Source organism: Streptomyces sp. Ru72 (assembly GCF_002920635.1).
Lineage (GTDB): Bacteria > Actinomycetota > Actinomycetes > Streptomycetales > Streptomycetaceae > Streptomyces.
Window position 1 is genome coordinate 1 of sequence record NZ_PQSR01000034.1, and the last position, 54,925, is coordinate 54,925.

Consider the following 54,925-nt stretch of genomic DNA (forward strand, 5'->3'; position numbering starts at 1 on the left):
GCGCGGCAGGTGAACAGGCGCCTCGACCGGCGGATTGATGTCGGATCAGGCGATCACAGCCGCCCGTACGCACAGCACGTCCGGCAGGTGGGAGGCAAGCTGCTGCCAGCTGTCACCGTCGTCGGCCGAGGCGTAGACCTCGCCGTTGCGGTTGCCGAAGTAGACGCCCGCCGGATCCGCGTCGTCCGTGCACAGGGCGTCCCGCAGGACCGTGCCGTAGTGGTCCTCGGCCGGCAGGCCCGCCGTGAGCGGCTCCCAGTTCTTGCCCGCGTCCGCCGTCCGGAACACGCGGCATCGGCGACCGGCCGGGACCCGGTCCGCGTCCGCGTTGATCGGGAAGACGTACGCCGTGTCCCCGCGGTGCGGATGGGCGGCCACGGCGAATCCGAACGTCGACGGCAGGCCCTCGCCGATGTCCGTCCAGTGGGCGCCCGCGTCGTCGCTCCTGTACACCCCCCAGTGGTTCTGCAGATAGAGCCGGTCCAGAGCCGCCGCGTCCTGTGCGATCTTGTGCACGCACTGGCCGAACTCGGGGTTCGGATCGGGGAGGAACACCGCGGAGACCCCGGAGTTGGACGGCTCCCAGCTCGCGCCGCCGTCCCGGGTGCGGAAGACGCCGGCCGTCGACACGGCGACCGTCACGGCCTTCGGGTCCCGCCCGTCGGTGACCACGGTGTGCAGGCCCTCTCCACCGCCGCCCGGCACCCACTTGTCGCGCGTCGGGTGTTCCCACAAGGGGCGCACCAGCTCGAAGCTCTCGCCGCGGTCCTCGGAGCGGTACAGCGCGGCCGGTTCCGTGCCCGCGTACACCACGTCCGGCTCCGCCGCGGCCGGGTGCAGCTGCCAGACGCGCTCCAGCGAAGCGCCGGTGTCCTTGGGGAACTTGACGGCGGGCCGTGCGGGTTCGGTCCAGGTGCGGCCGAGGTCGTCGGAGTGGAAGACCGAGGGCCCCCAGTGCGCGCTGTCCCCTCCGGCCAGCAGGCGCGGAGTGGCGCCCCGGGTGTCGATGGCCACCGAGTAGACGGCCTGTGCGTTGAAGTACGGGCTTTCGTCGAACTCCCAGGCGCCGCCTCGTCGCCGCGCGATGAACAGTCCTTTGCGTGTGCCCACGGTCAGCAGTACGTCGGCCATGCCGGCCACCTCCGAAACGCCGTTGTCCCAGACATGGGTCAGTCTGCACCCCGGCACTGACAGTCGCCCCCGTGGACGAAGTCACCGCAGGTCAGAGCCGTGTTTCCGAAGAGTGGAGAGGGAAGCCGCCGGGAGACGGCCGAGCCCCGGAGGCTTCGCTCGGGGACCGTGCACCCGGGGGCCGGCGGACGTCGGGTGAGCAGCAACGGGCCCGTTCGCGTATGGGAGGGCGGTCGGGGGGTGTCCGTGCGTGCGTGCGTGAGGAGGATGCCATCGATGAGGTGGCTGTCGTCGATGACGTTCCGCGGTCGCAGGGTGTGGCTGTGGCGGTGGCGGCGCAATCCGCTGCGGCGCCGCAGCGATGCGCTGGAGGCCTGGGTGGTGCTGGCGGCCTGGGCCGTGACCGTGGTCGGGGGAGTGCTGACGGGATGGGCGGCGACGCACTCGGTGGAGCGAGGGCTGGCCGAGGAGCGGGCGCAGTGGCAGCCGGTCGTGGCCCTGCTCACCCAGGACGCTCCGAAGAGGGGCCCCGCCGGGGCGCAGCGGGTGTGGGCGGAGGCGCGGTGGACGGGCGAAGACGGTTCGTCGCACACCGGGCAGGTCCGGGTGGCCGCCGGCAGCCCGACGGGCACGGCCGTCACCGTGTGGACGGACCCCGAGGGCTCCCTGGTGACACAGCCCGCCACCGAGTCCCAGGCGCAGGTTCGCGCGGCCATGGTCGGGCTGCTGGCGGGGACGGGCGCGGCGGCGGTCCCGTTCGTGGGCGGACGCATCCTGCGCGAAAGTCTGGAGCGTCGGCGCATGGCGCAGTGGGACGAGGCCTGGGCGCGGTTCGGGCCGCTGTGGGGCCGGATGACGGGCTGACCGGCGACCGTCGGTACGCGACATGACCGTCGTCGATGTGCCGACGCCCGGGGGCGAGTCGCCGGGTGCGTCCCCCGGGCGCTCGATGTCCGCGCGGGTGGGCGAGGACAGGATCAGACGGAACGGTGGTACTGGTCCGGGATCCGCACCTCGCCGCCCAGTTCCCGGGCCGTGAGGCGGGCGAAGGAGGGGTTGCGAAGCAGTTCGCGGCCCAGCAGCACCGCGTCCGCCTCTCCGTTGACCAGGATCTTCTCGGCCTGCTCGGGCTCGGTGACGAGGCCGACCGCGGCCACCGGCAGGGACGTCTCCGCCTTCACCCGGGCGGCGAAGGGCACCTGATAGCCGGGGCCCGTCGGGATGCGGACGCCCGCCGCGTTGCCGCCGGTCGAGACGTCGAGGAGGTCCACGCCGTGCGTCTTGAGGTCGGCCGCGAGGCGAACCGTGTCGTCGGCCGTCCAGCCGCCCTCGTCCAGCCAGTCGGTGGCCGAGACGCGGAAGAACAGGGGCTTGTCCTGCGGCCACACCTGCCGCACCGCGTCGACGACCTCGAGCGCGAAGCGGGTGCGGTTCTCGTACGAGCCGCCGTAGGCGTCCGTGCGGTGGTTGGAGTGCGGGGAGAGGAACTCGTTGATGAGGTAGCCGTGTGCGCCGTGGATCTCCACGACCTCGAAGCCGGCGGCCAGGGCGCGGCGGGCCGCGTCAGCGAACCGCCCCACGATCTCCCGGATCCCGCTCACGGTCAGCTCGGTCGGAACGGGGTGGCGCGCGTCGAACGGCACCGCGCTCGGCGCGAGCGGCTGCCAGCCGAACGCGTCGGGGCCGACCGGCGCGCCGCCCTTCCAGGGCTGGTCGGTCGACGCCTTGCGGCCGGCGTGCGCGAGCTGGATCGCCGGAGTCGTGCCCTGTTCCTTGAGGAAGCCTGTGATCCGCTGGAACGCCTCGGCCTGGGTGTCGTTCCACAGGCCGAGGTCGTACGGGGAGATGCGGCCCTCGGGGGAGACGGCCGTCGCCTCGACGACGATCAGTCCCGTGCCGCCGGTGGCGCGCGCCGCGTAGTGCGCGAAGTGCCAGTCGGTCGGTGCGCCGATGGCCGGCCCCTCGGGCGCCGCCGCGTACTGGCACATCGGAGGCATCCAGAGGCGGTTCGGGACCGTCACGTCGCGCAGGGTGAAGGGTTCGAAGAGCGCACTCACGGCGGACTCCATTCGATGGTGCCGACAGCTGACCTCGTACGATAGCCATCGTAGTACGGAGGATGTCAAAATACGATGGACGTCGTACCATGAGAGGAGTCTCCCGGACGCCCCGCCGGACGGACCCCGGACGAACTGGAGCCGTTGTGACCCCCGCCGCCCCCGCTCTCGGCAGCCGCGACCTTCCGCACCCGGTGCGTGAGGAGATCCGTCTGGAGGCCGTGCTGCACGCGCTGTCCGACCCCATGCGGCTGCGGATCGTGCGGGAGCTCGCCGCCGTCGGCGACGAGCTCTCCTGTTCGCACTTCGACCTGCCCGTCACCAAGTCCACCACCACCCACCACTTCCGGGTGCTCCGCGAGAGCGGGGTGATCCGGCAGGTCTACCGGGGCACGGCCAAGATGAACGGCCTGCGCAGGGACGACCTAGACGATCTCTTCCCGGGGCTCCTCGACACCCTCCTCGCCGCCGCCGCGCTCCAGGCCGTCCGCCTCCAAGAGGGCTGAACCGGCCTTCGAGGGCAGGTGGTTGAAGAGCAGATTCAATACGATCGCGGTCAGGCAGCCGGCGCTGATGCCGCTGTTCATCACCGTCTGGAACCAGTCCGGGAACTTCTCGTAGACCGTCGGCACGCCGACCGGCAGCATGCCGACCGCCACCGAGACGGCCACCACCGTCAGGTTGTGGTTCCCCCGGAAGTCGACACCGGCCAGCGTCCGCAGTCCGCTCGCTGCGACCGTCCCGAACATCACCAGGCCCGCTCCGCCGAGCACCGGCGCCGGAACGGCCGCGACCACCGCTCCCAGCTTGGGCAGCAGGCCCAGCAGCACGAGCATGCCGCCGGAGGCCGCCACGACCCAGCGGCTGCGCACCCGGGTCATGCCGACCAGGCCGACGTTCTGGGCGTACGCCGTGTACGGGAAGGTGTTGAACACGCCGCCGAGGATCGTCGAGAGCCCGTCGGCCCTCAGGCCGTCCGCCAGGGAGCGCGGCTCGGCCCTGCGGCCGGTCATCTCGCCGACCGCGATCAGGTCGCCGGTGGTCTCGGTCATCGTCACCAACGCGACCACCAGCATGGACGCGATCGCGGAAGCGTGGAAGACGGGCGTGCCGAAGTGGAACGGCGTGCTGATCCCGACCCAGTCGGCGTGTCCCACCCCGCCGAAGTCCGTGAAGCCGAACGGCACCGCTGCCGCCAGCCCCACCACGATGCCGATCAGCACCGCGATCCGACTCAGGAACGCCGGCGCGAAGCGCTGCACCGCGAGCACGACCAGCAGCACGAAGGCCGCGAGGGCCAGATTCCCCGGCTCCCCGAAGTCCTTCGACCCCTGGCCGCCGGCGGCCCAGTTACCGGCCACCGGCAGCAGCGACAGGCCGATGATCAGGATCACCGTACCGGTGACAAGGGGCGGGAAGAAACGCAGGAGTCTGCCGAAGACGGGCGCCAGCAGCATGATCGCGAGGCCCGCGACGATCACCGAGCCGTAGATGGCGGGGAGTCCGCCGCCCGTCGTCCCGATGAGCACCATGGGGGAGACGGCGGCGAAGGTGCAGCCCTGCATGATGGGCAGCCGGACGCCGAAGCGCCAGAAGCCGACGCACTGGATGAGGGTCGCGACGCCGCACACCAGCAGGTCGGCGGTGATGAGATAGGCCAGGTCGGCGGCCGGCAGCTTCATGGCGCCGCCGACGATGAGCGGTACCGCCACGGCGCCGGCGTACATGGCCAGGACGTGTTGGAGGGCGTAGGCGGCGAGTTGGCGTATCGGGGGGACTTCGTCAACGGGGTGCACGGTGGGCATGGGGGAGAACGTAGGCTCCTTGAACAGTTTGTTGATTTCAGGGGTGTTGCGGGACTGTGTCGTGCGCGGCGGCCATCAGCGACCGCCAGTCGGGGAGTTTCACCACTCCCCGGCCCAGCGACGCCCCGAGCGCCGCCTCGGCCCGTTCGATCGCCAGCCATCCCGGCCACTCGACCGGCCGCACCCCGTCCGCCCGCAGGGCGGTGAGCGCATCCTCGGGGACCTCACGGGCGGTGAGACCCGGCGCGTCCTGGAGCAAGGAGGTCACCGTCTCCTTCGCGCAGGGGCGGTTCGTGCCGATGACACCCGTCGGGCCCCTCTTGATCCATCCCGCCACGTACTCGCCGGGAGAGACCTCCCCGTCGCGCAGCACCCGCCCCGCCCGATGCGGCACGGTGCCGGTCTTCGTGTCGAACGGCAGTCCCTCCAGCGGCACTCCGCGATAGCCCACCGAGCGCAGCACGAGCTGCGCCTCGATGTCCTCGTACCGCCCGCTGCCGCTGACCCCGCCCTGTCCGTCCGGCAGCGTCCGCTCGAAGCGGACGGCGCTCACCCGGCCCCCGTCGGCCAGCAGTTCGACCGGGCGCAGGAAGAATCGGAGCCGGATCCGCCGCGCCGCACCGCTCGGTGGTGTCGCGGCCCAGCCGCGCAGCACCTCCACGTTGCGGCGCTGGGTGGCCGGCAGCCCGGACGGATCGACGTACGCCGGGTCGAGCGCCAGTTCACGCTCGTCCACGACCACGTCGGTGTCCGGCAGGGTGCCCAGCTCGCGCAGCTCCTTGGTGGTGAAGCGGGCCTGGGAAGGGCCGCGCCGCCCCACCATGTGGATCTCCGTGACCTTGTTGGCGGCCAGTGCGGTGAGCGCCGCGTGCGGCATGTCGGTGGGGCTCAGGTCCGCCACCTCGCGGGCCAGCATCCGGGTCACGTCGACCGCGACGTTCCCTACGCCGATCACCACGGCCGCCCGCGCGTCATGCAGGAAGCCCTCCTCGACGGAGTCCGGATGCGCGCTGTACCAGGACACGAACTCGGTGGCCGACCAGCTGCCGGCCAGTTCCTCGCCCGGGATGCCGAGATGCCGGTCGGTCGCGGCGCCCACGCAGTAGACCACCGCGTGGTACAGCTCGCGCAGCCGGGCGGGCGGCACCCCGCCCCCGCCCACCTGGACGCCGCCGAGGAAGCGGATCCGCTCGTGCTCCAGGACCGTGCGCAGGTTGTTCTGCAGGGACTTGATCTTCTCGTGGTCGGGGGCCACGCCGTACCGCACCAGTCCGTACGGGCAGGGCAGGCGGTCGAGAACGTCGACGCGCACCTGTGGATCCTGCTGGACCAGGCCCTGGGCGGTGTAGACCCCGCTCGGACCCGAGCCGACGACGGCGACATGCAGCACGGCGGAACTCCCTCGCGGAGGAGATCGCTGGTGGCTCCAGCATTGCACCGCGCACGGCGGGAGGGGAGGGGGCGTGCCGCTGGGCCGACGGGGTGCGGTGCGCGCTCCTTCTGTGCGTGGCTCTCCGCATCGTATGTGATCAGTCGCTTACGTTCCGTGTGTGCTGGAAGTGTCCTTTCAGGATTTTTCCGATCGATCCCGGTCGGATGTGCCGGTGGCCGTGTGGCCCGCCTGGGAAGTGCGGGAGCACGGGAGCGTCACGTCGTGGTACGCGGTCCGGCTCGATCTTCCCGACGGGGGCCGGGTCGACGTCCTGGCCGTGGTCGCCGCCGGCGGCGTGTCGATCGAGGAGGTGCGCGCCCAGCCACCCCTGTCGCTCGGCGATCTGACGGCCCTCGCGGACTGGATCGAGGAACCGTTGCTCGAGGCGTGCGGTGTGGACTCCGGGTCGCCGTACGAGCCCCTCGGGGCACCGGCGGACCGGGATCGCCCCGCGTGGCCGCGCGGCGTCGAGGGGTGGCGTCTGGTCGCCGAGGAGTACCGCGCGGCCCAGACCGAGGGCGTCGACCCGGTGTACGCGGTCATGTGTGCGACGGGACGCAGCCGGCGCCGCTCGCTCAAGCTGATCGCCGGAGCGCGCGACGCCGGTTTCCTGGCGCCGCGTCATGCCCGGAGCTGACCGTGCGCGGCCCGCACGCCGGCCAACCCCTCACAGCATCTCGCGCATCCGGCTGATCTCGCTCGTCTGCTGGGCGATCACATCGTCGGCCATCTCCTCGATCTGGATGTTGTTGCCCTCGGCCTTCGCGTCCGTCGCCATCCTGACCGCGCCGCCGTGGTGAGCGATCATCAGTTTGAGGAAAAGCTCGTCGAACGCCTTGCCCGTCGCCGCGCGCAGCTGCTTCAGCTGGGCCGCGGTCGCCATGCCCGGCATCGGGTCGTGCTGGTGGGGGCTGCCGTGGTCGTCCTTCGCGTGCGCCGTCAACCAGGCTTCCATCGAGGCGATTTCAGGCTTCTGTGCGGCAGTGATCCGTTCCGCGAGTCGTTTCACCCGGTCCGACTCGGCGCGCTGCGGTGCCAGTTGTGTCATCTCGAGCGCCTGCCGGTGATGTTCGATCATCATGCGCGCGTAGGAGAAGTCCGCCGGGTTCGGAGTGTCGTCCTCGGCGCGCCGCTTGCCGGCCTCCTCCGCGGAAAGCGTCTGCGCCGCCTCGCCGGGCTTTCCCGGGGCGATCACCGAAGGGCCGCCCCCGGCGGCCGAGTTGCCGCCCGACCCGGAGTCGCACCCGGTGAGCAGGGCGATCGCCAGCGGCAACGCCACCAGCGACATGACGGACGCGCGGCGGCGGAGAGCACGCGCGCGACCAAGGACGTTCGTTACGAGTGCATTGCCATCTGTTGATCTGCCCATGAGAAAGACGATACTTCGGAGGTCCGTGAACCGTTCAAGCCCGAACGGCTACCAGGGAGGAAGCAGTGACCCTGTCCCACGACCACCGAACGCGGCGCAGACGCCTGGGAGTCGGCGCCGTCGCGGCCGGACTCCTGGCCGCACTGCTCGCGGCCCAACCCGCGGCCGCAACCCCGGACCCCGGAGACGTTCCCGTCTCCCGCGAGGTGTCCGACAGCACCGAGAACCAGGCGAGGAAGGCGATCGCGGACGGCGAGATACCCGGCCAGGACGAGATCGTCCACTCCGCCAACGTCCAGCACCTCGCCAACGTCCCCAAGGACGCGCTGCCCGGCATCAACTCGGACCTGGCCTTCCAGGGCAAGTACGCCTTCGCCGGCAACTACGACGGCTTCCGCATCTTCGACATCGCCGACCCCGAGGCTCCGAAGACGGTCGCCCAGGTCCTGTGCCCCGGCTCGCAGAACGACGTCTCCGTCTCCGGCAATCTGCTCTTCCTGTCCACCGACTCCTCGCGCAGCGACAGCAGTTGCAACAGCACCACGCAGCCCGCGACCGAGAAGTCGTCCTGGGAGGGCATGAAGGTCTTCGACATCACCGACAAGAAGAACCCCAGGTACGTCGCCGCCGTCGAGACCGCCTGCGGCTCGCACACGCACTCGCTGGTGCCCAAGCGCGACAACGTCTACATCTACGTCTCCTCGTACTCTCCGAGCAGCGCGTTCCCCGACTGCCAGCCGCCGCACGACGGCATCTCGGTCATCAAGGTGCCGCGCAAGGCGCCCGAGAAGGCCGCGGTGGTGAGCTTCCCGGTGCTCTTCCCCGGTGAAGGACCCGACGGCGGCGGCAACCCCGGTGCACCCACCAACCCGGGCGTCTCCAAGACCACCGGCTGCCACGACATCACCGTGCTGCCCTCCAAGGACCTCGCGGCGGGCGCCTGCATGGGCGACGGCATCCTGATGTCCATCAAGGACCCGGAGCATCCGAAGGTCATCGACCGGGTCCAGGACAACGTGAACTTCGCGTTCTGGCACTCGGCCACCTTCAACCAGAAGGCGGACAAGGTCGTCTTCACCGACGAGCTCGGCGGAGGCAGCGGGGCCACCTGCAACGCGCAGACCGGCCCGAACCGCGGCGCCGACGGCATCTATGACATCCGCGGCAAGGGCGAGAGCCGCAAGCTGGTCTTCCGCGGCTACTACAAGATCCCGCGTCACCAGGCCGACACCGAGAACTGCGTCGCCCACAACGGGTCGCTGATCCCGGTCAAGGGCCGCGACCTCATGGTCCAGGCCTGGTACCAGGGCGGCGTCTCCGTCTGGGACTTCACCGACTCCGCGCACCCCGAGGAGATCGCCTACTTCGAGCGCGGACCGCTCACCACGGACACCCTCACCGTCGGCGGATCCTGGTCGGCGTACTACTACAACGGGTACATCTACTCGAACGACATCGCCAAGGGGTTCGACGTCCTGAAGCTGACCGACCGCCGCACGGACCCCGCACAGCGGGTCCGGCTCGGTGAGCTGAACGTCCAGACGCAGCCGGACTACTTCGGCTGACCGCTGCTCTGCGGCGGGCGGTCCTCCGTCGCGAAGAACCGCGACAGATCCGCGTCGTACGCCTCGTCGGTCCCCTCGGGGGCCGGCGGGGCACCCATCTCCCAGGCGAGGCCGTACCGCTTGAACAACTCGGCCCGCAGGACGGCGAGCGGCATCGGAACGCCCGGCACCAGCGCCGCGTAGACCGCGCCCATCAGCAGGGCCCGCAGCATCGGGTAGTCGGTCTCGGGGGCCGCCGAGCCGTGCCGTACGACCGTGTCCCGCAGCAGCTCCGCCAGCCGCTTCTGCTCGGGACACTGCACGAACCCCTCGGCCTGCAGGATCCCCGCCATGTGCTGCCGCATCAGCACGGGGTGGTGCACGGTCAGGCCCAGGATCGCGTCGATGGCCCGCGCCATCCGCTCCCGGCCGTCCTGCGTGCGCGGCTCGCGCTCCAGCGCCTCCTCCAGGGTGCGGTGCATCAGCCGGTGCACGGCCGACTGGAGGAGCTGCCGCTTGCCGGGGAAGTAGTACGACACCAGGCCCCGCGCGGATCCGGCGCGGTCCGCGATGTCGCCGAGCGTGGTCGCGTCGTAGCCGCGCTCGCTGACCAGTTCGACGGCCGCGTGCAGAAGCCGCTCGCGGGAACGCCGCCGCAATTCTTCATTGACCGAGGCGCTGCGCGGCGACATCCTGGACTCCTGCGTTGACTGGCTGCCAGCCAACTATACTCAGTACATCCGGGGACCGGGCCTCGCAGGCCGGCTCCGGACGGCGCCTGCCCCGGGCCACACGGGGGATGGTCCAGGGCAGGCGCGCACCTCTTCTCTGCCGCCACCGGTGTCGCACAGCCGGTGATCCCTCCCTAGAGTGGTCAGCAGTCACCGAGGAGGCGTACAGACATGGATCAGGACCAGATCCTGGGCAGGATTTCGGCCATGGTGGAGGAGGAGCGCGCTCTACGGGACGCGGTCTCGTCCGGCCGCATCGACAGTGCGACGGAACAGGAGCGCCTCGGCGAACTGGAACGCGCCCTGGACCAGTGCTGGGACCTGCTGCGCCAGCGCCGCGCCAAGGCCGAGTTCGGCGAGAACCCGGACGAGGCGCAGGTCCGCCCGGCGTCGCAGGTCGAGGGCTACGAGAGCTGAGGGCCTGGGCGCGCGCCCGGCTCAGTCGATCAGGTCCAGCACCGGGCGGAGCCCGTCGGGGCGCTCGCTCACCGTGCGGTGCTCCACGAAGTGCACCGCGCAACCCAGGTCCGCCGCGCCGCCGTCGGCGCGGCGGTCGTCGCCGACCATCAGCGTGTCCTGAGGGGCGACGCCGAGCGCGTCGCAGGCGAGTCCGAACAGCCGGGTGTCCGGCTTCTGGATGCCGTGTTCGTACGACAGCACGTACGCGTCCACAAACCGGTCGACGCCGTGCTCGCGGAAGACCGGCCGCAGGTCCCAGCCGATGTTGCTGACCACGCCGACGGCCACCCCGCGCTCGCGCAGCGCGGCCAGCACATCGACCGTGTCCGGGTAGGGCCGCCAGGCGGCGGGCGTCATATGACGGTCGTACAGCGCGTCGTGCAGCCGCGCGTCCGGAAGTTCCACCCGGCGGGAGAGCCCCGTGTACGCGGCCCGGTGCGCCTCGGCGCTGCGGTCCCGCACCGCCCACAGCGCGGCCAGGTCGTCCGGGAGCGGCGCCGTGGGTGAGGCCCCGCCCGCCAGCGCGCCCGCGGCATCCAGTTGCCCCGCCAGGCCCAGCAACTCGCTTTCGGGCAGCGTCACGTCGGCCTCCGCGAGCACCGCGCGCAGCCACGACTCGGTCGACTCGATGCGGAAGAGGGTCCCGGAGAAGTCGAAAAGCACGCCTTTGATCGCCATGGGGCCGATCCTTCGTGACACGCCCCCCACGGTCAAGGACGCCGTTCGGGCCGGACCGGCTCTTCCTCCCCTCGGCACCACCGCTCGTACGACGCCACCGCGAGTGCGACCAGCAGGGCCCCCAGCAGCCAGCCGCCCAGCACGTCCGACGGCCAGTGCACGCCCAGCCAGACGCGCGTCAGCCCGACGCCGACGACCGAGACCACGGCCACCGTGAGCGCAGCGCACCACAACAGTGGCCCGGCGCCGTGGCGGTGCAGGAGCCACAGCAGCAGTCCGCACACCACCGTCGCCGTCATGGCGTGACCGGAGGGGAAGGCCGCGTAGTGGGCGGAGTCGACGGGATTCGGCCACACCGGGCGGGGGCGGCCGACTGCCGCCTTGAGGGCGTTCTGGATCAGCGCCGAGAGCGCGCACGTGGCCGCGACCCACAGCGCGAGCCACGATGCTCTGCGCCGCCACAGCAGCCAGACCACGGCCGCAGCGCACAGCACGCGCATGGTCTGGGGGTCCCACACCCAGTCGGTGAGGATGCGGGACGCGTGCGTGATTCCGCGGTGTTCGACCGCCCAGCGGTGCGTGGTGGTCGCGATGTCGCCGTCGAGCCTCATGAGCGGACGCCAGGAAACGGCGACCAGCACCAGGAGCAGCACTGACGGGACGGCGAGGGCGGCGGCGGTGAGCGCCGCGGTCCGCGGGGCCGGAGGGCGGGGCGGTGAGTCGACGGGCGCGGGGTGCATACCGTGATCCTCGCCGACATGTGCGGCCACGGGTCAAGCCCGGACCGCCCGGCGCCTTCCGTGACTACCCGAGTGCGCGCAGCCCCGGTACGAACGCCACCAGCACCGGAATCACCGGGACCAGCGCCGCAGTCGCCGTCAGCCGCAGCCGCCGCGCCGCCGGAAGCCGGTCCGGGGGAGTGAGGAGGCGGTGCACACGCTGCGGAACATGGGCCTGCGGGGTGGGGCAGGGTCCGAACACGCCACGGTCCTCGTTGAGTTCCACCAGCGCCAGCGCGGTGGTGAGGCGACCGTGGCGGCGCGAGGCCATGTCGTCGGCGGCGAGTTCGACCAGTCGGTGCATCTCGTCGCGGAACGCGGCGAAGACGGGAACCTGGGGAAATCCGTTGGCCAGTGCGGCCGAGGAGTGCAGCAGCCAGTGGTGCCGGGCCCGCGCGTGGCCCTGCTCATGGGCGAGCACCGCGTCCAACTGCCTGCCCTTGAGACGGCGCAACGCGGCCGTGGTGACGACCAGTCGGGGTGCCGGCCCGGGCAGCCACCAGGCCTCCGGACGCTCCCCCTCAAGCACCACCAGTCGGTCGCCGCGCGGCTCCTCGCCGGGCAACAGCGGGGCCCGCACCAGCAGTTCGGCGCGACTGTGCCGACGGCGTGCCCGTGCCCGGGAGACCTCCCTGACCAGCATCGCCGCGCTCCACGCGCCGCCGCACGCCAGCGCCACCGCGGTCGTCGCGGCCCAGGGACTCCCCGTGCTCAGCGCGTACGCGGCCACGACCGAGTGCGGGGCGGGGGCGAACACATGGCCCCGCACGGCCGTCCACGCGGCGGCCGCGCTCAGCGTCATCGACAGCACGCAGCACACCAGGACCGCCGCCACCACGCACTGCCACACCCACAGGGCGACCACCGGTTCGCGGTCCGGCCAGTCCGCCCGGGCGAGCAGCCGCGGAGCGAGGACGGCGGTCAGGGCGCCGAGCAGCAGCAGTGCCGCGGGGACCATCATGGGCCGAAGCCTATGAGCCGGGCGGGGGCACAGCCTACGTACCGTCGCGGCAAAGTGACGCACGCCACGGTTGCGCGGCGCCTTGTCCCACTGCCGGCCTGATGCAGGCTCCGTCCGGCTCCCGGATCACAGCGTGAGGAGCATCGCCAGCATCGCGATCGCCATGGACAGGCGGCAGGCACGCGCGAGTTCGGGCCGGTCGCCCCAGCCCGTGCCCGGCGCACCCGCGGCCGCGGCCACCGCCACCGCGGGCACCAGCCGTGCTCCGGACCACAGCACATAGACCGTGAAGTAGAGCAGCAGTGTCCCGGTCAGCAGCGATACGCCGCCGTGCGTGTGGTGACCGGACGAGGCGGCCATCGCCGCCGCCATGTAGACCATGGCGCACGCGCCGATCAGGTGGTGCAGATGGTGGGCGCCGCTCCGGGTCTCCCACAGGGCCCGCACGGCCGCCCCGCCGAAGACCACGGCGTACGCGATCCACAGGGCGCGCGGCGGCACGGCGACCGCCGCGGGCACGGCCATCACCGCCATGCCGAACCCCATCAGGGCCTCGCCACCCGCGGCCCGGCGCTGTTCCTCGACGGTGCTGCGCATCCGCAGCAGACAGTAGGCCCCGGTCGCCGCGCACAGCGCGACGAGCAACCAGCCGGGCGAAGCCGGTCCGTGCACCGCGCACCTCCCCGCTGGACGGTCTCGGACGGTCACCGGGGGCATGCCCGTGACGCAGGGTGCGCACGCAAGCGCACAGGGGTACGGGGGAGCGCGGGGATCGCGCGGCAGGCAGGGTGCGGCCGCCGCAATTCATTTACTAGTAAAACACTTGTTAAGCTTGCGTCCATGAGCAGTGTCACCGCCCGAACCTCCCGCGTGCGCCCTTTGCCCCTCTCCGGCCATCTGCGCCTCGGCAGGCCCTCGGAAATCTGGTTCAAGCCCGCACTGAGCGTGGTCGCCGCGATCGCCCCGCCGAACCTGACGCTGCTCGCCCTCGGCCGCCTGGACCTGGCCGTCTACACGATGGCGGGCTCCCTGTGCGCCCTCTACGCGCACAACCGCCCGTACGCGGCCCGCGCCGCGACCCTCGTCCGGGTCGTCCTCGGCATGCTGGGCGGTCTCGCCGTCGCCCTGGTCGCCGCGTCCCTCACCACGAATGCCGTGGTCCTGGTGACCGTGGGCGCCCTGCTGGCGGCGGTGCAGAAGGCGTTCTGCGACGCGACCCGCATCGGGCCGCCCGGCAACGTGATCTTCACCTTCGTCAGCTCGGCGTCCCTGTTCGCCCCGCAGACACCGGGGGAGGTCCCCGCCCACCTCGGTCTCGCCGCCGCGGCGGGAGCCTGGTCCTGGATCGTCGGCATGGCCCCCGGCCTGCTGCGGCCGCACGGCCCCGAGCGCCGCGCCACCGCCCACGCCCTGAGCGCCGCCGCCGTGTTCGCCGAGACCGGCGCGGCCTCCGCCCGGGCAGGTGCCGCGGCCGCAGTGCACACCGCCTGGCAGTCGCTGCTGCCGGCCGGCTCCGCATCCCGGCGCGCCCTGGCACGGCTCGTCGTCCGGGCAGAGGTCGCGCTCGCCGCGCCCGACGACACCGACCCCGAGCGGCTGCGCGCCTGGGCGCGCGACCTGCGTGGCACCGGGCCCGTCCCGCTCCCGGACGACCTCGGCGGGACCGCCGACGAACTCCTCGGCGTGGAGGCCGAACTCACGATCCCGCGGCGCCCCCTGCGCCGCAGGCTCGGCCCGCTCGCCCCCATCGCCCTGCGCACCGCCCTCGGTTGCGCCCTCGCCGGATACGTCTCCCTGGCGCTCGGCGTCGGCCGCCCGTACTGGGCGCTGGTCACCGCCGCCTCGCTGTACCAGGCCAACGTCACCCTCACCTGGCGCCGAGGCGTCCAGCGCGTCATCGGCAACCTCCTCGGCGTCCTGCTCTTCGCGGCCATCGCCCCGCTCGCGCATCTGAACCAGCTCGCGCTGGTGCTGTGCGGCCTGGCCTTCAACTTCGGCGCCGAGGCGCTCATCAGCCGCAACTACTGGCTCGGCAGTGTCTGTGTGACGCCGATGGCCCTGCTCATCACCGAGTTCGCCCGCCGTCAGGAGACCGCGGCGCTCATGGCCGACCGGATCCTGGACACCCTCATCGGAGCGCTGGTCGGCTTCGCCGCCGCGATCGTCGTCACCAATCGGCGCGCCGGCGACCGCCTCGACCACGCCCTCGCCGCCGTCGACCGCGCCCGCGAGCGCGCGGCCCGGCTCCAGGCCGCGGAGCACGCCGAGCCGGGTGCCCTGGAAAGCACACGCCGCGCTCTCGCCGGGGCCCTCGTGGAACTGCGCGCCACGGCCGACGCCGCGGCCGGCGAGTGGTGGCAGCGCGCCCTGCCCGAGGAACGGGTGCTGCGCGCCGAACAGGCCGGACACCGTACGCTCGCCGCGACGGTACGACGGCAGGGACTGCACATCTCGGAAGGCGCACGGACATGACGGCAGTGAACGGACCGACGACGCGGGCGCAGGGCGGTGCGGCCGGACCGGGGGCCGTCGCGGGCGACATCGTCGCCGCCGTCGTGCGCCAGTGGCGGGCCGTCCGCCCCGACATCGACACCGGGCCCATGGAGATCATCGGGCGGGTGAACCGCTGCGCCGCCCTGCTCCAGCAGGCGGAGGACGCACCGCTGCGCCGCGCCGGGCTCACCCGGCCGGAGTTCGACGTCCTCGGCACGCTGCGCCGCACGGGGCACGAGCTGACGCCCGGAGAGCTGGCCCGGGAGACCTTCTCCTCGGGCGCCGCGGTCACCAAACGGGTCAAGCAGCTCGCCGAGCGCGGCCTGGTCGAGCGGCGCGGGGACTCCCGTGACCGCCGTGTGGCGCATGTGCATCTGACGGAGGCGGGCCGCGAGCTGGTCGACGCCATCCTGCCCGAGCAGCTGTCGTACGAGACCGCCGTCCTGTCCGGGCTCGACACCGACGACCGGCGTCAGCTCGCGGAACTGCTCGGCGAGCTGCTCGTCCAGCTGGAAGGCCGGCTCGGCGCCCCGCGCGGGTGACGGCGCGCACCCGGAAACTGCGCGAACCCGGCCCGTTGACCGCAACTGCTACGGCCGGCGCTCGGTGTACGCCCCGGTCATCGACGGGTGACGGTCACGCCGCTGACCCCGGCCCCGTGACGGAGGTCGTGCGCCGAGGAGGAGCGCCACCCGGATCGAAGCCCGGGCCTAACCCTCCTGACCTGCCACGTAGATGCCGAAGACCGCGCCCTGCGGGTCCTTCAGGACGGCGATGCGCGGGCCGTCCGGGACCGAGGTCGGTTCCATGAGGACGCCTGCGCCCGCCCGTGTCGCCACCTGCACCGTGGAGTCCACGTCCTCCACGGCGAAGTACGGCAGCCAGTGCGACGGCACCTCGGGCGGGAACCGGTCGCCCATCGTCACCATGCCGCCGAAGCCGGCGCCGTCCAGGCCCCACTGCGTGTACTGCTCGGAGGGGTGCACGCTCCAGCCGAAGACGGTCGTGTAGAAGTCGGTGACCCGCTCCGGGGCACGGGTCAGCAGCTCCACCCAGCCGAGCGAGCCCGGCGCGTTGAGCAGCCCCGCCCCGGGGAAGGCCCGCGGCTGCCACATCTGGAAGACGGCGCCGCCCGGATCGCCGGCGACCGCGAAGCGGCCCGCGTCGAAGACGTCCATCGGCCCCAGGAACACCGTGCCGCCGGCCGCGCGCACCGCCTCGGCCGCAGCGTCGGCGTCGGCCACCGAGAACGTCACGTTCCAGGCGACCGGCTGCGGCTCCTGGTAGAGCGGGGTGAGGGCCGCGACCGCCGCGTCGCCCAGGTGCGCGATCGTGTAGCCGCCCGCCTCCGGCCGCGCGTCGGTCTCCGGCCGCCACCCGAACAGCTCGGTGTAGAACCGCTTGGCGGCCTCCAGGTCGCTGGTGCCCAGCTCCGTCCAGCAGGGCCCGCCGGTCACCGGCGCGTCGAGCTTCATGGGACACCTCCTGTCACCGGGACCACCCTGACCACGCTAAGGCCACCCCCGACGGGCGGCATCAGGTCCCTGGGCGGTACCGCAGGGGGTGGTCGGCCGGGACCTCGACGAGCACGATCTCGGTGCCGTCCGGGTCCTCGATCCACATCTCGATCAGACCCCACGGCTCCTTCACCGGCGGCCGGACGATCGCGACCCCGGCGTAGGCCAGCTCCCTGTGCGCCAAGGCCACGTCGGGCACCTGAAGCCACAGCTTCAGGGCCGGTGAGGGCGGGGTCTCGCTGCGGCCCGCCACCTCGAGGAAGCCGCCGCCGAGGAAGTACACGACCCCGCGATCGGGCCCCGTACCGAACTCCCTGTAGACCGGGAGCCCGAGTTTCCCGCCGTAGAAGGCCCGGGACCGCTCCGGATCGGCCGGGCGCAGAAGGGTGCGACTGCTCAGTACATGGACCATGCATCTGGAGCCTAGTGGGCGGGTTACCCTCGACGATGCCCGCGCCGCGCCACGGAACAGGGAGAAGCATCCCAATGGACAGCCCCGCCACCGCTGCCACCGTCACGACCGGTCCGGCCTTCCGCGACGCCACGGAGGCCGACGTGGACGCGCTGGTCGCACTTGTCGAGTCGGCGTACCGCGGCGACTCCAGCCGGGCGGGCTGGACCACCGAGGCGGACCTCCTCGAGGGCCGGCGGACCGACCCTGAGGGGGTGCTGGAGGTGATCGAGTCGCCCGACAGCCGGCTGCTGACCGTGGAGCGCGACGGGGCGATCATCGCCTGCTGCCAGCTCGAGCACCGCGGCGACCACGCCTACTTCGGCATGTTCGCGGTCAGCCCCACGCTGCAGGGCGGCGGCCTCGGCAAGGCGGTCATCGCGGAGGCGGAGCGCACGGCCCACGAGACCTGGGGCGTCAAGGAGATGCATATGACCGTCATCTCCGTCCGGGACGACCTCATCGCCTGGTACGAGCGGCGCGGCTACCGCCGTACGGGACAGATGAGCCCCTTCCCGTACGGCGACGAGCGCTTCGGCATCCCCCAGCGCGACGACCTCCAGTTCGAGCTGCTGGTCAAGCCGCTGGTGTGACCGTGTGCGCGAAGGTCATGCCGTGAAGCGGCCGGTGCGCCTGATCTCCGGGTGGTCGGTGGTCGCGCCGTCCAGCTCCAGCGCGCGGACGAGCCGCAGATGCTCCGGGGTGTTGACGACCCAGCCGATGATCCTCAGGCCCGCCTTGCGCGCGTGCTCGACGACTTCCAGGGTCAGCCGGCGGATGTCGAGGCACACGGTCGCCGCGCCGGCCTGCACCGCCCGCTCCACGACGTCGGTGCCGTAGCGGCCTGCGATCAGCGCCGTGCGGACGCCCGGCACGAGCCGGGCGATCTCCCTGATCGCCTCGTCGTGGAACGAGGACACCTCCACCCGGCCGACGAGGTCCCGGCGGTGCATCACCTCGGCCAGTGCCTGTGCCGTCGCCACGTCCTTGATCTCCGCCTGGACCGGTGTCCTCACCGCGTCCAGGACCTCCTCGAGGACGGGGACGCGCTCACCGCGGCCCGCGTCGAGCGCGCGCAACTCGGCGAGGGTCTTCTCCGCGACCGGCCCCGTACCGTCGGTCGTACGGTCCACCTGGTCATCGTGCATGACCACGAGAGCACCGTCCTTGCTCAGACGCAGATCCAGCTGGATCAGATCGAGGCCCGCCCGTTCGGCGGCGACGAAGGACCGGAGGGTGTTCTCGGGTGCGACACCCATCACTCCGCGGTGACCGATGGTGAGGAAGTTCAAGGTTCGGCTCGCTTCCGTCGACGGCGGCTCGGGCAGCCGCGCGGCGCTCCCCGGACCGGCGCGGCTGGGCCGCAGCCTAATGGCCCGGCCGCGCCCCGAACCCGAACCGTGCCGGGGCCCGGGGCGCAGGGACGGCGCGAAACCGGACTGAGCGGCCGGTCGGGTGTCACCCCGGGGTGGGCGCGTCTCGCCCGTGTTGACCATCCCCTGCCCCGGGTGCGATGGCCGGAAGTCGCCCCTCTGGTCAGCGCGCGGGGACCGACCAAGCGTTCAGCGGAAGTCGCCGCCTGTCTCGTGCAGCACAGGAAAATAAGCGGTGAAGGCGCGGTCCCGCAGGATAATTTGTCGACTGCCCACTTGCTGGGAGAAACCCCCTATGCATACGGTGTGCCTACGAGAGGTTCTCCCGTGAAGGATGGGTCATGACGGAAATTCTTGTGCAGGTGGGTTCGGAGGAGCGGGTTCCTCCGCAGGACAGGGTGGTGGACCACCCCGCTTGGCCCGTGCTCAAGGATGCCGTGGAGCAGATCCGGCCATGGCAGGCCAAGGACGGTTCGATCGACTTCGACGCCGAGGGCGCACCGCAGCGTGCGGAGGCGGAGGCCGCCGTGCGCCGTGCGACGCAGGCCGTGGAGGAGCTCTCCCCGCTGCTGCCGCACGACGCCGCCTACCACGAGGCGCTCGTCAAGGACCTGCACCGGTGGGCCGACGAGGGCTTCCAGGTACCCGACTTCCTGGACTCGCTGCTGGCCTTCCAGCCTGCCGCCAGGCGTGAGGACGGCCTCCAGCACCTGGTCGTCTTCCCTATGTACACGCAGAACGGCAACCCCGACCGCAACCTCGAAGCGGTCGTGCTGCGCATGGTCTGGCCCGACTGGCTGGCCGAGCTGGAGCGCACCCGCTACGACAACCCGCTGTTCTGCGGCATCAAGTTCGAGGACTTCACAGCGGGCTACGACACCAACTCCGCCGTCCTGTTCCCGGAGACCATCGCCGTGCGCGAGGCGCCGGAGCGGTTCTCCTGGGGCGGCATCTTCTGCGACCGTGAGGCGGCCCGCTTCCGCCGCGTGACCGCGGCCGCCGTCGACATCCTGGGTCTCGAGCTGCCCGAGGACATCGCCGCGATGGTCCACGACCAGAAGCGCTGTGAAGAGGCATTCGTGCTCTGGGACATGGTTCACGATCGCACCCACAGCCACGGCGACCTGCCGTTCGACCCGTTCATGATCAAGCAGCGCCAGCCGTTCTGGATGTACGGCCTGGAGGAGCTGCGCTGTGACCTCACCGCCTTCAAGGAGGCCGTGAAGCTCCAGGCCGACGGTGTGCCGCAGGCCCGGGACGTGCAGTACGCGGTGCTGTTCGACCGTATGTTCCGCTTCCCCGTGACGGGCGAGCGCGTGCGCAACTACGACGGCCTCGGTGGCCAGCTGCTCTTCGCCTACCTGCACCAGCACGACGTCGTGCGCTGGACCGACAACAAGCTCGCCATCGACTGGGAGCGTGCCCCGCAGGTGACCAACCAGCTGTGCGCCGAGATCGAGAAGCTGTACAAGGACGGCATCGACCGCCCCAAGCTCGTGCACTGGTTCGCCGGATACGAGCTGGTCTCCACGTACCTCGCCCCGCACCCGGGCTCCAAGTGGGCCAAGGGCCGCGACGCCCTCGATCTGACGCAGCCGCCGCGTAAGCTCGTGGACGACGTGCTTCCGGACGAGTTTCCGCTGAGCATGTTCTATGAGGCGTTGCAGAAGAAGCTCAAGAACGTGATCGCCTCGACCAAGGGCATCACGGCTCAGGCGGCCGAGCGGGTCGCCGCGTGAGCGCCCTCGCAACCGGTACGGCCGCTCGGCAGGAGGCGAAGATGCGGAACGGGAACGGGCCACTGAGCGGTGCGGTGATCGCGGTGGCGGGCGCGGGCGGACCGGCCGGCCGGGCGGCGCTGCTCCGGCTCGCCGAGGCGGGGGCCACCGTCGTCGGCTCGGACAACGACCCGGAGCGGCTCGCGGAAGCCGTGGACGCGGCCCGCTACGCGTACGGCGGCGCCTCCGTCACCGGGGACACGGTGGACCTGCTCGACCTGCAGTCCACTCGTGACTGGGCCGCCCACGTCGAGAAGGACTTCGGCCGGGTCGACGGTGTGGTGCACCTCGTCGGCGGCTGGCGCGGCAGCGAGACCTTCACCAGGACCAAGCTCGACGACTGGGACCTGCTCGAACTGCTGCTCATCCGCACGGTGCAGCACACCTCACTCGCCTTCTTCGACGCCCTGCAGCGCAGCGACCGCGGCCGGTACGTCCTGATCAGCGCCGCGGGCGCGAGCAAGCCCACCGCGGGCAACGCCTCCTACGCCGCCGCGAAGGCCGCCGCCGAGGCCTGGACGCTCGCCATGGCCGACGCCTTCAACAAGGCGAAGGGTGAGGGCGAGCTGACGTCGGCGGCTGCCATCCTGGTGGTGAAGGCGCTGGTGCACGACGCGATGCGCGCCGAACGCCCCAACGCGAAGTTCGCGGGCTTCACCGACGTCAAGGACCTGGCCGAGGCCATCGCCGGAGTCTGGGAGAAGCCCGCCACCGAAGTGAACGGAACCCGTCTGTGGCTGACCGAGAAGCCGTGAACCCTCCCAAGACCGACGCGCGCCGTCATCACGACCCGGAGGTCCGCGGTTTCGCCAGCGACAACTACGCCGGGGCCCACCCGGAGGTGCTCGCCGCCCTGGCCGTGGCCAACGGCGGGCACCAGGTCGCGTACGGCGAGGACGCGTATACCGAGAACCTCCAGCGGATCGTCCGCAGCCACTTCGGTGCCACCGCCGAGGCCTTCCCGGTCTTCAACGGCACCGGCGCCAACGTCGTCGCGCTCCAGGCGGTCACCGACCGCTGGGGCGCGGTGATCTGCGCGGAGTCCGCCCACATCAACGTCGACGAATGCGGGGCGCCGGAGCGTGTGGGCGGCCTCAAGCTGCTCACGGTGCCGACCCCGGACGGCAAGCTCACCCCCGAGCTGATCGACCGGCAGGCGTACGGCTGGGAGGACGAGCACCGCGCGATGCCGCAGGTCGTCTCGATCACCCAGAGCACCGAACTGGGCACCCTCTACACGCCCGAGGAGATCCGCGCGATCTGCGAGCACGCCCACGCGCACGGCATGAAGGTGCACCTGGACGGCTCCCGGATAGCCAACGCGGCCGCCTCGCTGGACGTCCCGATGCGGACGTTCACCAATGCGGTCGGCGTCGACATCCTCTCCCTGGGCGGCACGAAGAACGGCGCGATGTTCGGCGAGGCCGTCGTCGTCATCAACCAGGACGCGGTCCGGCGCATGAAGCACCTGCGCAAGCTGTCCATGCAGCTCGCCTCCAAGATGCGCTTCGTGTCGGTGCAGTTGGAGGCCCTGTTCGCCAAGGACCTCTGGCTGCGCAACGCCCGCCACGCCAACGAGATGGCCCAGCGCCTCGCCGAGGGCGTGCGGGCGGTCCATGGAGTGGAGATCCTCCACCCGGTCCAGGCCAACGCCGTCTTCGCGCGGCTGCCGCACGACGTGAGCGAGCGCCTGCAGAAGCGCTTCCGCTTCTACTTCTGGAACGAGGCCGCGGGCGACGTGCGCTGGATGTGCTCGTTCGACACGACCGAGGACGACGTGGACCGGTTCGTGGCGGCCCTCAAGGAGGAGATGGCGCGCTAGCCGCCGCAGACGCACGCCAGAACGCCGCGGTGCATAGTTATGCGGTCACCCGAAAAGTCATTGACTGTCGGGTGGCCGCATTCCTATGCTCTGCGGGCATGGAGCTGATCCAGGAAACGCCCGACCTGTCCGCGTACTTGGCCGCCGACGAGGTCATCGACCATGACCATCCGCTGGTGCGGGAAACGGCCGCGCGCCTTGCGGAGAACGTCCAGGACTCGTATGCCTATGCGCGAGCGGCCTACGAATACGTCCGCGACGCCATTCCGCACTCCGCCGACAGCGGTGACCTGCGGGTCACCTGGCGGGCCTCCGACGTGCTGGAGCGGCGCACCGGTATCTGTTACGCGAAAGCCCATGCCCTGGCCGCGCTGCTGCGGGCCGAGGATATTCCGACGGCCCTGTGCTACCAGCGACTGGCGCACGACGACGGCAGCGGTCATGCCGTGCACGGTCTGGTCGCCGTGCGCTTCAACGGCGCCTGGCATCGTCAGGACCCCCGTGGCAACAAACCGGGCGTCGATGCCCGGTTCTCCCTCGACGGTGAGCGCCTCGCCTGGGTCCCCGACGCAAAGTCCAGTGAGGTGGACTATCCGGTCCTGTATGCTGCACCTCACCCGGCGGTGGTGAGGGCCCTCAGGGCCGCGCCCGACCGGCCGGCCCTCTGGAAGACGCTCCCCACCGCACTCTGAGGCAGGCGATGACCACCACCCTGACCGTGTCCGACGAGGTGCGTGCCCTCGCGCCCGGCTTCACGCATGTCGCGATCGAGGCCCATGGTCTCGTGAACGGGCCCAGCACCGAGGCCACGTCCGCCCTGCTCGACGATGCCGTCCGCCGGCTCGCAGCCCGCCTGGACGGACGCGCTCCGCACGAGGACCCGCACATGGCGGCCTGGCGCGCGGTGTACACGGCCTTCGGCGCCAAGCCGTCCCGCACCCGCAACTCCGCCGAGGCGCTCGCCAAGCGGGCCCTGTCGGACGCCGGTCTGCCCAGGATCAACGCGCTCGTGGACATCTACAACGCCATCAGCGTCGCCCATCTCATCCCGGTCGGGGGCGAGGACCTCGACCGCATCCAGGGCGCCATGCACCTCGTACGGGCGACGGGGAACGAGGAGTTCGTGACCGTCGCGGCGGGTGAGGAGACCGTGGAACACCCGGACGCCGGCGAGGTGGTCTGGCGCGACGAGGCCGGCGTGACATGCCGCCGGTGGAACTGGCGCCAGGGTCCGCGCACCCGGCTCACCGAGGAGTCCACCGCGGCGCTCTTCCTGCTGGAGAGCCTGAACCCGATGCCGGTGGCCGACGTGGAGCAGGCCGGTGCCGAACTCGCGGAACTGCTGGAGAAGGTCAGCCCCGGAGCGCGGATCACCGTCCACGCCCCCGCCTGACGGGCCTCAGTGCGCTTCGGCGGCGCGCAGTGCCTCGGGGGTCGGCGCGGTGCCACCGAGATGGGCCGGCATCCACCAGGCGTCCTCCTGGTCCTTGGGCCGGCCCGGATAGGCGCGCTGCGCGGCCTCCAGCAACTCATGGACCCGCTCGCGCAGCTGACGGGTCAGGACGCCCGCATATGTGTCACGGGGGGCTTCGATCGCCTCGCCGACCCGGATCGTGATCGGGGTGTGGCTGCGCTTGAAGTTGCGTGGGTGGCCCTTGGTCCACAGCCGCTGGGTGCCCCACAGGGCCATCGGGACCAGCGGGACTTCCGCCTCCTGGGCCAGGCGCACCGCACCGGACTTGAAGCTCTTCAGGGTGAACGACTCGGAGATGGTCGCCTCCGGAAAGACTCCCACCACCTCGCCCGACCTCAGTGAGTCCAGCGCGTGCGCGTACGCGGCCTCGCCCTGCTTGCGGTCCACCGGGATGTGCTTCATGGCGCGCATCAGCGGGCCGGAGATGCGGTGCCGGAAGACGGACTCCTTGGCCATGAAGCGCACCAGGCGCTTCTGCGGAAGCGCGGCCAGGCCGTTGAAGATGAAGTCCAGATAGCTGATGTGGTTGCTCACCAGCACCGCACCGCCGGAGCGGGGGATGTTCTCCGAGCCCTCGCAGTCGATCTTCAGGTCCCACGCCTTGAACATCGTGAGGGCGAGACCGATGACGGGACGGTAGACGAGCTCAGCCATGGATGGGGATGGACCCTTCTCTCTGCCTGGGAAGGGGCTCCCAGCGGGAAGTTACGCAGCCGTAGGTTTACGGCTTGTCGCAGATCGTGCCTGAAGAACGGACGCGGGGCCAGCCCTGGTGCCCGTGTACGGCGAGATCCTCGTCACGTCAGCCGTTCGCACCACTCCGATCTGATGCCCGGTCAGTCCGCGCGCACCGCCACACGCCGCATGAGCAGGTACGCCTCGCACCCCAGGCAGTACCCGAACGCGGCGTTGAGGAAGGCGGCGGCGAGCGCCGCCCCGGTGGCCGCCAGCCCCAGCCACTGCGGTCCCGCGGTGTAGCCGACCAGCCCGACGACGGCGAAGACGAGCCCGACCGCCTGGGCGAACTGCGGCGGCTGCGGTGCCTCGAACTCCGTCGGCGGCCCGAGCCGCGGGCGTACGACCCTCCGGAACAGCCATCCGTACGGTGAACGCGCCACGCCCCCGGCCGCGCCCAGCGCGAAGGCCAGCAACTGCCAGGCGAGCAGCCAGGCGCTGCCGGTGACCAGGACCACGGCCAGCACAAGAGTCGTCACGGCCGCCCCGAAGCGCGGGCCCCTCACATCGATGTCCATGATTCAAGCATTCCGCATGAGAATCGGATCGGGGAGCCGGGAATCTTTGCGGTCCGATGAACGCTGGAGCAGGAGATGACGGGACTTGTGGTGTGCGTGGCCGTGCTCGCGCTGGCGAGCGCGTACGGAGTGCTGCAGCGGCGACGGAGCGGGAGAGTGCGAGTGCGCGGGCGGGACGAGGGAAAGCGGCTCGGCGCGGCCCAGTTGGGCCAGGGGCTCGGCGAGCGGGCGACGCTCGTTCAGTTCTCCAGCGCCTTCTGTGCTCCCTGCCGGGCCACGCGACGGGTCCTCGGCGAGGTGGCCGACATGGTTCCGGGCGTGACCCACATCGAGATCGACGCCGAGGCGCATCTCGACCTCGTGCGCGAACTCGACATCCTGAAGACGCCCACCGTCCTGGTCCTCGACGCCGACGGACGGGTCGTGCGGCGGGCCACCGGCCAGCCTCGCAAGGCCGAGGTCATCGCGGCGCTGGGGGAGGCGGTTTGACGGTTGTGTCCACGACGGTGACGTGCCTCCCGGATGCCGGGACGCACTTGACTGCGTGTACCACCTATCGTCAGCCTGACCGTATGCCCCCGGAACTCCTTCTCTTCGAGCGTGTCCACGTGGATCTGGCCCGCACCGCGAGTGCCCGCTGTCCGGCGTGTTGAGCACTCGCCGACTTCAGGTCACCTCTCCCAGAAGGACCATCGCATGAGGGCCACGCCCGACCTCGCCACCCATCGGCTCGCCTCCCCGGACCTGCTCCGCTCCGTCTTCCGGCGGCACGCGGCCGGGGTCGCCGTGATCACCGCCCAGGGTGGCGGCAGGCCGGTCGGCTTCACCGCCACCTCCCTCACCTCGGTCTCCGCCGAGCCCCCGCTCGTCTCCTTCGGCATCGGCGTGGGCTCCTCCAGCTGGCCCGTCATCGCGGAGGCCGAGAACGTCGGCGTGCACATACTCGGTGAGCACCAGGAGGACCTGGCCGGCACCTTCGCCACGAGCGGCGCCGACCGTTTCGGGGCGCCGACGAGCTGGCGCGAGGGCCCGGAGGGGGTGCCCCTTCTGGACGACGTCATCGCCTGGCTGGTGTGCCGCGTGGTGGCCCGGGTGCCCGCCGGGGACCATCGCATCGTCCTCGCCGAGGTCGTCCTCGGTGATCCCTCGGGTTCGGGACGCCCGCTGCTCTACCACCAGGGCCGGTTCAACGGCCTCCGCGACTGAGTCGTCCTCAGCCGGACCCTTGACCGTGGCGTCGCCCATCCGGTTACGCACCGTTGTCAAGGTCACAGTTCAAAGCGCTTGCTTAGCGGGCATTCACTCGATGTACTGGCGAGTAATATCTCGTTCGGAGCGCGGAGTCGCCCCGACCGGGATCGGCCGCTTCAGGCGCCTATGCTGCCTGCAAGAAGGCAGCCCAGAAATGACGATGCAGTAGGAGAGCCGGCGTGAGCTTGAGGATCGTTGTCACTGTGAAGTACGTGCCCGACGCCACTGGCGACCGGCACTTCGCCGATGACCTGACCGTCGACCGGGACGACGTGGACGGTCTGCTCTCCGAGCTCGACGAGTACGCGGTCGAGCAGGCGCTGCAGATCGCCGAGAACGCGGACGACGCCGAGGTCACCGTCCTGACGGTGGGCCCGGAGGACGCCAAGGACGCGCTGCGCAAGGCGCTGTCGATGGGCGCCGACAAGGCGATCCACGTGGAGGACGACGACCTGCACGGCACGGACGCCATCGGCACCTCCCTGGTGCTGGCCAAGGCGATCGAGAAGGCCGGCTACGACCTGGTGATCTCCGGCATGGCCTCCACCGACGGCACCATGGGTGTCGTACCCGCGCTGCTGGCCGAGCGTCTGGGCGTCCCGCAGGTGACCCTGCTCTCCGAGGTCTCGGTCGAGGACGGCACGGTCAGGGGCCGCCGGGACGGCGACGCCGCCTCCGAGCAGCTTCAGGCGTCTCTTCCGGCCGTCGTGTCGGTGACCGACCAGTCGGGTGAGGCCCGCTACCCGTCCTTCAAGGGCATCATGGCGGCCAAGAAGAAGCCGGTGGAGTCCTGGGACCTGTCCGACCTGGAGATCGAGTCCGACGAGGTCGGTCTCGAGGGTGCCTACACCACGGTCGAGGCCGCGTCCGAGCGCCCGGCGCGCACCGCGGGCACGATCGTCAAGGACGAGGGCGAGGGCGGCAAGCAGCTCGCTGAGTTCCTCGCGAGCCAGAAGTTCATCTAAGGGATCGACTCCCTTACCGACCCTCAGACTTCGCAATCCGCAAGGAGATCCGTTCCCATGGCTGAAGTTCTCGTCTACGTCGACCACGTGGACGGTGCCGTCCGCAAGCCCACGCTGGAGCTGCTGACCCTGGCCCGCCGCATCGGCGAGCCGGTCGCCGTCGCACTCGGCCCCGGCGCCGAGAACACCGCCGCCGCGCTCGCCGAGCACGGCGCGGTCAAGGTCCTCGCCCACGACGCCTCCGAGTACACCGAGTACCTGGTCGTGCCGAAGGTGGACGCCCTGCAGGCCGCCTACGAGCAGGTGTCCCCGGCCGCCGTGCTGGTCCCGTCCTCCGCGGAGGGCAAGGAGATCGCCGCGCGTCTGGCGCTGCGCATCGGCTCGGGCATCATCACCGACGCCGTCGACCTCGAGGCCGGCGACGAGGGCCCGGTCGCCACCCAGTCGGTGTTCGCCGCGTCCTTCACCACCAAGTCCCGTGTCAGCAAGGGCACCCCGGTCATCACGGTGAAGCCGAACTCGGCCGCCGTGGAGGCCGCCCCGGCCGCGGGCACGGTCGAGGCCCTGTCGGTGACCTTCTCCGAGAAGGCGACCGGCACGAAGATCACCGGCCGTACGCCGCGTGAGTCCACGGGCCGTCCGGAGCTGACCGAGGCCGCGATCGTGGTCTCCGGCGGCCGTGGCGTGGGCGGTGCGGAGAACTTCTCGCTCATCGAGACCCTCGCCGACTCCCTGGGCGCGGCCGTCGGCGCCTCGCGTGCCGCGGTGGACGCGGGCTGGTACCCGCACACCAACCAGGTCGGCCAGACCGGCAAGAGCGTGTCCCCGCAGCTGTACATCGCCACCGGCATCTCCGGCGCGATCCAGCACCGCGCCGGTATGCAGACCTCGAAGACCATCGTGGCGATCAACAAGGACGCCGAGGCGCCGATCTTCGACCTGGTCGACTACGGCGTGGTCGGCGACCTGTTCGAGGTCGTCCCGCAGCTCACCGAGCAGATCAAGGCCCGCAAGGGCTGAGCCGCTCCAGGGCTGGAAGGCCCCCGCGACCGCGCCTGCGGTCGCGGGGGCCTTCGCTCGTCCCGGGGCTACCGGTGGGGAGCGCTCCGGGCGCGAGACGGTGTTGACCGGCGGCAAGAGCCACGGATAGCTTCGCTCTACGGATTGTTGATTCCGTGCAGTGGAAAGCGGGAGGGGTGTGGAATGGCCCAGAGCCGGCAGGAGCGGGTGTCGACGAGCCTCGCGGGTGCCGTCGGCGAGGAGATCAGTGCCTCCCTCGCCGTGGTGGACGCCCAGTTGGCCCGCCGCTACCCGGGCGACCCCGGCACCCGCCAGCCCGTCCACACGGTCTACGTCCCCGGTGACGTCTTCGCCGCCGACACCGTGCGCTCCTGGGGCGACAGGGCCCTCGCCGCCCTCGACGAACACGCCCCGGACGCCGTCTCGTTCGCCTCCGTGCTCGGGCTCGGCGACGAACTCGCCGAGCCCGTCCACGACCGCGTCCGCGCCAAACTCGAGCGCGAGCCGATCGAAGACCTGCGCGTCGACTTCGAGGACGGCTACGGGCCGCGCCCCCATGCCGAGGAGGACCGGGCGGCCGCCCGCGCGGCACGGCTGCTCGCTCAGGCGTACCGGGAGGGCACGGCCCCCCCGTACATGGGCATCCGCATGAAGTGCATGGAGGCGCCGGTACGCGACCGGGGCATCCGCACGCTCGACATCTTCCTCACCGGCCTGATGGAGGCCGGCGGGCTGCCGGACGGGCTCGTCCTGACGCTGCCCAAGGTGACGTACCCGGAGCAGGTCACCGCCATGGTGCGGCTGCTGGAGGCGTTCGAGAAGGCGCACGGGCTCGATGCGGGGCGCCTCGGCTTCGAGATCCAGATCGAGACCAGCCAGGCCGTCCTCGCCGCCGACGGCACCGCCGCCGTCGCCCGCATGATCCACGCCGCCGAGGGCCGCGCCACCGGACTGCACTACGGCACCTTCGACTACAGCGCCTGCCTCGGTGTGTCCGCCGCCCACCAGGCGAGCGACCACCCGGCCGCCGACCATGCCAAGGCGGTCATGCAGGTCGCGGCGGCGGGCACCGGCGTCCGTGTGTCGGACGGCTCCACGAACGTCCTGCCCGTCGGCCCCACCGAGCAGGTCCACGACGCCTGGCGACTGCACTACAGGCTCACCCGACGGGCGCTGGCCCGCGCCTACTACCAAGGCTGGGACATGCATCCGGGCCACCTTCCCACCCGGTACGCGGCCGTCTTCGCCTTCTACCGCGAGGGCTTCCAGCAGGCCGCGGCACGTCTCGCCCGCTACGCCGACCGCACCGCCGGCGACGTCCTGGACGAACCGGCCACGGCGAAGGCGTTGAGCGGCTATCTGCTGCGGGGGATGGACTGCGGCGCCCTGGACACGGGCGAGGTGACGCGGGCCACCGGCCTGACCCGGGCCGACCTGGAGGGCTTCGCGGCGCCGAGGCGAGGGGACCTGACGGCATCGGCGCAGTGAGGGGCGCTGTGGCTTCGGCAGTCGTGCCCGGTCGCGGTCTTGGGCGGGACCTCAGTCGACGGGCGGCAGTTCGCCCGAGCCCCGGGTGATCAGCCGGGTGGGAAGCTCGATGCGTTCCGGGGTGATGAGCGTGCCGTCGAGCTGGCGGAACAGGCGCTCGGCGGCCGTGCTGCCGAGGGCGGCGGAATCCTGCGCGACGACCGTGACGCCGGGCTGGAGCAGGTCGGCCAGCTCGATGTCGTCGAAACCGACCAGCGCGACAGGACGGCTGTGCGCGGCCAGGACGCGGATGACGGTGACGGTCACGCGGTTGTTGCCCGCGAAGATCGCGGTGACGGGGGCGGGCCCTTCCAGCATCGCCTCGGCGGCCCGCCGCACCCGCTCGGGATCGGTGACGCCCAGGGACATCCAGGAGTCCTCGACCGGTATGCCCGCGTTCTCCATGGCGGCCCGGTAGCCGCGCAGCCGCTCGGCCGCGGTGTGGATGCGCGGCATGTCCCCGATGAAGCCGATCCGGCGGTGGCCGTGCGCGATGAGATGGGCGACCCCGTCCCGGGCGCCGCCGAAGCTGTCGGACAGCACCACGTCGGCGTCGATCCTCCCCGCGGGGCGGTCCACGAACACCGTGGCGACGCCGGCCTTGATCTCCGGCTCCAGATAGCGGTGGTCGTCGCCCGCAGGGATGATGACCAGTCCGTCCACGCGGCGTGCGCACAGCGCCAGTACCAGCTCCTGCTCCCGATCCGGGTCCTCCGCGCTGGAGCCGTTGATCAGCAGGGCCCCGTGCGCCCGGGCGACCTCCTCGACGGCGCGGCTCAGCGGCCCGTAGAAGGGGTCCGCGAGGTCCTCCAGGACCAGACCTATGCTCGCGGTGCGGCCCTTGCGCAGCACCCGCGCGCTGTCGTTGCGCCGGAACCCCAGTGCCTCTATCGCCTCCTGGACCCGGCGCTCGGTGTCGGGCGTGACACCCGGCTCGCCGTTGACCACACGCGACACCGTCTTAAGGCCCACCCCTGCGCGTGCCGCGACGTCCTTCATGGTCGGACGGTTGCCGTAGCGGGTCCCGGCGTGGCGGTCTGCGGAGCGGCCGGTGCGGCGGGCGGTCTCGGGCACGATGCGCTGTCCTGTCTGTCGTCCACGGAAGATGCGCGGTCCCCGGTTCTACCGGGATTCCATGGGGCCGTATGAGGATGTGGCGTCGAGCATAGAGCCTGGACAACGTTGTCAGATGCGGGAGAGACTGTCCACCGCACTCTCCGGCCGCGCCTTCCCCCAGGGGCGCTCCCTGCCCGCCAGTGCCCGGCGCCCGGACCCCGCGGCGGCGACCGCATGCCGTGCGCCGGGGCCGACACCACTCACGCATTGGGAGATCTGACACTGATGCACACCGACCTCGTGGCCGCGCTCGACATCGGCGGCACCAAGATCGCCGGAGCGCTGGTGGACGGCCACGGCCGGATCCTGCTGCGCGCGCAGCGCGCGACACCCGCGCGGGAGGACGGCGACACCGTGATGGGAGCCGTCGAGGACGTCATAGGGGAGCTGACGGGCTCCCCGCTGTGGGGGCGGGCGCGTGCCGTCGGCATCGGCAGCGCTGGGCCGGTGGACGCCTCCGCGGGCACGGTGAGCCCGGTCAACGTACCGGGGTGGCGCGGCTACCCGCTGGTGGAGCGGGTCCGGGCGGCCATGGGCGGCCTGCCCGTCGAGCTGATCGGCGACGGCGTGGCCATCACCGCCGCCGAGCACTGGCAGGGCGCGGCCCGCGGCCATGACAACGCGCTGTGCATGGTGGTGTCGACGGGGGTCGGCGGCGGTCTGGTGCTGGGCGGGCGGCTGCACCCGGGCCCGACGGGGAACGCCGGGCACATCGGGCACATCAGCGTGGACCTGGACGGCGATCCGTGCCCGTGCGGCTCGCGCGGCTGCGTGGAGCGCATCGCCAGCGGGCCGAACATCGCGCGCCGCGCCCTGGAGCACGGCTGGCGGCCGGGGCCCGACGGGGACACCTCGGCCGCCGCGGTGGCCGAAGCCGCCCGTGCGGGTGACCCGGTGGCCGTGGCGTCCTTCGAGCGGGCCGCCCAGGCCCTGGCCGCGGGGATCGCGGCGACCGCGACGCTGGTCGAGATCGACATCGCGGTCATCGGCGGGGGAGTGGCAGGGGCCGGCGACCTCCTGTTCGCCCCTCTGCGCAAGGCCCTGACCGACTACGCCACCCTGTCCTTCGTCCAGCGCCTGACGGTGGCGCCGGCCCTGATGGGCACGGACGCGGGCCTGGTGGGCGCGGCTGCCGCGGCGCTGGCGAAAGGCACGGACGCGACGGCTGCCGGGGTGTGAAGCCGAAGAGCTGCCGGGATTGGTTGCGTGACCCCGGCGTCCTTCGGCAGTTGAACAGGGCATGAAGAAGCGCAGCATGCTCGCCATCGCCTCCCTCGCCACCGGATTCGTCGTGGCCGCCGTCAGCCCCTCCCATGCCGCCGACCACGACAGGCTCGGTGATCTGAGCGTCAAGGACACGCTCGGCGCCGTCGACCACACCATCGGTCAGGACAGCCTGGCAGTGGACGACGACGCCCTGGGGCAGGACGGCTGAGGGGAGCCGACGTCGCGGCGCCGGAGCCCCCGCACGGTGGGGCCCGGCGCCGCGGTGTGCGGAGCGCGGCGGCCGCGGTGGTGGTGACCTCGGCCACGCCGAGGCGCCCTCATCAGCGCCGGGTTTCCGTGGCAGGGTGGAGCGGGCAAGCCCCAGGGGGCCAACAGAAGAGGGGGAACCGTGACCGTCGTCTGGATCAACGGTGCGTTCGGTGCGGGGAAGACGACCACCGCACGGGAACTGATCGAACTGATCCCGAACAGCACGCTCTTCGACCCCGAGGTCATCGGCGCAGTGCTCACCCAGCTCCTGCCGCCGAAACGCCTCGCCGAGGTCGGCGACTTCCAGGACCTGCCGATCTGGCGACGGCTCGTGATCGACACCGCGGCCGCGATGCTCGCCGAACTCGACGGTGTCCTCGTGGTACCGATGACCCTGCTGCGCCAGGAGTACCGCGACGAGATCTTCGGCGGCCTCGCCGCCCGGCGCATCCCCGTACGCCATGTCCTCCTCGCTCCGGCCGAAACGATCCTGCGCCAGCGCATAGCCGACCGGGAGGTCCCGCCCGACCTCCCCGACGGGGAGATGCGCATCCGCCAGTGGTCGTACGACCACATCGAGCCCTATCGCACCGCCCTCGCCGCCTGGCTCACCGCCGACGCGCACCCCGTGGACACCAGCGCCCTCACCCCGTACGAGGCCGCCGTGCGGATAGCCGAGGCCGTCCGGACCGGCCGGGCACCGGCCTGCGAGATCGTGCAGACACCCGAGCCGACCTCCGAGACCGTCGCCTCCGGAGTGCTCCTGTTCGACGAACGGGACCGCGTGCTGCTCGTCGACCCCACCTACAAGGCCGGTTGGGAGTTCCCCGGCGGAGTCGTCGAACCGGGCGAGGCGCCCGCCCGCGCCGGCATGCGCGAGGTCGAGGAGGAGACCGGGATCAGGCTGGATGAGGTCCCCCGGCTGCTCGTCCTCGACTGGGAGCCCCCCGCGCCGCCCGGATACGGCGGCCTGCGCCTCCTCTTCGACGGCGGCCGCCTCGACAGCGCCGAAGCCGGCCGACTCCTGCTGCCCGGCCCGGAGTTGCGCGACTGGCGGTTCGTCACGGAAGAGGAGGCGGCCGATCTGCTTCCGCCCGTGCGCTTCGAACGGCTCCGCTGGGCACTGCGGGCGCGTGAACGCGGTGCCGCGCTGTACCTCGAAGCTGGAATTCCGCTCGGCTGAGAGCCGGCGGCCCGCCTGCCCTCGGAGGGCGGCGCGCATTCTGAGAATTCTTAATAATCCCCGGCGATTTCCGCTGGGCTCGTAGAGTTCCCGCAGAAGCGTGAGGACGCCTGCCCCGTCCGGGTGCGAATAGCAACTCGAAGACGGGGCAGAAGAGTTGGAGGAACCTCGCCACCTGCGGCGACGGTCGATCCATGGATCAAAGGCCCGCCCCCATGAGCCGGGCGTGTCCGACTTCTCCACGCAGCGTTGCGCCAATCGATGGCCAAGAAACTCTCGCGATGTATTCACAGCAGGGCTAACCTCGCATCCCGCATCCGTCAAGCCTTGTCCATTCGGGTAAACAGTCCCCTTTCGGCGCCTTATCGGTGTTGACCGAGCTCGCGCAGGGTTGCGAAAGTCCGCTCAGTCTTCTGGTGCCGCCACCGGCCGCCAGCCACCTCCTGCATTCAGGGGCAGAACCGCCATGACGAGTTCGACCACGAGGGCGACCGCGCGCCGGACCCCGGTCCGCCTGCCCGCCGCCGGCGAGATGAGCGCGAAGGCCGTGGGTGAGCCGGACGGAAGGTCCTCGCGGCAGCCCCAGCTCACCTCCGGGATGTCCATACGATGACCACGCAACACCAGTCGGTCCAGGCCGCCGGCGGTACCACGCTCCCGGCCGGAGAACCGTCGCAGGACTCCCCGCCCGGCGGCACGGCGGTCGAGGGCCGCTCACCCGCCAGGATGGCCTGGAGGCGCATCAGGCGGGACAGGATCACCACGACCGCGCTGGTCGTCACCCTGCTGTTCATCGTGATCGCGCTGCTGGCTCCGGTGCTCACCTCGCTCACCGGCTGGGGACCGATCACACCGGACTCCAAGGCGATCAACCCGGACACGGGCAACCAGCCGTACGGATCGCTGGGCGGGATCAGCCTCACCCACCTGCTCGGCGTCGAACCGGGCACGGGGTACGACATCTTCGCCCGGATCGTCTACGGCCTGCGCACCTCGCTCCTCGTCGGCTTCGCTTCGGCGGTGCTGTCCACCGTGGTCGGCGTCGTGGCCGGGCTGGCGGCCGGGTACTTCGGCGGCTGGATCGACTCCGCCCTGTCGCGGGTCATGGACGTGATGCTGGCCTTCCCGCAACTGCTGTTCATCATCGCGCTCACCCCGGTGATCCAGAACGCCCTGCAGACCGACAGCCACGGCGGCACGGACGAGAACCTCCGGCTGCTGGTCCTGGTCCTCAACATCGCGGTCTTCGCCTGGGCCTACACCGCCCGCCTGGTGCGCGGTCAGGTGCTGTCCCTGCGCGAGCGGGAGTTCGTCGACGCCGCGCGGATCATGAGCGCCGGCCGCCGGCACATCCTCTTCCGCCAACTGCTGCCCAACCTGTGGGCGCCGATCCTGATCTCCTTCGCCCTCGCCGTCCCGCAGAACATCTCCACGGAGGCGGCCCTGTCCTACCTGGGTGTCGGAGTCATCCCGCCCGCTCCGGACTGGGGAGCCCTCCTCTCGGACGCGTCCGAGTTCTTCCTGCAGGACCCGATGTACCTGTTCATCCCCGGCGTCCTGCTCCTGATCCTCGTACTGGCGCTCAACCTTCTCGGGGACGGGGTCCGGGACGCCCTCGACCCCCGCGCCAACCGCAGCTGACGCGCTGCCTCCCGAGTGTCGGCACAGGCCGTCCCACGAACGACTGCCGAGGCCGAGCCCATGACAAGAACGGAGTTCCCAGATGATGCGCACAACGCGCACGGTCGCTCTAACGGCCTCTGCCGTGGCGATAGCACTCGGGGCCACCGCGTGCGGTGGTTCCTCGAGCAACACCAGCAGCGGCGCCCCGGTCAAGGGCGGTACGTTGACGGTCCTCGACGAGTCGGACTTCGACCACACCGACCCACAGCGCACCTACACGACCGAGGGGGAGAGCACGGACGAGTTGTTCGTCCGCACCCTCACCGCATGGGACGAGGCGGGGTCCACGCCGAAGCTGGTCGGTGACCTCGCCACCGACACGGGAACACCCAGCAAGGGCGACACGGTGTGGACCTTCCACCTGCGCCACGGCGTCAAGTGGCAGGACGGCACCGACGTCACCGCCCAGGACGTCAAGTACGGCGTGGAGCGCGCCTTTTCCGGCGACATCAACGGCGGCCCGCCGTACGCGGCGCAGTGGCTCGTCGGCGGCGGCGACTACAAGGGCCCCTACAGCGGCAAGCAGCTCGACTCCATCCAGACGCCGGACCAGTACACCATCGTCTTCCACCTCGACCAGCCGGTCGCCGACTTCAACGAGACCACGGCCATGTCCGGGTGGTCGGCGGTACCCAAGGCCCATGACACGGGTTCGACCTACGACACGCACGTCTGGTCCGACGGCCCGTACATGATCAAGTCGTACACCAAGAACAAGGAACTCGTCCTCGTCAAGAACAAGTACTGGCAGCAGTCGACCGACCCGATCCGCCAGCAGAACGTCGACGAGTTCGACTTCAAGTTCGGCCAGGACCAGGCGGCCATCGACCAGCAGATCAAGTCGGACGGAGGGGTCGCCCAGACCTCGATCGAGCAGTACCCGCTCGCCGGATCCGACCTGAACTCGTTCGCCAACGACCCGACGATCAAGTCGCGTTATTACAACAACGCCGCTCCGGGCATCAACTACCTGGCGATCAACACCCGGACGGTCAAGGACATCAGGGTCCGCGAGGCGATCGAGTACGCGATCGACAAGACCACCGTCCGCGGCGCCTTCGGCGGTGAGGCGTACGGCGACTACGCGAGCACGATGCTGAGCCCCGGCATCGGCGGTTACAAGAAGTTCAACCTGTACAGCACCAACCCGGCCGGCGACATCGCCAAGGCCAAGGCGCTGATGAAGCAGGCCGGCGACCCGAAGCTCACCATGTCGATGGCGATCGAGAACACGCCCACCCAGGACCACTTCGGTGACGCGGTGAAGACCTCCCTCGCGCAGATCGGCATCACGGTGAACCTCGTGCCGATCCAGTTGGCGAACTATTTCAACACCGTCAGCAACGTCAAGAACCAGTACGACCTGACCTGGGGCGACTGGATCGCGGACTGGCCGAACGCCTCGACCGTGCTCCCCACCCTGTTCGACGGTGATCTCATCGCGAAGAACCCGCAGGCCAACCAGGACCTGTCGTACCTGAACGACCCGAACGTCAACGCGCAGATCACCAAGATCTCCAAGGTGGCCGACATCTCGCAGCGCAACGCCGCTTACGGGGACCTGGACGAGCAGATCATGAAGGACGCCGCTGTGGTCCCGCTCATGTACATGAAGTTCAGCGCCATCAGCGGCTCCAAGGTGGGCGGGGTCATCCCGGACACCATCATGGCCGAGCCGAGCCTCGTGCACGTCTACGTCAAGCAGTGACCCCGCCGGTGGCCCCGCCGGCTAAACGCCACCGGCGGGGCCACCCCACCCACGTCAAGCCCAACCGGGCGCAGGCACCACCCCACCGGCCCACAGCTAGAGGGAGGCGGACCGGGCACCCGCCAGGTCCCAGCACGACATGCTTCGTTATCTCATCCGCCGCTTGCTGGCAGCGGCCGTGATCCTGCTCGTGATCAGTGTGATCACCTTCTTCATCTTCTTCGCGCTGCCCTCCGACCCCGCGCTCCTGGCCTGCGGAAAGACCTGCTCCCCCTCCCGTCTCGCGGAGATCAAGCACTCGCTGGGCCTGAACCAGAGCACCACGACGCAGTTCTGGGAGTTCTTCAAAGGACTCTTCGTCGGCCGCGACTACGGCGACCAGAGCATGCGCATCCACTGCGGCGCGCCCTGCCTCGGGGTCTCCTTCCAGACCGACACCCCTGTCCTCACCACCCTGCTGCAGGACTTCCCGGCAGACCTCTCACTCGGTGCCGGCGCAGCGGTGGCCTTCCTGGTCCTGGGTGTCGGCCTCGGCACGGCGGCCGCGGTCCGCAGGGGGAAGGCCGTCGACAAGGCGGCGGTCGGACTCGCGCTGGTCGGCGTCTCCACGCAGATCTACTTCATCGGTCTGCTGCTGCTCTTCGTGTTCGTCGACAAGTGGCAGATCCTGCCCGCCTCCGGATACACCCCCATCACCCAGGACCCCCTCGCGTGGTTCCAGGGGCTCCTTCTGCCGTGGGCGACCCTGGTCATCGTCTACCTCGCCTTCTACACCCGGCTCACACGCTCCTCCATGCTGGAGGTCTTCAGCGAGGACTACATGCGCACCGCCCGGGCCAAGGGGCTGCCGGCCGGCACGGTCGTCCTCAAGCACGGGCTGCGCGCCGCGATCACCCCGATCATCACCATCTTCGGCATGGACGTCGGCTCCCTCATCGGCGGCTCCGCGGTCATCACCGAGTCGGTGTTCGGCATCAACGGCATCGGCAAGCTGGCGGTGAACTCGGTGGAGAACTCCGACCTGCCCGTCATCCTCGGCACCACCCTCTTCGCCGCCACGTTCGTCGTCCTCGCCAATGTGGTGGTGGACCTGGTGTACGGCCTCATCGACCCCCGCGTACGCCTCGCCTGACACCCGACCCGCAGCCCCCAAGGAAACACCAGTGTCCCTGCAGACCTCGCCACAGCCCGCGGACGTCACGCCCGCGCCCTCCCCCTTCCTCGACGTGCGGGACCTGCGCGTGCACTTCCCGACCGAGGACGGCCTCGTCAAGTCCGTCGACGGAGTGTCCTTCACCCTGGAGAAGGGCCACACCCTCGGCATCGTCGGTGAATCCGGCTCGGGCAAGTCGGTGACCTCGCTGGCCCTGCTCGGCCTGCACAAGGGCACGCGCGCCCGAGTCACCGGCGAGATCTGGATGGAGGGCAGGGAACTCGTCGCCCTGCCCGAGAACGAGATGCGGGAGCTGCGCGGCGACACGGTCTCCATGATCTTCCAGGACCCGCTCTCCGCGCTGCACCCGTTCTTCACCGTCGGCGCCCAGATCGCCGAGGCCTACCAGGTGCACCACAAGGTCTCCAAGAAGGAGGCCAAGGACCGCGCCGTGGAGATGCTGAAGCGGGTCGGCATCCCGCAGCCCGAGCGGCGGGTGAAGGACTACCCGCACCAGTTCTCCGGCGGTATGCGACAGCGCGCCATGATCGCCATGTCCCTGGTCTGCGACCCCGCGCTGCTCATCGCCGACGAGCCGACCACCGCCCTCGACGTCACCGTCCAGGCGCAGATCCTGGACCTGATCCGCGATCTTCAGGAGGAGTTCGGCTCCGCCGTCATCATCATCACCCACGACCTCGGCGTGGTGGCCGACATCGCCGACGACATCCTGGTCATGTACGGCGGCCGTCGCATCGAGTACGGCACCGTGCGGGACGTGCTGAAGCAGCCCGAGCACCCCTACACGTGGGGACTGCTCCAGTCCATGCCGCACATCCGCGACGACGTCACCCGGCGGCTGAACCCGATCCCGGGCAGCCCGCCGAGTCTGATCAACCTTCCCGGCGGCTGCGCCTTCCACCCGCGCTGCGCCTACAAGGGCTGGGTGCCGGAGGGGCGTTGCACGGTGGAACGGCCCGAACTGCTGACGGTCTCCGGTACCGACGAGCACATCGTCGCCTGCCACCTGACCGCAGAGACCAAACAACAGATCCGCGGCGGCCGAGCCGCAGGGGCCGCGCAGTGACGGCGGCGGACGAACAGGAGCATGCCGTGAGCACCACCCGGTCCATCCCCGAGCAAGAGCTCGCTTCGCCGGCGTCCGCGAAGCCGCCGGCCGGCGAGAACCTGCTCGAGGTCAGTGGTCTGCAGAAACACTTCCCGATCCGGCAGGGCATCGTCTTCCAGCGGCAGATAGGGGCCGTGCACGCCGTCGACGGAATCGACTTCTCCGTCAGGACCGGCGAGTCGCTGGGTCTGGTCGGCGAGTCCGGGTGCGGCAAGTCGACGACCGGACGCCTGATCACGCGGCTGCTGGAGCCCACGGCCGGCAGCATCGTGTTCGACGGTGAGGACATCACCCACAAACCCGTCGCGAAGATGCGGGAGGCGCGCCGCAACCTCCAGATGATCTTCCAGGATCCGTACTCCTCGCTGAACCCGCGGCACACCGTCGGTACCATCGTCGAGACGCCGATGAAGCTCAACGGGATCAACCCGCCGCAGGGCCACAAGAGGCGGGTCCAGGAACTGCTGGAGACGGTGGGTCTCAACCCCGAGCACTACAACCGCTACCCGAACGAATTCTCCGGCGGCCAGCGCCAGCGCATCGGCATCGCCCGCGCGCTCGCCCTGCGGCCGAAGCTGATCGTGGCCGACGAACCGGTCTCGGCGCTGGACGTGTCCATCCAGGCCCAGGTCGTCAATCTGCTGCAGGACCTGCAGCGGGAGTTCGGTATCGCCTTCGTCTTCATCGCCCACGACCTCGCCGTCGTCCGCCACTTCTCCGAGCGGGTCGCGGTGATGTACCTGGGGAAGATCGTCGAGGTCGCCGACCGGGAGACGCTGTACACCCGGCCTCGGCACCCCTATACGCACGCACTGCTGTCCGCCGTTCCCGAGGCCGATCCGGACAGCACCGTGCGGCGCGAGCGCATCCGCCTGGCCGGCGACGTGCCGTCCCCGATCGACCCGCCCTCGGGGTGCCGTTTCCGCACACGCTGCTGGAAGGCCCAGGACAAGTGCGCCACCGACGAGCCGCCGCTCGTCCGCCTCACGGACAACCCCGAGGGACATCTGACCGCCTGCCACTTTCCCGAGGAACCGACGGTCGAGGCACGCGGCGAGGACGTCGTCCTCGACCCGGCGCTCGCCGCGCTGGAGAAGTCACCGACCGAGAGGAGCTCCTGACCGGACGGGCCCTTGCCCAACGCTTTCGCCGCGAGGCGCTCGGCGCGCGACGGGGCGGGCGTCCTCACCGCACGGAGACTGCCCGCCGACGTCCTTACGCGCGCCGGAACCTGGACATCGCCGCCGCGCGGCTTCAGCTCGCCGCGTAGTTCCGCAGGAACAGCGCCTCCGCCACCGACAGCCGCTCCAACTCCTCAGGGGACACACTCTCGTTGACCGCGTGGATCTGGGCCTCCGGCTCGCTGAGACCTATCAGCAGGATCTCCGCACCCGGGTACAGGGACGCGAGGGTGTTGCAGAGCGGGATGGAGCCGCCCTGACCGGCGTAGTTCATCTCCTGGCCGGGGTAGGCGACCGCCATCGCCTCGGCCATCGCCGCGTACGCCGGACTCGAGGTGTCCGCGCGGAACGGCTGGCCCTGACCGATCTGCTCCGTCCGCACCCGGGCGCCCCACGGCGTGTGCGTCTCCAGGTGGGCCTGGAGCAGCTTCGTCGCCTCGGCCGCGTCCACGCCCGGCGGCACCCGGAGGCTGATCAGCGCCCGCGCGTTCGCCTGCACCGACGGGGTCGCACCGACGACCGGCGGGCAGTCGATGCCGAGGACGGTCACGGCCGGGCGGCTCCAGATGCGGTCCGCGACCGACCCGGAACCGATCAGCTCCACCCCGTCGAGGACCTTGGCATCCTTGCGGAACTGCTCCTCGTCGTAACTCAGGCCCTCCCACGCGGACTCGCCGTCGAGTCCCTCCACGGTCGTCGAACCGTCCTCAGCGCGCAGCGAGTCCAGCACACGGATCAGCGCGGCCAGCGCGTCGGGCGCCGCGCCGCCGAACTGACCGGAGTGCAGGTTGCCTTCGAGGGTGTCGATCTGGACGCGGACCAGGGTCATACCGCGCAGGGTGGTGGTCACGGTCGGCAGTCCGGCGCGGAAGTTGCCCGCATCGCCGATGACGATCGTGTCGGCCGCGAGAAGATCGGGATGCTCCTCGGCGTACCGCTCCAGACCGCCCGTGCCCTGCTCCTCCGAGCCCTCGGCGATGACCTTGACGTGCACGGGCACGCCACCGTTCGCCTTGAGTGCGCGCAGCGCCAGCAGATGCATGATGACGCCGCCCTTGCAGTCGGCGGTGCCGCGCCCGTACCAGCGGCCGTCACGCTCGGTCAGCTCGAACGGCGGTGTGGTCCAGCCGGCCTCGTCCAGCGGCGGCTGGACGTCGTAATGGGCGTAGAGCAGCACTGTCTTCGCGCCCTCGGGGCCCGGCAGGTAGCCGTAGACCGACTGCGTGCCGTCCGGGGTGTCGAGCAGCGCCACGTCCTGGAAGCCTTCGGCGGTGAGCGCGTCGGCGATCCACCGCGCGGCGCCCTCGCTCTCGCTCCTCGGGAACTGGTCGAAGTCCGCCACCGACTTGAAGGCCACCAGCTCGGTGAGCTCCTCCTTCGCCCTGGGCATCAGCGAAGCGACGGTCTCGGCGACCGGATTCGACGACATGGAAGCGCTCCTCCTGGGGTGCGACTCAGGTACCGATGAGTACCTCGGGTGTGTACGTGTGTGGATGTGTACGGGCGGTCCTTCGGGCGTACGCGCATGCCGGCGCATGGCGCATACGCTGCAGATCCTCCCACAGCGGGCTGTGAGGACGCGGCCGTAGGATGCGGGGGACAGATGCGGCAGGCGGCTTGATCGGGAGCAGTAGACCATCGTGAGCGGCGAGAACTCTTCGGCGGACGGCGTGCAGCGGGTGTGGGACGTCGTCGTGGTGGGCGCGGGACCCGCGGGGGCCTCGGCCGCCTACGCGGCGGCGGTCGCGGGACGCAGCGTGCTGTTGCTGGAGAAGGCCGAGCTGCCCCGCTACAAGACCTGCGGCGGCGGCATCATCGGCCCCTCGCGCGATGCCCTGCCGCCCGGCTTCGAGCTGCCGCTGCGCGACCGGGTGCACGCGGTGACCTTCTCGAACAACGGCCGCTTCACCCGCACCCGCCGCTCCAAGCAGATGCTGTTCGGACTGATCAACCGGCCCGAGTTCGACCAGCAGCTCGTCGAGTACGCGCAGAAGGCGGGTGCCGAGCTGCGTACCGGTGCCACGGTGTCGCGGGTCGAGCAGCACGGCTCGGCGGTGCCCGACCGGCGCACGGTCGCCGTCGTCCTGCAGGGCGGCGAGACGCTGCTGGCCCGGGCCGTGGTGGGCGCGGACGGCAGCGCCAGCCGGATAGGAGCCCACGTCGGGGTGAAGCTCGACCAGGTGGATCTCGGCCTGGAGGCGGAGATCCCGGTTCCGGAGACCGTCGCGGAGGACTGGAAGGGGCGCGTCCTCATTGATTGGGGACCGATGCCGGGAAGCTACGGCTGGGTGTTCCCGAAGGGTGACACGCTGACCGTGGGCGTGATCTCGGCGCGCGGTGAAGGCGCCGCGACCAAGCGGTACTTGGAGGACTTCATCGCCCGGCTCGGACTCTCCGGGTTCCGTCCGAGCATTTCTTCCGGGCACCTGACCCGCTGCCGCGCCGACGACTCGCCGCTGTCGCGCGGGCGGGTGCTGGTGTGCGGGGACGCGGCGGGGCTGCTGGAGCCGTGGACCCGGGAGGGGATCTCCTTCGCGCTGCGATCGGGACGGCTGGCGGGGGAGTGGGCGGTACGGATCGCGGAGGCGCACGACGCCGTGGACACGCGCCGTCAGGCCCTGAACTACGCCTTCGCGATCAAGGCCGGGCTCGGCGTCGAGATGAGCGTCGGCAGGCGGCTGCTGAGCGTGTTCGAACGCCGCCCTGGTCTCTTCCACGCGGCGCTGACCGGGTTCCGGCCCGCCTGGAACGCGTTCAAGGACATCACGCAGGGCGCCACGTCCCTGGGCGAGATCGTCCGCAACCGCCCGATCGCCCAGCGAGCCCTGACCGCGCTGGACCGGGGGTCGGCGGGCGGCGACGTCAGTTCGTGACCGTGATCCGGAAGACGGGGTGGTCGGGGGCGATGCGGCGCAGGTCGGCGTCGGGGGAGTCGGCGCCGACCCCGTTGAAGAAGACGCCGACCTCGGCCTTCCAGCGCCTGAGGTAGGCGCGCAGCAGCGGGACCTTGTCGTCGTCGGCGACCTCCGTGGCGGTGAACACGTCCACGTCCTTGCCGAGCCGGAGCTCGCCGCCGCCGGCGGCACGCATGTTGTGAGTCCACTGGACGTGGCCGCGGGGGGCGAGAAGGTACTGCTGCCCGTCCACGGTCAGCAGGTTGACGGGGGTGGTCCGCCACTCGCCGGTCTTGCGACCGCGGACCGCGAGAACCCGGGAGCCCCAGACACTGATGCCACGGCGGGTCAGCCAGGCCACGGCGCGGTTGAAGACGTTCACCGTGAACCAGCCGGGCTTACGGACGTGCGCGGACCGGGCGTCGGACATGACGGGCCTCCCTGGGCCTGAAAGTGTGAGCGGTGCTCTCGCTTGAGAGCAGTGTGCGCGAGATCGGTGATCCGAGTCAAGAGCAGTGCTCTCTTTTTAGGGCGGCGCTCTTGGTACGGAGCAGCGCTCCTTGGTGAGCACTCAGTCGCGCCTTTCCGTCGCGACCACCACACACCTCGGAGCCCACCGCTCACCTCAGAGTGCACCGCTCTCGTTTGTGTGCGCTGCTCCGGAACCGTGGCACACTGCCCCCATGAACGTCCCCCAAGGAGCCCGCGCCCGCGCCCGCAGGGAGGTAACCGCCGCCATCAAGGACGAGGCGCGCAGACAGCTCGCCGCCGGGGGCGCCGCCGCGCTCTCCCTGCGCGCCGTCGCCCGCGAGCTGGGCATGGTCTCCTCCGCGCTCTACCGCTACTTCCCCAGCCGCGACGACCTGCTCACCGCGCTCATCATCGACGCCTACGACTCCCTCGGTGAGGCCGCCGAGGCCGCCGACGCGGAGGCAGGCGACGCCGCCCCCGCCCAGCGTTGGGTCGCCGTGTGCGAAGCCGTGCGCGCCTGGGCGCTGGCGCAACCGCACGAGTACGCGCTCATCTACGGCTCGCCCGTGCCCGGATACTCCGCACCCCAGGCCACGGTCCCGGCCGCCTCCCGCGTCGGGGTCCTGCTGATCGGCATCGTCCGCGACGCGTACCGGCAGCGCGGTGTGGCCCGCACCCGGATCCCCGCCGAGCTCGAGCCCGAAGCCCGGCGCATGGCCGGCGAGCTGGCGCCCGACCTGCCGCCCGAGGCGGTCGCCGCGCTGGTCGCCGCCTGGGCGCAGTTGTACGGGCTGGTGGGGTTCGAGCTGTTCGGGCAGTTCGACAACGTCGTGGAGGACCGCGCGACGTTCTTCCGGCACGCGGCGGCCCAGCTCGCGCACGGCGTGGGCCTGGTGTTCCCGTAGGGGGCCCGGTGTTCCCATAGGCGTACTCCCCGGGGAGTACCCGTGATCACCTCCCCCGGTCGACGCTGTTCCCCTCAGGCGCGTCTAGCGTGAACGGCATGGAGGAGCAGCACGCAGACGCCCCGTGGCGGTGGCACGGACCGCGGTGGTGGAGGCATGGACCCGGCGGCTCCGGCCTGCCCTGGCGCTCCACCCTGTTGTGCACCGCCTTCGTGCTCGTCGGCACGCACTTCTCCGCCCGCAACCAGCACGGCCACCGCGCGTCCCTCGACGTCCTCGCCTACGTGCTGGTCGTCGTCGCCTCCGGGGCACTGCTGTGGCGGCAGCGGCATCCCGTGCCGGTCGTCTTCGTGACGGCCGTGGCGGCCACGGTGTACCTGGGCGCCGGATACCCGTACGGCCCGGTCTTCCTCACCGTCGCCGTCGGCTGCTTCAGCGCCCTCGCCGCGGGGTGCCGCACCGCGGCGTGGACGGCTGTCGGGATGTTCTGGGCCGGACACGTCCTGGTCGCGCACTGGCTGTACCGATGGCTGCCGCCGCCGGGGGACTCCGCGGCCTCCTGGGGGCAGGAACTGCTCATCTCCGCCTGGCTGGTGGCGATCGTGGCGATGGCGGAACTCGTGCGCATCCGGCGCGAGCAGTGGGCGCGCGAGCGGGCCGAACGGGCGCAGGCCGCGCGGCGGCGCGCCGACGAGGAGCGGCTGCGCATCGCCCGTGAGCTCCACGACGTCCTCGCCCACAGCATTTCGGTGATCAACGTCCAGGCCGGCGTCGGCCTGGCACTGCTGGACTCCGATCCGGAGCAGGCGCGTACGGCGCTCACCACCATCAAGGCCGCCAGCAAGGAGGCGCTCGGGGAGGTGCGTCAGGTGCTCGACAGTCTGCGCACGCCGGGGGACGCGCCGCGCGCGCCGGCGCCGGGTCTGGACCGGCTGCCGGAACTCGTCGAGCAGGCCGCGGACGCCGGGCTGACGGTGACGGTCGACGGCGAGGCGCCGCAGCTTGCGCCGGGCACCGATCTCGCCGCGTTCCGCATCGTGCAGGAGGCGCTCACCAACGTCGTACGCCACTCGGGGTCACGGCACGCGCGCGTGCGCATCGACAGCGCTCAGGGCACGCTGCGGCTTCGCGTCGACGACGACGGGCCCGCGACCGGCGCCGAGGCGGGCGGGAGCGGGAACGGCCTGGCCGGGATGCGGGAGCGGGCGGCCGCGCTCGGTGGCACGATCGAGGCGGGCCCGCGCACGGACGGCGGTTTCCGGGTGCTTGCCGTACTGCCGCTGAGGACGTCGACCGAGGGGGCACTCGCGCACAGGGAGGACCGTTGATCCGGGTACTGCTCGCCGATGACCAGTCTTTGGTCAGGGCAGGGTTCAAGGCGCTGCTCGACGCCCAGCCCGACATCGAGGTGGCGGGGGAGGCCGCCGACGGCGAGGAGGCGTTGCGCGCGGTGCGCGAGGCGCGGCCCGACGTCGTGCTGATGGACATCCGCATGCCGCTGCTCGACGGGCTCGCCGCGACCCGCCGGATCACTCGGGACCCGGACCTGGACGGCGTGAAGGTGGTCATGCTGACCACTTTCGAACTCGACGAGTACGTCTTCGAGGCGATCCGCTCCGGTGCCTCCGGCTTCCTCGTCAAGGACACCGAGCCGGAGGAACTCCTGCGTGCCGTACGGGCGGTGGTCGCGGGCGACGCCCTGCTCTCTCCGAGCGTGACCCGGCGGCTGATCTCCGAGTTCGCGGCCCGCTCCAAGGAGCCCGCGGCCACCGCGTCGCTCACCGAACTCACCGAGCGGGAACGGGAGGTGATGGCCCTGGTCGGTATCGGCCTGTCCAACGAGGAGATCGCCCGCCGGCTCGTCGTCAGCCCGCTCACCGCGAAGACCCACGTCAGCCGCACCATGGTCAAGCTGGGCGCGCGGGACAGGGCCCAACTGGTCGTACTGGCCTACGAGTCGGGGCTGGTGCGACCGGGGTGGCTGGGCTGAGCACCCACGCCGCGCCCGAAGCGGACCAGCACGCTGACGACGCGCACGACGAACAGCACGGAGGCCACCGCGGCACCCGAGACGACGAGCGGGTGCCGCGTGCCGCCCGACAGCCCGAAGACGAAGGCCGGCCCCGCCACCGCCCCGAACACCAGGGCCGCCGCGAACGCCGCACTGCACAGGGCGTATCCGATCTCGACGGTGATCGCGTCGCGCTGCGCCTGTGACCGCCGCCCGCTCCCCGACGCACGCCCCCCGTGGTTCTCCATGTCCCGAGTCAAACAGGCGTACGCCCGGCGGGGCAAGGAACCCCGCCGGGCGTACGTGGGGAGGCGCCCCCCTGAGGCCTCTCGTCCGGATCACGCCGGCTCGCCTGATCCGGACGAGAGACCCTAGTCGCGGACCGCCACCGGTTCCGCGTGCGCCTCCTCCTGGAGGGACTTCGCGACCACCAGGGACCGCTGTGTCCGGCGCGTGCGCAGGCCCGTGAGAGTGATCAGGAGACCTGCCAGGGCGATGCCCGTGACCACGATCAGGCCGGGCCGGTAGCTGTCGAGGACCGCCTGCGCGGAGGGATGCGCGGGGGCGTTGGCGGTCACCACCGCGGTCACGACGGCGAGGAAGATCGCGCCGCCCACCTGGACCGAGGTGTTGAGCAGGCCGGACACCATGCCCTGCTCGTGGTCGTCGACGCCGTTGGTGGCCTGGATGTTGAGCGAGGGGAAGACCAGGGCGCAGGCCGCGCCGATGAGCAGCATGCTCGGCAGGATGGCCGCCGCGTACACCGGGTGCAGGTTCACGCTCAGGAACAGGGCGTATCCGACGACCATGAGGGCGAAGCCCACCGCGATCAGCCGCTGGGTGCCGAAGCGGTCCACGATCGCGCCGACCTTCGTCGAGGACACCGCAACCAGCGCGCCCGCCGGCAGGAACGCGAGTGCCGTGTGCAGTGCCGACCAGCCGAGCAGCGACTGCATGTACAGGGTGACAAGGAACTGGAAGCCGACGTACGAGCCGAAGAAGGCCATCGCGCCGAGCTGGGCGCGGACCTGGTTGCCGGAGCGCAGTACGCCGAGCCGGATCAGCGGTCCCGCCGATCGTCGCTCGACCAGGACGAAGACGGTCAGGAGCGCGGCGACGGCGAGGAAGGACAGCAGCGTGCGGGCGGAGGCCCAGCCGACGTGCGGCGCCTCGACGACGGTGAAGACGAGCAGCAGCATCGACGCGGTGCCGACGACGGCGCCGGGGATGTCGTAGCCGTTGTGGTCCTTCTCGCGTGCGCTGCGCGGCAGCAGCTTCAGGCCCGCGAGCAGGGCGAGCAGCGCGATGGGCGCGGGCAGCAGCATGGTGAAGCGCCAACTGGCCTCGGTGAGCAGGCCGGACAGCACCAGGCCCATGGAGAACCCGGTGGCGGCGCAGGTGGTGTAGATCGACAGGGCTCGGTTGCGCAGCGGGCCCTCGGGGAAGGTCGTGGTGATGATCGACAGGCCCGCCGGTGCGGTGAACGCGGCGCTCAGGCCCTTGATGAACCGGCTGGCGATCAGCAGCGGACCGGAGTCGACGAGCCCGCCGAGCAGTGAGGCGAGCGCGAAGACGCCCAGCGCCACCAGGAAGACCTGGCGCCGGCCGAGCAGGTCGGCGGTGCGTCCGCCGAGGAGCAGCAGCCCGCCGTAGCCGAGGATGTAGCCGCTGACGATCCACTGGAGCGTCGACGTCGTCAGGTGGAGGTCGGTCCCGATGGACGGCAGGGCGACGCCGACCATGGACACGTCCAGCGCGTCGAGGAACATGGCGGCGCAGAGCACCAGCAGGGTGCCCCACAGCCGGGGGGTCCAGCGTCCTTCGAACGCGGGTGTGGTGAGCGGAGAGGTCATACCCAAGAGACTTTCATGCGTCTGCATTGAATGCAAGCGCATTTAATTCAGGTGCAGCAAACTTCGTTCTCTGCTACGGTGCGGCCATGGCTGCCAAGGACGAGGCGGACACTCCCGACCGGGCGCTGGTGGAACGGTGGCGCGACATCCTGGCGCTGCACGCCCGCACCCAGTGCGAGCTCGACCGCGCCCTGCACCAGCACGGCCTGTGCGCCAGCGACTTCGAAGTGCTGGACGTGCTGTCGGGCGGGCCGGGGCCGGGGGCGGACGGATCCTGCGGCTACCGCGTCCAGGAGATCTCCGAGCGGGTCCACCTCAGCCAGAGCGCGCTGTCACGGTTGATCGCCCGCCTGGAGAGGGACGGTCTGGTCGAGCGCGCCCTGTGCTCCGAGGACCGGCGGGGTGTGCGGGTGACGCTCACCGACAAGGGCCGTGCCCTGCACGGCGAGGTGCGTCCGGTGCAGCGCGCGGTACTGACGAGGATGCTCAGTCCCAGGTGACGGCGGACCTCTCGCGCCACAGCGTGGCGAGGGAGGCATCACCGGTCACCTCGGGGAACGGCAGCCGGTTCCACAGCGACAGATACAAGTGCGTCGCCCGTCCGGCCACTTCGCAGTCGGCGTCGCCGCTCCCGCCCCGCTCGGTCACGGGAGGCTCGCCCGACAGCCGTACGGTCCACACCGCGCCGTCGACGTCCGTCGCACGCATCCGCAGCACCCGCGGCTCCTGGCTGCGGACCCTGCTCTTGGGGCGGGCGTGGAAGCCGCGCAGCAGCTCGTCGATGCCGTCCACCGCGAACTCCGGGGCGATCGCGGTGGGCGTACCGCCGCGCGCCGACTCGGCGTCGATCCGGTGCACGGTGGTCTCGTGCGCCTGCCGCCGGGCCCAGAAGGCCAGCGGCGAGGGCGCGGGCAGGAAGTGCCAGCACCGGACGTCGGGCGCGGCGGTGGAGAGGGTGTCCACGAGATAGCGGTGCCCCTCCCGGAACCAGGCCGTCAGCTCCGTCCCGTCGAGGTCCGGCAGCCCGCCGTCAGGGTGGTACGAGGTGTGCCCCTCGGCGACGAAGGCCGCCGCCCAGCGGTGCACCATGCCGGTGTGCCGCAGCAGATCCCGTACCTGCCAGCCCGGGCACGTCGGCACCTTCGCCTTGGTACCCGCCTCCTCGGCCGCCTCGGACAGCAGCCGGCCCTCCCGCTCCAGGGCTCGCACGAACTCGGCAGTCTCCATGCGACGAGTGTGCCGGATCAAGCGCGCTCCAGGGCAAGAGCGAGCCCGGTGGCAAGGACTCCCTGGGCCGCGGCGGCCGGTGCGGGGTCCTCCACGGCCTCTTCCGGTCACAGGCGGCCGGCGGTCGCGCGGCGTGCCCCGTATGCGATCGCGGAGGCGATGGCCGCGAGGACCGCCACGCTGGTGAGCGCGGTGGGCAGCGAGAACCAGTCGGCCATGAACCCGATGGCGGGCGGGCCGAGGAGCATGCCGCCGTAACCGAGTGTCGAGGCCACCGCGACTCCGCCGGGGCCCGCCAGCGCACCGGCGCGCTCCACGGCGACCGGAAAGAGGTTGGCGAGGCCGAGCCCGGTGACGGCGAAGCCGAGCAGCGCCGCCCACACCGACGGCGCGAGCGAGCCGAGCAGCATGCCGGCCGATGCGGTGGCGCCGCCGGCCACCACGGTACGGACGCGCCCGAGCCGTTCCAGGAGCGTGGTGCCGCTGATCCGGCCCACCGTCATGGCGAGCGCGAAGCAGGAGTAACCGGCCGCAGCGACCCCGGGGTGGGCGCCAAGGTCCTGTTCCAGGTGCAGCGCGCCCCAGTCCGCCAGCGCCCCCTCACCGTAGGCGGTGCACAGCGCGATCAGACCGAACACGGTGACCAGGCCCCGGCTGCGCGTGCCGAGCCGGTGCGGCGCGGCATCCTCGGGCCGCGCCGTGTCCGGTGGTTGCGGAGGCCGCTGACGCAGCAGCGTGGGCCCGGCGACCGCGGTCACGAACAGGCCCGTCACGGTCAGCCCGAGCAGGTGCCGGGTGGGCGACAGTGATCCCGCGACCAGCCCGCCGAGCCCGGCGCCCACCATGCCGCCCAGGCTGAACGCGGCATGGAAGCTGGGCATGACCGGCCGTCGCAGCGCGGCCACCAGGTCGACGGCGGCGCTGTTGAACGCGACGTTGATGCCTCCGTACGCCATCCCGAAGACCAGCAGGACGGCGCCGAGCGCCGGTGCGGAGTGGGTGAGCGGGGGCAGGGCGACGCTCAGCGACAGCAGGACCGCACAGACGACGGTCACCGGGTGGCTGCCGAACCGGCGGCAGAGCCGGCCGGTGAGCGTCATCGTGATCACCGCGCCCGCGGACACTCCGAGAAGCGCGAGCCCCAGGGCGCTCGCCGACGCGCCCGTCTGCTCCTTGATGTCGGGGATGCGGACGACCCAACCGGCGAAGACGAAACCGTCGAGGGCGAAGAAGGCGGTGAGGGCGACACGGAGCCGGGACAGGTCGCCACCTGGCACGCCTTTGTGCAGGATGGATTTGTTTATGAGCGGCACAAAATGAGGCTAGGAGAGTACTCCTGGGCGGGCAAGGCGATGGTGGGTGCCGACCGGGCCGGGCGTCGCGGGGGCCGGTACGGGGAGTCCGGGACGCGGGCGGCCCTGAGCCGGTCGAACAGAACGTCTCGCGCGCGAACTTTCGTTGCGGCAGGCACTCTTGACAGCGTGCGCACTGTTTCGCGACGTTTGATCCTTGCCGAACGTGTCCCGTCCCGGTCCTCGACCATGGGGCGAGCGCGTACACGGCGTGGGCCGACAGGGGCCCGAAGCAGTGACAGGACGCGGACAGCGTCACAGGGGGGAGCGGTCGTCCGATGCGATCCACATGCAGATCCACGAGTAGTCGTCACCACGCCTTGCCGGGCTGTGCCGTCGCCGGCACGTTCCTCGCGGAGCCTGCGGAAGGGCGGTTGATGTGAGGTGGACATCACCATTCACCGGCCGCACGAGCTGAGCGAAGCGCTCCGCGGGGCCTGGCACCAGGCCATGGACGCGTCGCCCGAATACGCCAATCCCTTCCTGGCACCCGAGTTCGCGACCGGGATCGGCCGGTACCGCGGCGGATCGCGGGTGGCGGTGCTGCGCGAGAACGGGGAGCCCGTCGGATTCCTCCCGTACGAGCGCAACGCCCTGGGCGTGGGCCGGGCCATCGGTCTGGGCCTGTCCGACTGCCAGGCCCTCGTGCACCGACCCGGAATCTCCTGGGACACTCGGGACCTGTTGCAGGCCTGCGGGTTGTCCATCTTCGAGTTCGACCATCTCGTCGAGGAGCAGAAACCCTTCGGCCGACACGTCACGGGGACGTTCGCCTCACCGGTGATCGATGTGAAACCCGGCGACGGCGACTACCCGCACTGGCTGCGCGACACGTATCCGGGGCTGGCCAAGACGGTCCTCAAGAAGGAGCGCCGCGTGGGGCGCGACGTCGGCGAGGTGCGGTTCGTGTTCGACGAGCGCGATCCGCGGGCGCTGCGCACGCTGATGCAGTGGAAGTCCGCCCAGTACCGCAGGACCGGACGGATGGACCGGTTCTCGCGGCCGTGGATCGTCGACCTGGTGGGCCACCTCTCCCGAGTCCGCGAGGAGCACTTCACCGGCGTTCTGTCCGTGCTGTACGCCGGTGACCGGCCGATGGCCGCCCACTTCGGGCCGAGGTCCAGCACCGTGCTCGCGGCCTGGTTCACCGCCTACGACCCCGAACTCCGCTACTACTCGCCCGGGTTGATGATGCACCTCCGGCTGACCGAGGCGGCGGCCCGGAACGGTGTGACGCTCGTGGACCTGGGGCGGGGCGACAAGGAGTACAAGGACTGGCTCAAGACCCGGGAGTTGCGGGTGGGCGAGGGGTTCGCCACCCGCCCCCACCCGGTGGCCGCGGCGTACCGGCTGTGGCGCAGGCCGGTGCGCGGCCTGCGCAACACGGTCCTGGCCCACCCCGAGTTGCGGAAACCGGCCGACCGGCTGCTGAAGACGGTCGGCACCCTGCGCACCTCGGGCGGGGCGGAGTCCGGCAGAGGGCGGACCCCGGCACGTTGAGGGACGTCCCGCTCCCGGCACCGCGTGTCCGCCGTGCCGGGAGTCCGCCGGATCCGGCCGAGGCCGACCCGCGTCCGCTCAGACCGCGGGCGCCGGGTAGGTCGGGTACTCCACGCCGGAGACGTGCTGGACGACCCGGATGACCTGGCAGGAGTAGCCGAACTCGTTGTCGTACCACAGGTAGAGGATCGCGTTGTCGCCATCGACCTTGGTGGCTCCGGCGTCGACGATCGAGGCGTGGCGCGAGCCGATGAAGTCGCTCGAGACGGCGTCGGGGGCGCTGATGAAGTCGATCTGGCGCTTGAGCGGCGAGGTCAGCGACACGTCACGGAGGTGGGTGAGGACCTCGTCGCGGGTGGTCTCGCGGGCGAGTTGCAGGTTGAGGATCGCGATGGAGACGTCCGGCACCGGGACGCGGATCGAACTGCCGGTGATCCTCGCCTTGAGGTCGGGCAGAGCCTTGGCGACGGCGGAGGCGGCACCCGTCTCGGTGATGACCATGTTGAGCGGCGCCGAGCGGCCGCGGCGGTCGGACTTGTGGTAGTTGTCCAGCAGGTTCTGGTCGTTGGTGAACGAATGGACCGTCTCCACGTGCCCGCGCAGCACGCCGAACTCGTCGTCCATCGCCTTCAGCGGCGGCACGATCGCGTTGGTGGTGCAGGACGCACAGGACAGGATCCGCTCGTCCGGCTTGATCATGTCGTGGTTCACGCCGTGGACGATGTTGGGGACGTCGCCCTTGCCCGGGGCGGTCAGGACGACCTTGTCGATACCGGGGCGCAGGTGCTTCGACAGGCCCTCGCGGTCACGCCACTTGCCGGTGTTGTCGATGAGGATGGCGTCCTTGATGCCGTACGCCGTGTAGTCGACCTCGCTCGGGTCGTCGGCGTGGATCACCTTGATCTCGTTGCCGTTGGCGACGATCGTGCCGTTCGCCTCGTCGACGGTGATCGTGCCGTGGAACTGGCCGTGGATGGAGTCACGGCGCAGCAACGAGGCGCGCTTGACGAGGTCCTGGTCACCACCGCCGCGTATGACGACGGCGCGCAGTCGCAGCCCGTTGCCGGAGCCGGCCTTCTCGATGAGCAGTCGGGCGAGCAGGCGCCCGATGCGGCCGAAGCCGTAGAGGACGACGTCACGCGGCTCACGGCGCTCGATCTTGTTCGCCCCCGTGGCACCGGCGACGGCCTCGGCGGTGAACTCCTCCACCGGCAGACCCCGGTCGTCGGCCCTGTACGTGGCGGCGAGCATGCCGATGTCGATCTGGGAGGGGCCGAGATCGAGGGCGGTGAGCGCCTGCAGGAACGGCAGTGTCTCGGTGACCGAGAGCTCCTCCCCGGCGATCTGACGGGCGAACCGGTGGGTCTTGAGGATGCTGACCACCGACTTGTTCACCAGGGAGCGACTGTGGAGGAGGACCGTGACGTCCCGCTCCCGGTGCAGTCTCCCGATGATCGGGATCATCGACTCCGCGATCTCCTCGCGGTGCTTCCAGCTGGTGAACGAGTCGTCGTTGACAGTCACAGTTTTATCTTTCGAGCTAGGCGGCGCTCATATGCTAACCCCTGCCGTTCGATTATCGGCGACGGGTCGGCCTCCCGTCCTCACATGGTGTTCTACAGTGACTACCAACCGTTCCGGCGACCCAGACCCGTGAGGTAATCGCGAACCATGCCGACCGAAACGTTTGAGTTCCAAGTAGAGGCCCGTCAGCTGCTGCAGCTGATGATCCACTCGGTCTACTCGAACAAGGATGTCTTCCTGCGCGAGCTCGTCTCCAACGCCTCCGACGCGCTGGACAAGCTGCGCCTCGCCGCGCTGCGGGACGACACGCTCGACGCCGATGTGTCCGACCTGCACATCGAGATCGAGATCGACAAGGACGCCCGCACCCTCACCGTGCGGGACAACGGCATCGGCATGTCGTACGACGAGGTCGGGCAGCTCATCGGCACGATCGCCAACTCCGGCACGGCCACGTTCCTGAAGGAGCTCAAGGAGGCCGAGGACGGGGCCGGAGCCGAGGGTCTCATCGGGCAGTTCGGGGTCGGCTTCTACTCCGGCTTCATGGTGGCGGACGAGGTGACCCTGGTGACCCGCCGCGCCGGCGAGAGCCAGGGCACCCGCTGGACGTCCCGCGGCGAGGGCACGTACACGCTGGAGAAGGTCGACGACGCGCCGCAGGGCACCGCGGTCATCCTGCACCTCAAGCC

The 54,925-nt window shown here is 70.9% G+C and carries 57 protein-coding genes (1 of these 57 cut by a window edge); 33 read left to right on the forward strand and 24 right to left on the reverse strand.

The window, feature by feature from the left end:
• Window positions 1-45: 45 nt before the first annotated feature.
• Entirely contained in the window at window positions 46-1,188 is a 1,143-nt protein-coding gene (locus tag C3488_RS17835) for a sialidase family protein (protein WP_103840538.1), read from the reverse strand.
• Between the two features lie 237 nt (window positions 1,189-1,425).
• Between C3488_RS17835 and C3488_RS17840 the strand changes: the two genes are divergently transcribed.
• On the forward strand, window positions 1,426-1,995 hold the full coding sequence (locus tag C3488_RS17840) for a hypothetical protein (protein ID WP_103840661.1): 570 nt from the start codon (window positions 1,426-1,428) through the stop codon (window positions 1,993-1,995).
• Window positions 1,996-2,108: 113 nt separating this feature from the next.
• Here C3488_RS17840 and C3488_RS17845 read toward each other — a convergent pair whose 3' ends face one another.
• Window positions 2,109-3,188 (reverse strand): NADH:flavin oxidoreductase/NADH oxidase, encoded by a 1,080-nt coding sequence (locus C3488_RS17845; RefSeq protein WP_103840663.1) that lies wholly within the window; start codon window positions 3,186-3,188, stop codon window positions 2,109-2,111.
• A 146-nt stretch (window positions 3,189-3,334) separates the two neighbouring features.
• Between C3488_RS17845 and C3488_RS17850 the strand changes: the two genes are divergently transcribed.
• Complete coding sequence (locus tag C3488_RS17850) at window positions 3,335-3,694, forward strand: helix-turn-helix transcriptional regulator (RefSeq protein ID WP_258053483.1); 360 nt, start codon at window positions 3,335-3,337, stop codon at window positions 3,692-3,694.
• On the opposite strand, the gene C3488_RS17855 is transcribed toward C3488_RS17850, so the two are convergent.
• Entirely contained in the window at window positions 3,614-4,993 is a 1,380-nt protein-coding gene (locus tag C3488_RS17855; protein ID WP_103840540.1) for a nucleobase:cation symporter-2 family protein, read from the reverse strand. The two genes, C3488_RS17850 and C3488_RS17855, sit on opposite strands and share 81 nt — an antisense overlap.
• A 37-nt stretch (window positions 4,994-5,030) precedes the next feature.
• Complete coding sequence (locus C3488_RS17860; protein ID WP_103840542.1) at window positions 5,031-6,383, reverse strand: FAD-dependent oxidoreductase; 1,353 nt, start codon at window positions 6,381-6,383, stop codon at window positions 5,031-5,033.
• 214 nt (window positions 6,384-6,597) lie between these two features.
• On the opposite strand from C3488_RS17860, the gene C3488_RS17865 reads away from it, so the two are divergent.
• The gene (locus tag C3488_RS17865) at window positions 6,598-7,062 is read left to right on the forward strand and encodes a DUF6214 family protein (RefSeq protein ID WP_181139067.1); all 465 of its coding nucleotides are present in this window, start codon (window positions 6,598-6,600) and stop codon (window positions 7,060-7,062) included.
• A 30-nt stretch (window positions 7,063-7,092) separates the two neighbouring features.
• Here the strand turns inward: C3488_RS17865 and C3488_RS17870 are convergent, their stop codons facing one another.
• Complete coding sequence (locus tag C3488_RS17870; protein ID WP_258053484.1) at window positions 7,093-7,713, reverse strand: DUF305 domain-containing protein; 621 nt, start codon at window positions 7,711-7,713, stop codon at window positions 7,093-7,095.
• Window positions 7,714-7,859: 146 nt separating this feature from the next.
• Between C3488_RS17870 and C3488_RS17875 the strand changes: the two genes are divergently transcribed.
• Entirely contained in the window at window positions 7,860-9,359 is a 1,500-nt protein-coding gene (locus C3488_RS17875; RefSeq protein ID WP_103840546.1) for an LVIVD repeat-containing protein, read from the forward strand.
• On the opposite strand, the gene C3488_RS17880 is transcribed toward C3488_RS17875, so the two are convergent.
• Window positions 9,347-10,030 carry a TetR/AcrR family transcriptional regulator gene (locus C3488_RS17880; RefSeq protein ID WP_103840548.1) on the reverse strand — a complete coding sequence of 228 codons (684 nt, stop codon included), beginning with the start codon at window positions 10,028-10,030 and terminating at the stop codon, window positions 9,347-9,349. The two genes, C3488_RS17875 and C3488_RS17880, sit on opposite strands and share 13 nt — an antisense overlap.
• Before the next feature lie 210 nt (window positions 10,031-10,240).
• On the opposite strand from C3488_RS17880, the gene C3488_RS17885 reads away from it, so the two are divergent.
• Entirely contained in the window at window positions 10,241-10,486 is a 246-nt protein-coding gene (locus C3488_RS17885) for a DUF2630 family protein (RefSeq protein WP_103840550.1), read from the forward strand.
• Between the two features lie 21 nt (window positions 10,487-10,507).
• On the opposite strand, the gene C3488_RS17890 is transcribed toward C3488_RS17885, so the two are convergent.
• The 4 genes from C3488_RS17890 to C3488_RS17905 all read right to left on the reverse strand — a co-directional run bounded on the left by C3488_RS17890 (window position 10,508) and on the right by C3488_RS17905 (window position 13,618).
• Window positions 10,508-11,206 carry an HAD family hydrolase gene (locus C3488_RS17890; protein WP_103840552.1) on the reverse strand — a complete coding sequence of 233 codons (699 nt, stop codon included), beginning with the start codon at window positions 11,204-11,206 and terminating at the stop codon, window positions 10,508-10,510.
• A gap of 32 nt (window positions 11,207-11,238) precedes the next feature.
• On the reverse strand, window positions 11,239-11,946 hold the full coding sequence (locus tag C3488_RS17895; protein ID WP_103840554.1) for a phosphatase PAP2 family protein: 708 nt from the start codon (window positions 11,944-11,946) through the stop codon (window positions 11,239-11,241).
• A 64-nt stretch (window positions 11,947-12,010) separates the two neighbouring features.
• Window positions 12,011-12,946 carry a M56 family metallopeptidase gene (locus C3488_RS17900; RefSeq protein ID WP_103840556.1) on the reverse strand — a complete coding sequence of 312 codons (936 nt, stop codon included), beginning with the start codon at window positions 12,944-12,946 and terminating at the stop codon, window positions 12,011-12,013.
• A 126-nt stretch (window positions 12,947-13,072) separates the two neighbouring features.
• Window positions 13,073-13,618, reverse strand: coding sequence for a DUF5134 domain-containing protein (locus C3488_RS17905; RefSeq protein WP_181139068.1), 546 nt, complete (start codon window positions 13,616-13,618; stop codon window positions 13,073-13,075).
• A 168-nt stretch (window positions 13,619-13,786) separates the two neighbouring features.
• On the opposite strand from C3488_RS17905, the gene C3488_RS17910 reads away from it, so the two are divergent.
• Both C3488_RS17910 and C3488_RS17915 read left to right on the forward strand, forming a co-directional pair.
• Window positions 13,787-15,418, forward strand: a complete 1,632-nt coding sequence (locus tag C3488_RS17910) for an FUSC family protein (protein ID WP_103840560.1) — start codon at window positions 13,787-13,789, stop codon at window positions 15,416-15,418.
• A complete protein-coding gene (locus C3488_RS17915; protein WP_103840562.1) occupies window positions 15,415-15,981 on the forward strand; it encodes a MarR family winged helix-turn-helix transcriptional regulator in 567 nt (188 codons plus the stop codon). The genes C3488_RS17910 and C3488_RS17915 overlap by 4 nt, the downstream gene beginning before the upstream one ends.
• Before the next feature lie 168 nt (window positions 15,982-16,149).
• On the opposite strand, the gene C3488_RS17920 is transcribed toward C3488_RS17915, so the two are convergent.
• Window positions 16,150-16,914 (reverse strand): VOC family protein, encoded by a 765-nt coding sequence (locus tag C3488_RS17920; RefSeq protein WP_103840564.1) that lies wholly within the window; start codon window positions 16,912-16,914, stop codon window positions 16,150-16,152.
• Between the two features lie 61 nt (window positions 16,915-16,975).
• Entirely contained in the window at window positions 16,976-17,368 is a 393-nt protein-coding gene (locus tag C3488_RS17925; RefSeq protein WP_103840566.1) for a VOC family protein, read from the reverse strand.
• A gap of 74 nt (window positions 17,369-17,442) precedes the next feature.
• Between C3488_RS17925 and C3488_RS17930 the strand changes: the two genes are divergently transcribed.
• Complete coding sequence (locus tag C3488_RS17930) at window positions 17,443-18,000, forward strand: GNAT family N-acetyltransferase (protein ID WP_103840569.1); 558 nt, start codon at window positions 17,443-17,445, stop codon at window positions 17,998-18,000.
• A gap of 15 nt (window positions 18,001-18,015) precedes the next feature.
• Here the strand turns inward: C3488_RS17930 and C3488_RS17935 are convergent, their stop codons facing one another.
• Window positions 18,016-18,699 (reverse strand): glycerophosphodiester phosphodiesterase family protein, encoded by a 684-nt coding sequence (locus C3488_RS17935; RefSeq protein WP_103840572.1) that lies wholly within the window; start codon window positions 18,697-18,699, stop codon window positions 18,016-18,018.
• Window positions 18,700-19,121: 422 nt separating this feature from the next.
• Here C3488_RS17935 and C3488_RS17940 point away from each other — a divergent pair, with 422 nt between their 5' ends.
• From C3488_RS17940 to C3488_RS17960, 5 genes are all read left to right on the forward strand, one after another.
• Window positions 19,122-20,519, forward strand: coding sequence for a DUF6421 family protein (locus C3488_RS17940; protein WP_103840575.1), 1,398 nt, complete (start codon window positions 19,122-19,124; stop codon window positions 20,517-20,519).
• Between the two features lie 41 nt (window positions 20,520-20,560).
• Window positions 20,561-21,313: an SDR family NAD(P)-dependent oxidoreductase gene (locus tag C3488_RS17945; protein ID WP_103840577.1), complete on the forward strand. Its 753-nt coding sequence runs from the start codon at window positions 20,561-20,563 to the stop codon at window positions 21,311-21,313.
• Window positions 21,310-22,380, forward strand: a complete 1,071-nt coding sequence (locus C3488_RS17950) for a low specificity L-threonine aldolase (protein ID WP_103840579.1) — start codon at window positions 21,310-21,312, stop codon at window positions 22,378-22,380. The genes C3488_RS17945 and C3488_RS17950 overlap by 4 nt, the downstream gene beginning before the upstream one ends.
• 98 nt (window positions 22,381-22,478) lie before the next feature.
• On the forward strand, window positions 22,479-23,072 hold the full coding sequence (locus C3488_RS17955; protein WP_103840581.1) for a transglutaminase domain-containing protein: 594 nt from the start codon (window positions 22,479-22,481) through the stop codon (window positions 23,070-23,072).
• 8 nt (window positions 23,073-23,080) lie between these two features.
• Window positions 23,081-23,773: a B3/4 domain-containing protein gene (locus tag C3488_RS17960; RefSeq protein ID WP_103840583.1), complete on the forward strand. Its 693-nt coding sequence runs from the start codon at window positions 23,081-23,083 to the stop codon at window positions 23,771-23,773.
• Window positions 23,774-23,779: 6 nt separating this feature from the next.
• On the opposite strand, the gene C3488_RS17965 is transcribed toward C3488_RS17960, so the two are convergent.
• Window positions 23,780-24,508, reverse strand: coding sequence for a 1-acyl-sn-glycerol-3-phosphate acyltransferase (locus tag C3488_RS17965; protein ID WP_103840585.1), 729 nt, complete (start codon window positions 24,506-24,508; stop codon window positions 23,780-23,782).
• A 182-nt stretch (window positions 24,509-24,690) separates the two neighbouring features.
• Window positions 24,691-25,107, reverse strand: coding sequence for a DUF4395 domain-containing protein (locus C3488_RS17970; protein ID WP_103840587.1), 417 nt, complete (start codon window positions 25,105-25,107; stop codon window positions 24,691-24,693).
• A gap of 75 nt (window positions 25,108-25,182) precedes the next feature.
• Here C3488_RS17970 and C3488_RS17975 point away from each other — a divergent pair, with 75 nt between their 5' ends.
• The 5 genes from C3488_RS17975 to C3488_RS17995 all read left to right on the forward strand — a co-directional run bounded on the left by C3488_RS17975 (window position 25,183) and on the right by C3488_RS17995 (window position 29,831).
• Window positions 25,183-25,596 (forward strand): thioredoxin family protein, encoded by a 414-nt coding sequence (locus tag C3488_RS17975; RefSeq protein ID WP_103840589.1) that lies wholly within the window; start codon window positions 25,183-25,185, stop codon window positions 25,594-25,596.
• A gap of 207 nt (window positions 25,597-25,803) precedes the next feature.
• On the forward strand, window positions 25,804-26,313 hold the full coding sequence (locus tag C3488_RS17980; protein ID WP_103840590.1) for a flavin reductase family protein: 510 nt from the start codon (window positions 25,804-25,806) through the stop codon (window positions 26,311-26,313).
• Window positions 26,314-26,537: 224 nt separating this feature from the next.
• Complete coding sequence (locus C3488_RS17985; RefSeq protein ID WP_103840592.1) at window positions 26,538-27,323, forward strand: electron transfer flavoprotein subunit beta/FixA family protein; 786 nt, start codon at window positions 26,538-26,540, stop codon at window positions 27,321-27,323.
• Between the two features lie 57 nt (window positions 27,324-27,380).
• Window positions 27,381-28,343, forward strand: coding sequence for an electron transfer flavoprotein subunit alpha/FixB family protein (locus tag C3488_RS17990; protein ID WP_103840594.1), 963 nt, complete (start codon window positions 27,381-27,383; stop codon window positions 28,341-28,343).
• A 183-nt stretch (window positions 28,344-28,526) separates the two neighbouring features.
• Window positions 28,527-29,831 carry a DUF6986 family protein gene (locus tag C3488_RS17995; RefSeq protein ID WP_103840596.1) on the forward strand — a complete coding sequence of 435 codons (1,305 nt, stop codon included), beginning with the start codon at window positions 28,527-28,529 and terminating at the stop codon, window positions 29,829-29,831.
• Window positions 29,832-29,882: 51 nt separating this feature from the next.
• Here C3488_RS17995 and C3488_RS18000 read toward each other — a convergent pair whose 3' ends face one another.
• Window positions 29,883-30,944: a LacI family DNA-binding transcriptional regulator gene (locus C3488_RS18000; protein ID WP_103840598.1), complete on the reverse strand. Its 1,062-nt coding sequence runs from the start codon at window positions 30,942-30,944 to the stop codon at window positions 29,883-29,885.
• Between the two features lie 267 nt (window positions 30,945-31,211).
• Here C3488_RS18000 and C3488_RS18005 point away from each other — a divergent pair, with 267 nt between their 5' ends.
• The 3 genes from C3488_RS18005 (at window position 31,212) to C3488_RS18015 (ending at window position 33,645) form a co-directional block, all read left to right on the forward strand.
• The gene (locus C3488_RS18005; protein WP_103840600.1) at window positions 31,212-32,165 is read left to right on the forward strand and encodes an ROK family protein; all 954 of its coding nucleotides are present in this window, start codon (window positions 31,212-31,214) and stop codon (window positions 32,163-32,165) included.
• A 61-nt stretch (window positions 32,166-32,226) separates the two neighbouring features.
• Window positions 32,227-32,421, forward strand: a complete 195-nt coding sequence (locus tag C3488_RS18010; protein WP_103840602.1) for a hypothetical protein — start codon at window positions 32,227-32,229, stop codon at window positions 32,419-32,421.
• A gap of 180 nt (window positions 32,422-32,601) precedes the next feature.
• A complete protein-coding gene (locus C3488_RS18015) occupies window positions 32,602-33,645 on the forward strand; it encodes an NUDIX hydrolase (protein WP_103840604.1) in 1,044 nt (347 codons plus the stop codon).
• A gap of 405 nt (window positions 33,646-34,050) precedes the next feature.
• Here the strand turns inward: C3488_RS18015 and C3488_RS18020 are convergent, their stop codons facing one another.
• Complete coding sequence (locus C3488_RS18020) at window positions 34,051-34,251, reverse strand: hypothetical protein (protein ID WP_103840606.1); 201 nt, start codon at window positions 34,249-34,251, stop codon at window positions 34,051-34,053.
• 3 nt (window positions 34,252-34,254) lie between these two features.
• Between C3488_RS18020 and C3488_RS18025 the strand changes: the two genes are divergently transcribed.
• The 5 genes from C3488_RS18025 (at window position 34,255) to C3488_RS18045 (ending at window position 40,439) form a co-directional block, all read left to right on the forward strand.
• Window positions 34,255-35,286, forward strand: a complete 1,032-nt coding sequence (locus C3488_RS18025) for an ABC transporter permease (RefSeq protein WP_103840608.1) — start codon at window positions 34,255-34,257, stop codon at window positions 35,284-35,286.
• A gap of 124 nt (window positions 35,287-35,410) precedes the next feature.
• Window positions 35,411-37,036: an ABC transporter substrate-binding protein gene (locus C3488_RS18030; RefSeq protein ID WP_258053485.1), complete on the forward strand. Its 1,626-nt coding sequence runs from the start codon at window positions 35,411-35,413 to the stop codon at window positions 37,034-37,036.
• A 139-nt stretch (window positions 37,037-37,175) separates the two neighbouring features.
• Window positions 37,176-38,168 (forward strand): ABC transporter permease, encoded by a 993-nt coding sequence (locus C3488_RS18035; RefSeq protein WP_103840612.1) that lies wholly within the window; start codon window positions 37,176-37,178, stop codon window positions 38,166-38,168.
• A gap of 31 nt (window positions 38,169-38,199) precedes the next feature.
• Window positions 38,200-39,276, forward strand: a complete 1,077-nt coding sequence (locus C3488_RS18040; protein ID WP_103840614.1) for an ABC transporter ATP-binding protein — start codon at window positions 38,200-38,202, stop codon at window positions 39,274-39,276.
• A gap of 26 nt (window positions 39,277-39,302) precedes the next feature.
• Entirely contained in the window at window positions 39,303-40,439 is a 1,137-nt protein-coding gene (locus tag C3488_RS18045; protein WP_374955429.1) for an ABC transporter ATP-binding protein, read from the forward strand.
• Window positions 40,440-40,572: 133 nt separating this feature from the next.
• On the opposite strand, the gene C3488_RS18050 is transcribed toward C3488_RS18045, so the two are convergent.
• Window positions 40,573-41,928 carry a dipeptidase gene (locus C3488_RS18050; RefSeq protein ID WP_103840616.1) on the reverse strand — a complete coding sequence of 452 codons (1,356 nt, stop codon included), beginning with the start codon at window positions 41,926-41,928 and terminating at the stop codon, window positions 40,573-40,575.
• Window positions 41,929-42,139: 211 nt separating this feature from the next.
• Here C3488_RS18050 and C3488_RS18055 point away from each other — a divergent pair, with 211 nt between their 5' ends.
• The gene (locus C3488_RS18055; RefSeq protein ID WP_103840618.1) at window positions 42,140-43,372 is read left to right on the forward strand and encodes a geranylgeranyl reductase family protein; all 1,233 of its coding nucleotides are present in this window, start codon (window positions 42,140-42,142) and stop codon (window positions 43,370-43,372) included.
• Here the strand turns inward: C3488_RS18055 and C3488_RS18060 are convergent.
• Window positions 43,362-43,823: a nitroreductase family deazaflavin-dependent oxidoreductase gene (locus C3488_RS18060; RefSeq protein ID WP_103840620.1), complete on the reverse strand. Its 462-nt coding sequence runs from the start codon at window positions 43,821-43,823 to the stop codon at window positions 43,362-43,364. The genes C3488_RS18055 and C3488_RS18060 overlap by 11 nt on opposite strands.
• A 253-nt stretch (window positions 43,824-44,076) precedes the next feature.
• Here C3488_RS18060 and C3488_RS18065 point away from each other — a divergent pair, with 253 nt between their 5' ends.
• From C3488_RS18065 to C3488_RS18075, 3 genes are all read left to right on the forward strand, one after another.
• Window positions 44,077-44,769, forward strand: a complete 693-nt coding sequence (locus tag C3488_RS18065; RefSeq protein ID WP_103840622.1) for a TetR/AcrR family transcriptional regulator — start codon at window positions 44,077-44,079, stop codon at window positions 44,767-44,769.
• Between the two features lie 98 nt (window positions 44,770-44,867).
• Window positions 44,868-46,097, forward strand: a complete 1,230-nt coding sequence (locus tag C3488_RS18070; protein WP_181139069.1) for a sensor histidine kinase — start codon at window positions 44,868-44,870, stop codon at window positions 46,095-46,097.
• Window positions 46,094-46,759, forward strand: a complete 666-nt coding sequence (locus tag C3488_RS18075) for a response regulator transcription factor (RefSeq protein WP_103840625.1) — start codon at window positions 46,094-46,096, stop codon at window positions 46,757-46,759. Before C3488_RS18070 ends, C3488_RS18075 begins: the two co-directional genes overlap by 4 nt.
• Here C3488_RS18075 and C3488_RS18080 read toward each other — a convergent pair.
• Both C3488_RS18080 and C3488_RS18085 read right to left on the reverse strand, forming a co-directional pair.
• On the reverse strand, window positions 46,720-47,028 hold the full coding sequence (locus C3488_RS18080; RefSeq protein ID WP_103840627.1) for a DUF6332 family protein: 309 nt from the start codon (window positions 47,026-47,028) through the stop codon (window positions 46,720-46,722). The two genes, C3488_RS18075 and C3488_RS18080, sit on opposite strands and share 40 nt — an antisense overlap.
• A 123-nt stretch (window positions 47,029-47,151) precedes the next feature.
• A complete protein-coding gene (locus C3488_RS18085; RefSeq protein ID WP_103840629.1) occupies window positions 47,152-48,633 on the reverse strand; it encodes an MFS transporter in 1,482 nt (493 codons plus the stop codon).
• An 86-nt stretch (window positions 48,634-48,719) separates the two neighbouring features.
• Between C3488_RS18085 and C3488_RS18090 the strand changes: the two genes are divergently transcribed.
• Window positions 48,720-49,133 carry a MarR family winged helix-turn-helix transcriptional regulator gene (locus C3488_RS18090; protein ID WP_103840631.1) on the forward strand — a complete coding sequence of 138 codons (414 nt, stop codon included), beginning with the start codon at window positions 48,720-48,722 and terminating at the stop codon, window positions 49,131-49,133.
• On the opposite strand, the gene C3488_RS18095 is transcribed toward C3488_RS18090, so the two are convergent.
• On the reverse strand, window positions 49,120-49,860 hold the full coding sequence (locus C3488_RS18095) for a maleylpyruvate isomerase family mycothiol-dependent enzyme (RefSeq protein WP_103840633.1): 741 nt from the start codon (window positions 49,858-49,860) through the stop codon (window positions 49,120-49,122). The genes C3488_RS18090 and C3488_RS18095 overlap by 14 nt on opposite strands.
• 107 nt (window positions 49,861-49,967) lie before the next feature.
• Window positions 49,968-51,137 (reverse strand): MFS transporter, encoded by a 1,170-nt coding sequence (locus C3488_RS18100; protein WP_103840669.1) that lies wholly within the window; start codon window positions 51,135-51,137, stop codon window positions 49,968-49,970.
• Window positions 51,138-51,596: 459 nt separating this feature from the next.
• On the opposite strand from C3488_RS18100, the gene C3488_RS18105 reads away from it, so the two are divergent.
• On the forward strand, window positions 51,597-52,712 hold the full coding sequence (locus tag C3488_RS18105) for a GNAT family N-acetyltransferase (protein ID WP_103840635.1): 1,116 nt from the start codon (window positions 51,597-51,599) through the stop codon (window positions 52,710-52,712).
• A 78-nt stretch (window positions 52,713-52,790) separates the two neighbouring features.
• Here C3488_RS18105 and C3488_RS18110 read toward each other — a convergent pair whose 3' ends face one another.
• A complete protein-coding gene (locus C3488_RS18110) occupies window positions 52,791-54,236 on the reverse strand; it encodes a glyceraldehyde-3-phosphate dehydrogenase (RefSeq protein ID WP_103840637.1) in 1,446 nt (481 codons plus the stop codon).
• Window positions 54,237-54,383: 147 nt separating this feature from the next.
• Between C3488_RS18110 and htpG the strand changes: the two genes are divergently transcribed.
• Window positions 54,384-54,925, forward strand: partial view of a molecular chaperone HtpG gene (htpG, locus tag C3488_RS18115; RefSeq protein ID WP_103840639.1) — the beginning only. It continues 1,366 nt past the right edge of the window; 542 of the gene's 1,908 nt are visible here — the first part of the coding sequence; it begins with the start codon at window positions 54,384-54,386; its stop codon lies beyond the right edge, outside the window.

What these genes read in the sequence shown, in the direction of transcription:
- C3488_RS17840 (WP_103840661.1), top strand. Translation starts at nt 1,426, where the DNA reads ATGACGTTCCGCGGTCGCAGGGTGTGGCTGTGGCGGTGGCGGCGCAAT.
- C3488_RS17855 (WP_103840540.1), bottom strand. Translation starts at nt 4,993, where the DNA reads ATGCCCACCGTGCACCCCGTTGACGAAGTCCCCCCGATACGCCAACTC.
- C3488_RS17870 (WP_258053484.1), bottom strand. Translation starts at nt 7,713, where the DNA reads ATGTCGCTGGTGGCGTTGCCGCTGGCGATCGCCCTGCTCACCGGGTGC.
- C3488_RS17880 (WP_103840548.1), bottom strand. Translation starts at nt 10,030, where the DNA reads ATGTCGCCGCGCAGCGCCTCGGTCAATGAAGAATTGCGGCGGCGTTCC.
- C3488_RS17885 (WP_103840550.1), top strand. Translation starts at nt 10,241, where the DNA reads ATGGATCAGGACCAGATCCTGGGCAGGATTTCGGCCATGGTGGAGGAG.
- C3488_RS17890 (WP_103840552.1), bottom strand. Translation starts at nt 11,206, where the DNA reads ATGGCGATCAAAGGCGTGCTTTTCGACTTCTCCGGGACCCTCTTCCGC.
- C3488_RS17895 (WP_103840554.1), bottom strand. Translation starts at nt 11,946, where the DNA reads ATGCACCCCGCGCCCGTCGACTCACCGCCCCGCCCTCCGGCCCCGCGG.
- C3488_RS17900 (WP_103840556.1), bottom strand. Translation starts at nt 12,946, where the DNA reads ATGATGGTCCCCGCGGCACTGCTGCTGCTCGGCGCCCTGACCGCCGTC.
- C3488_RS17910 (WP_103840560.1), top strand. Translation starts at nt 13,787, where the DNA reads ATGAGCAGTGTCACCGCCCGAACCTCCCGCGTGCGCCCTTTGCCCCTC.
- C3488_RS17915 (WP_103840562.1), top strand. Translation starts at nt 15,415, where the DNA reads ATGACGGCAGTGAACGGACCGACGACGCGGGCGCAGGGCGGTGCGGCC.
- C3488_RS17920 (WP_103840564.1), bottom strand. Translation starts at nt 16,914, where the DNA reads ATGAAGCTCGACGCGCCGGTGACCGGCGGGCCCTGCTGGACGGAGCTG.
- C3488_RS17925 (WP_103840566.1), bottom strand. Translation starts at nt 17,368, where the DNA reads ATGGTCCATGTACTGAGCAGTCGCACCCTTCTGCGCCCGGCCGATCCG.
- C3488_RS17930 (WP_103840569.1), top strand. Translation starts at nt 17,443, where the DNA reads ATGGACAGCCCCGCCACCGCTGCCACCGTCACGACCGGTCCGGCCTTC.
- C3488_RS17940 (WP_103840575.1), top strand. Translation starts at nt 19,122, where the DNA reads ATGACGGAAATTCTTGTGCAGGTGGGTTCGGAGGAGCGGGTTCCTCCG.
- C3488_RS17945 (WP_103840577.1), top strand. Translation starts at nt 20,561, where the DNA reads ATGCGGAACGGGAACGGGCCACTGAGCGGTGCGGTGATCGCGGTGGCG.
- C3488_RS17955 (WP_103840581.1), top strand. Translation starts at nt 22,479, where the DNA reads ATGGAGCTGATCCAGGAAACGCCCGACCTGTCCGCGTACTTGGCCGCC.
- C3488_RS17960 (WP_103840583.1), top strand. Translation starts at nt 23,081, where the DNA reads ATGACCACCACCCTGACCGTGTCCGACGAGGTGCGTGCCCTCGCGCCC.
- C3488_RS17965 (WP_103840585.1), bottom strand. Translation starts at nt 24,508, where the DNA reads ATGGCTGAGCTCGTCTACCGTCCCGTCATCGGTCTCGCCCTCACGATG.
- C3488_RS17970 (WP_103840587.1), bottom strand. Translation starts at nt 25,107, where the DNA reads ATGGACATCGATGTGAGGGGCCCGCGCTTCGGGGCGGCCGTGACGACT.
- C3488_RS17975 (WP_103840589.1), top strand. Translation starts at nt 25,183, where the DNA reads ATGACGGGACTTGTGGTGTGCGTGGCCGTGCTCGCGCTGGCGAGCGCG.
- C3488_RS17980 (WP_103840590.1), top strand. Translation starts at nt 25,804, where the DNA reads ATGAGGGCCACGCCCGACCTCGCCACCCATCGGCTCGCCTCCCCGGAC.
- C3488_RS17990 (WP_103840594.1), top strand. Translation starts at nt 27,381, where the DNA reads ATGGCTGAAGTTCTCGTCTACGTCGACCACGTGGACGGTGCCGTCCGC.
- C3488_RS17995 (WP_103840596.1), top strand. Translation starts at nt 28,527, where the DNA reads ATGGCCCAGAGCCGGCAGGAGCGGGTGTCGACGAGCCTCGCGGGTGCC.
- C3488_RS18005 (WP_103840600.1), top strand. Translation starts at nt 31,212, where the DNA reads ATGCACACCGACCTCGTGGCCGCGCTCGACATCGGCGGCACCAAGATC.
- C3488_RS18010 (WP_103840602.1), top strand. Translation starts at nt 32,227, where the DNA reads ATGAAGAAGCGCAGCATGCTCGCCATCGCCTCCCTCGCCACCGGATTC.
- C3488_RS18020 (WP_103840606.1), bottom strand. Translation starts at nt 34,251, where the DNA reads ATGGACATCCCGGAGGTGAGCTGGGGCTGCCGCGAGGACCTTCCGTCC.
- C3488_RS18025 (WP_103840608.1), top strand. Translation starts at nt 34,255, where the DNA reads ATGACCACGCAACACCAGTCGGTCCAGGCCGCCGGCGGTACCACGCTC.
- C3488_RS18035 (WP_103840612.1), top strand. Translation starts at nt 37,176, where the DNA reads ATGCTTCGTTATCTCATCCGCCGCTTGCTGGCAGCGGCCGTGATCCTG.
- C3488_RS18050 (WP_103840616.1), bottom strand. Translation starts at nt 41,928, where the DNA reads ATGTCGTCGAATCCGGTCGCCGAGACCGTCGCTTCGCTGATGCCCAGG.
- C3488_RS18060 (WP_103840620.1), bottom strand. Translation starts at nt 43,823, where the DNA reads ATGTCCGACGCCCGGTCCGCGCACGTCCGTAAGCCCGGCTGGTTCACG.
- C3488_RS18065 (WP_103840622.1), top strand. Translation starts at nt 44,077, where the DNA reads ATGAACGTCCCCCAAGGAGCCCGCGCCCGCGCCCGCAGGGAGGTAACC.
- C3488_RS18070 (WP_181139069.1), top strand. Translation starts at nt 44,868, where the DNA reads ATGGAGGAGCAGCACGCAGACGCCCCGTGGCGGTGGCACGGACCGCGG.
- C3488_RS18080 (WP_103840627.1), bottom strand. Translation starts at nt 47,028, where the DNA reads ATGGAGAACCACGGGGGGCGTGCGTCGGGGAGCGGGCGGCGGTCACAG.
- C3488_RS18085 (WP_103840629.1), bottom strand. Translation starts at nt 48,633, where the DNA reads ATGACCTCTCCGCTCACCACACCCGCGTTCGAAGGACGCTGGACCCCC.
- C3488_RS18090 (WP_103840631.1), top strand. Translation starts at nt 48,720, where the DNA reads ATGGCTGCCAAGGACGAGGCGGACACTCCCGACCGGGCGCTGGTGGAA.
- C3488_RS18095 (WP_103840633.1), bottom strand. Translation starts at nt 49,860, where the DNA reads ATGGAGACTGCCGAGTTCGTGCGAGCCCTGGAGCGGGAGGGCCGGCTG.